The organism is Streptomyces liangshanensis (assembly GCF_011694815.1).
Lineage (GTDB): Bacteria > Actinomycetota > Actinomycetes > Streptomycetales > Streptomycetaceae > Streptomyces > Streptomyces liangshanensis.
In genome coordinates, this window is sequence record NZ_CP050177.1 from 7,415,226 (window position 1) to 7,472,896 (window position 57,671).

The window sequence follows — 57,671 nt, forward strand, 5'->3', positions numbered from 1 at the left end:
AGGCTTCTCCTGTCGGACACGGCTGCTTCGTGGGGTTCAACGACGCGGCCTCCCGTATCGAACTGGTGTCTTTCGGTCGGTTCGTGGTCCGGCGGGGAACGGGCCGCGGCCCGTGGGGGGTGCGCCGACCCGTACCCCGCAACGGCACTGTCGTGAAAGGGGGTTGGCCGAATCGCCGAGGATGCCGAGTGGGCCAGTCGTACGGGAACGGCGTCGGCGGGGCGCGGGCGCCGGAGGCCGGGGTGGTCGTGAACTCGTCGCGGGGCCGGGGCCGACGCGCCCTCATTGGGGTGTACGTCCCGGGGCGGGGTCCTCCGGCCGAGTAGACCTAGCTCCCGTGACTCAATTGGCCAATTGGTGCTTCAGGAATCGCCGCAAGGTGGTGGGGGCCTGGCTGCTGGCCCTGGTGGTCCTGCTCGGGATCAGCCAGTCGCTCGGCAGCCAGTACAACGAGAGCGTCAGCCTGCCGGGTACGGACTCGCAGGCAGCGGTGTCGCTCCTGAAGAAGAGCTTCCCGTCGGCGTCCGGCGAGAACGACCAGGTGGTCGTCGAGGCGCGCAACGGGACCACCGTGCGCTCCGCCTCGGTCAAGGACCCGGTCACCGCCGCGCTCGTCAAGGTGGCCGCCGTCCCCGGCGTGGAGTCGGTCATCAGCCCGTACGGCAAGGCCGGCGCGGGGCAGATCAGCCAGGACGGCACCGTGGCGTTCGCCCGGGTGACCTGGTCGAAGGTGGCCGCGGACGTCACCACGGACGACGCCAGGCACCTGATCGACGCGGCGAAGACCGCCGACGGCCCCGACGTCCGTATCTCGCTCGGCGGCCAGTCCATCTCCAAGGAGGAGGGGTCGGGTCCCGGCCTGTCCATCGTGGTGGGTGTGGTCGCCGCGCTGGTGATCCTGCTGATCGTCTTCGGCGGCGCGCTCTTCTCCTCGCTGATGCCGCTGATCACCGCGATCGTCGCGCTGTTCATCGGCCACGCGATCATCAGCCTGCTGTCCCACGCGCTGGACACCCCCAGCGTCTCCAGCGACCTCGCGATCCTCATCGGCCTCGGCGTGGGCATCGACTACGGCCTGTTCATCATCAGCAGGCACCGCAGCGCGGTGAAGTCCGGAGTCGGCTACCTGGAGGCGGCCGAGGAGGCCGTCAACACCTCCGGGCGTACGGTCCTCTTCGCGGGCATCACGGTGTGCATCGCGCTGCTCGGCCAGTTCGCGCTGGGGGTCGACTTCCTGTACGGGCTCTCCGCCGCCTCCGCGATCACGGTCGCCCTGACCATGGCGACGTCGCTCACGTTCCTGCCCGCCATGCTCGGGTTCCTCGGCGAGAAGGTCCTCTCCCGCCGGGAGCGGGCCGCTCTCGCGGAGCACGGTCCCCTCTCCACGGACGCCACCGGCTTCTGGCTGCGGTGGGCGAGGTTCATCGAGGTGCGCCGGTGGTTCGTGGCCGTGGTCTCCCTGGCCGTGGTGGTGGTGATCGCGCTGCCCCTGTTCAGCCTCCGCCTCGGCTCGTCCGGCGCCGCCGCCGATCCGACCTCGTCCACCACGCACCAGGCGTTCAACGCCCTCGCGCGGGGGTTCGGCCCCGGGTTCAACGGACCGTTCCAGCTCGTCAGCGCGGTGTCGTCGGCGGACGACAAGAAGGCGTTCGCCCGCTTCCTGGCCGACGCCGCCCACACCCCGGGAGTCGCCCGGGTGACGCCGCCGGTGACCTCCCCGAACGGCGAGGCCGTCCTCGCGATCCTCTACCCGACCACGGCACCGGGGGACAAGGCGACCGTCACGCTCGTCTCCACCGTCCGGCACCTGGGGCCGAAGGCGGAGGGCCCCGGCCACCCCGCCGTCCACGTCGGCGGCGCCACGCCCACCAACATCGACTTCTCGCACGTACTGAGCGACAAACTGCCCCTGTTCATCGCCGTGGTCGTCATCCTCGCGTTCCTCCTCCTGGTGGCGGTCTTCCGCAGCCTGCTGATCCCGTTCGTGGCCGCCGTCATGAACCTCCTCTCCGTCGGGGCCGCGCTCGGCGCCCTGACCGCGGTGTTCACCTGGGGCTGGGGCAGTTCGGCCCTCGGCCTGCCGACCACCGGACCCATCGACGCCTTCATCCCGGTCCTGCTGTTCTCGGTGCTGTTCGGGCTCTCGATGGACTACGAGGTCTATCTGGTGAGCCGGATGCAGGAGGAGTGGCACCATCAGCGCCGCACCGCGCGCGGCGACGCGGACGCGCTGAAGGCCGGCGCGGTGCGCCACAACCACGAGGCGGTGAGCCTCGGCCAGGCCAAGAGCGGACGGATCATCGCGGCGGCGGCCAGCATCATGATCCTGGTCTTCGGCTCCTTCCTCATCGGCGACAGCTTCGTCCTCAAGGAGTTCGGCTTCGGCCTCGGCTTCGCGGTCCTGGTGGACGCCCTGATCATCCGCGGCCTCCTGGTCCCCGCCCTCATGCACCTGTCCGGCCCCGTCACCTGGGCCCTCCCGGCCCGCCTCGGCCGCGTCATCCCCAACCTCTCCGTGGAGAGCAGGTCGGACAACGGCCGCCCGTGACCCCCGCGGGCGGCGGACGGGATCCGGCGGGGGTACGAGCGCGCCGCCGCCTCAACCCGCCTGCGGGGGGCGTGGGTTCGGAACCGCCGACGGCTTCGGGGGGCCCGGGGGAGTGCGGACCAGGAGGAACGCCGAGCGGCGGCGCAGGGTGAAGCCGATCGACTCGTACAGCCGGATCGCCCCGGTGTTGGCGGCCGCCGCGTGCATGAACGGGGTCTCGCCCCGCTCGCGGATGCCCGCCGCGACGGCCCGGACCAGCCGCGTGGCCAGGCCCTGGCCCCGGTACGCGGCGTCCGTGCAGACCGCGCTGATCTCCCGCCACCCCGGCGGGTGGAGCCGCTCGCCGGCCATCGCGACGAGCCGGCCCTCGCGCCGGATGCCGAGATAGGTGCCGAGTTCGATGGTGCGCGGCAGGAAGGGACCCGGTTCGGTACGGGCGATCAGGTCCAGGATCTCGGGTACGTCGGCCCGCGTCAGGCGGACCGCCTCGGCGTCGGGCTCGGCGCGCAGGGAGGTGTCGACCAACTGCACGCCCTGTCCGCGCCGTACGGCCTCCCACCCGTCGGGAAGGTGCGTCGCGCCGCTGACCGGGGCGAGGGCGTCCGGCCCGACCAGGGAGACGAGGTCGTCCCAGGCACGGGGGTCGGTCGAATCGGCGAGGGCGGTGAACGGGGAGACGTCGGTGGGGTAACGGGCGGCGCGGCCCACCCGCTCGGCGAAGCGGGCGTGCGGGCCGTCGAGCGACGCCCAGGCGGGGTTGTCGAGGATGTGCGGTGCCGGGACGCTCCCGCCGCCGGACTCCCGCCCGTCGCCGGGTTCGGGAAGCGGGTGGCTCGGGGAGGGGTGGACGCTGGTGGACATGAGGGCCGATCTCCTGGTGACGGTGCTCAGTTGCGGGTGCGGGGGTGCGGGGGTGCGGGGGTGCGGGGTACGGGGTACGGCCTCGCGGTCGGCGGTTCGGTGGGACGGCAGGTCGGCGGGACCGTTCAGGCGGCGCGTGGCGGGCCGAGCGCGAACGGGCCGCGGGCCGGGGCGCCGCCCACGAGGTCGGCCGCCAACTCCCCGATGACCGGGGCGAACTTGAAGCCGTGCCCGGAGAAGCCGGCCAGCACGGTCAGCGGTCCCGCCCGGTCCACGACGAAGTGGTGGTCCGGCGTCGTGGTGTACAGGCACGTGCTCGCCACCGGGGCCGTAGGGTCCACCCCCGGCAGCCACCGCTCGGCGTACCGCTGGACCTCGGCGAGGGCCCGGGGGGCGACGGTACGGTCCCGGTGGTCCGGGTCCACGACGGGCCCGACCCCGTGGAAGCCGACCTTGACCCCGTCGTCGCTGCCGAGTCCGTAGATCCCGCCCTCGTCCGCGAGCCCGGCGCCCGGGTGGTGGATGAAGCTCGGCCAGTCGAGCGCGTCGGCCGCCGGGAAGTGCGCGGGCTGCTCCTGGGTGACCCGCATCGCCGGCAGACCGGGCAGGAGCCCCGACAGCCGCCCCGGCGCCCACCCCCCGACCGCGACGACCACCGAGTCGGCGGTGAACGTCCGCTCGTCGGCGGTCACGATCTCGGCGCGCCCCCCGCGTACCGACAGCCGGGTCACCTTCACGCCGTGCCGGATGTGCGCGCCGTGCTGCCGGGCGGCCTGCTGGAACGCCGCGACCGCGCGGTCCGCGTGCACCCGGCCGGCCTCGGGATGGAACAGCGCGGTGGTGTCGGCGAGCAGCCCGGGCCACCGCTCGGCGGCCTGCGCCGGGGTGAGGAGCTCCGCCGGCCGGCCCGCCGCGCGCAGGACGTCGTGGAGCGCGGAGGTCGCGGCGGCGGGTCCGTGGTCGACCGCGCCGGTCAGCTCCAGCACCCGCCGCCCGGTCTCCGCTTCGAGGCGCCGCCACAGCGGCAGCGCCCGTACCGCGAGGGAGACGTAGAACGGGTCGGCGTAGGCCAGCCGGAAGATCCGCGAGCTGCCGTGCGAGCTGCCCCGGTCGTGGCCGGGCCCGAACTGCTCCAGGAGCGTGACCTGTTCGCCCCGTGCGGCCAGGTGCCAGGCGGCCGAGGAGCCCATGACCCCTCCTCCGACGACGATGTGATGGACCACGGGGGCAACATCCCTTCCGGTTGAACGGATATGACGGGTGATCAGAAGACGGTCGCGGGTTCGGCCGGTGCCGGCCGGCCCGCCGTGGTGAAGGCGGTCAGACCCGCGCCGGCGCGCTCTCACGCGCCGGGAGGTCGGGGAGTCCGAGGTTCTCCCGCAGCGTGGTGCCCGTGTAGTCGGGGGCGACGATCTTCCGCTTGCGCAGTTCGTGCAGCAGGCCGTTGACGACGAAGTCGTGCTCCCGCGGGTCCGCGAGGCCGCCCAGCGTGACCACGTCCAGCACCCCCGCCCGGAACCGCTCCTCGACGGCGTCGGCGAGCTGCTCGGGCGTACCGGCGACCGCCCAGTGCCCGGTGTCCTGGGCCGCGACGACCAGCTCCCGGAGGGTGTAGCCCTGGCGGGCGTACCCGGCGAAGATCTCGACCCGTCCGCGACGCCGGTTCACCGAGCCGAGGTCCGGCAACAGGCTCTCCGGCAGCTTCGCGTCGAGCGGGACCCCGGACAGGTCGATCCCGCCGCCGAGCATGTCGGCCACCTGGGCCCGGCCGCGGTCGAAGTCGATCGACTCCCGACGCTCCCGTACGAGCCGCCGCGCCTCCTCCTCGGTGGCGCCGTAGGTGGCGTGGAGCGAGCTGAAGATCAGCGGCAGCCCGTCGGGGCGCCCCCACCGCCGCGCCTGCTCGCGGATCCTCCGGGTGAAGTCCACCGCGACGTCCAGGGTGGGGAGGGAGGTGAAGACGATCTCGGCGTACCGGGCGCCCAGCGCCGTACCGGCGGCGGACTGCCCCGCCTGCATCTGGACCGGGCGGCGCTGCGGCAGCGGCGGGATGTTCAGCGGGCCGGCCACGGTGAAGAACCGGCCGGAGTGGCCGATCGGGCGCACCCGGTCGCGGTCCAGCACCGCCGTGCCGTCGGCCCCCGCGGTCAGCGCGCCGGTCTCCCAGCTGTCCCACAGCGCGTTGACCACCTCCAACGCCTCCTCGGCGCGGGCGTAGCGGTCCTCCGGGCCGGGCAGGCCGCCGGGCCCGAAGTTCTCCTCGCCGACGGAGGAGGTCACCAGGTTCCAGGCGGCCCGCCCGTTGCTGACGTGGTCGAGGGTTCCGAACAACCGGGCCAGGTTGTACGGGTGGTGGAACGTGGTCGAGACGGTGGCGATCAGGCCGATCCGCGAGGTCACCTGGCTCAGCGCCGAGACGAAGACCAGCGGCTCCTGGGAGCCGATCGCGCCCTGGGCGCCGAAGCTCAGCAGGTCGGCGGTGAACAGCGCGTCGATCCGGGCGGCCTCCGCGAGCTTCGCCACGCGCACGGCGGTGTCCAGGGTAGACCGGGTCGGGTCGAGCGCCAGGTCGTACGTCTCCGACGTACCACCGGCTCCGGTGACGGTTCTCAGCGTTCTGGGCCGCTTCGCGCTCACGACTGGTCCATTCTCACCGGTGACGGCGATATCGGGATGACGGCGGCAGGGCGGGGACCCGTCCGGGCAGAGGCCGGGACGGGACCGGAGCAGGGGATGCCGACGCGGGGCAGGGGAACAGGACGCCGCCGGGCCGTACGGCTCAGGAGGCCGGGAGCACGGCGCGGGGCGCGGAACCGAACGGGCGAAGGGTCAGCGACAGAGCGCGGTGTGGGTCCGGCACAGGTCGACGTGCCGGCGCCTGGTCCGCACCGGCGGCGCGATCGCGGCGCGGGCCGGCCCGGAAAGGGCGGACCTGACGTGCGATGCCTTCACGTGACTTCCCATCGGTCCTGGAGTGAGCAGGACGAACGTACGCGCCGGGAGGGCGGGCTTGTCAAGAGCGCGCGGAGCGGCCCTCGATTGACGCTCCATCGGTACGTCCGTATCGTATGGTCATGCCTCTTGCACACCGTACGCGCAGAGCCGGCGGGGCCAGGCGGATCGCGGTTCTGGGTTCGGTGATCGACGTCCTCGCGGAGCGGGGGTACGAGAACACGCGATTCGCGGATGTGTCGGCGGCGAGCGGTGTGGCGATCAGCACCCTCCAGAATTACTTCGGGTCCCGCGAGGACATGATGATCGAGGCGATGCGGCGCTACACCGACCAGGAAGTCCTGGCGCTCAACAGCGTGGTGGAAGCGGAACGGGATCCCTGGAATCTCCTCGTCGCGCTCGTCGACCGGAGCCTGGCCAACTCGGAAAGTACCCGCCGCGTGCTCGTCGAATTCTGGCGGGCGGCCATGCGCGACGAGGAATTGCGCGAATACAGCGTGGAACTCCAGACGCGTTACCGCGAGCCCTTTGTCGACGCGATGGTCGCGGGGCAGGAGCAGGGCATCTTCGAGCTCGCGCACAGTCCCGACGACGCCGTCGACTTCCTCCTCATGGCCGGCATCGGTTTCATGATTCCGCAGATCCTGCACCACCCCACCCCGTCCCCGGAGTCGTTCCGGCGCGTACTGCTGTCCCAGATCGCGGTGATGGTCGGCCGGAAGGCCTGACGCGGGCCTCGCGCCGGATGACGGCGCGTCATTCCTCCAGAGCCGCGAGTGCGTCGCGCAGCGCCGCCCGGGAGCCGATCCCGAGCTTCGGGAAGATCTGGTAGAGGTGCGCGCCGACGGTCCGGTGCGAGAGGTAGAGCCTTTCCGCGATCTGCTTGTTGCTCAGGCCGGACGCCGCCAGATGCGCTATCTCCCGCTCCTGCGGGGTGAGCGCCTTGCCGTCCACGGCCGTTCCCGGCGCGGCCCATCCGGTGGCGCGCAGTTCCTTCGACGCGCGCTCCGCCCACGGGCGGGCGCCGAGCAGGGTGAAGGTCTCGTACGCCTCGCTCAGCGGCCCCCTGGCCTCCGTGGTCGCGCGGGCCCGCCTGAGCCTCTCGCCGTAGGCCAGCCGCACCCGGGCCCGGTCGAACGGCAGGCGTTCGACGCCCGGCAGCGCCAGCGCCCGCTCGAAGAGCCGTGCCGCCTCCGCGTGGTCTGCGGCGCACAGCGCCTCCGCGCCGCCGGCCAGCAGCGCGAGCCGGGGGGAGAGGGCCGCGAGGTCCGCCTCCCGCATCGCGGCCACATGGGCGGCCGCCTCCGGGTGGCGGCCCGTGCGTACCGCGGCCTCGACCAGGTCCATCGCCACCCACAGGGCGTGCGGTACGTGCGAGGCGAAGGTCCCCGCCGGGCTGATGGCCGTGGCGTTGCGGTACGCGCTCTCGAAGTCGCCCCGTCCGAGATCGACCACGGTACGCACCTGCCGGGCGTAGTGCAGGGCGGCGCCGACGCCCCGGGGTGTCGCCCACCTGACGATGCGTTCGGTGAGCGGGTCCGCCGTGCCGCTGTCCCCGCGGGGTCCGGCGACGACCGCCCGGCAGTACCAGAAGTACCAGGTGAAGAACGCGTACCCGGAGTCCTCGCACAACTGGATCCCCTCCTCCGCCAGTTCCACGCACTCGTCCCACCTGCCGGTCAGGTAGTCGTCGAGGCAGAGGTGCATCAGGGCGCCGAGGTGCCTGCGGACCGGGCCGCCGTCCCGCCCCTGGAGGACCACCTTCCAGGAGGCCTCACGGACGTCCCCCAGCCGGTCGGCGTAGAGGGAGGCGGTCCCGAGCCGGACGATCCTGCCCGGGTCGGTCTCCTCGGGCAGTCCGCCGAGGAGCGATTCCAGCTCCGCCAGCGCCCCGATCCCCGAACGCGCCGGATCCGAGAAGGTCTTGGCGACCACGGACAACAGGGTGGGCGGTTCCGGCCGCAGGCGCGCCATCGCCGCGTAGAGCGGTTCCCACGGCTCGGCACGACCGCTGAAGAAGCACAGGAGCACCAGCAGGTGCACCGCGTCGACCAGGGCGTGGTCCGTGGCGTCGTACCCGTGCGCGCCGGACTCGACGGCGCCCACCAGCAGGCGGTGGGCCGTGTCGATGTCGCCGTCCCCGTTGATGACCAGGTAGACGGCGGCAGCGGCGGAGTGCAGCGAACCCACGTGGTCCGGGTCCGCCCGCCGCGCGTGGTCCAGCAGCTCCGACGCGCCCCGCAGTTCCCCCGTGGCGTCGGCGCCGATGTACGCCGCCTCCGCCAGCCGCCGGGCCCGGTCCGCGCCGAGGGGGCTCAGGTCCGCGGCCCGGATCAGCGCGGCCACCGCCCCCACCGCGTCCCCCCGCGCGGTGATGCGGTGGGCGGCCCGCTCCAGCAGCGCGGCCACCTCCTCGTCCGGCTCGACGGACGCCTCCCCGAGATGCCAGGCGCGGCGCTCGGGATGCCGCGCCACCCGGGCCAGGGCGCGATGGGCGGCGCGGCGCTCGGCGCTCGTGGAGGCGGCCACGACCGAGGACCGGATCAGGGGGTGCCGGAAGACGAGCCGCCGCGTGCCCTCGTCGACGTGCACCAGCCGGTCCCGCTCGGCGGGGGCGAGGTCGTCGAGGTCCGTGAGGTGCCCGGCCTCCCGGGCCGCCGCCCGGAGGACCCCGAGGTCCCCGGTCCCGTCCGTCGTGGCGAGGAGCAGCAGCCACCGGGCGGCGGGCGGCAGCCGGGACACCCGGGAGACGAACAGCGCCTGGAGCCGCCCGCCGAGCGGCAGGACAGCCGGAAGGTTCTCCAGCGCCGCGCGCTGCTGCCCGGTCAGCACCGCCGGCAGCTCCATGAGGGCCAGCGGGTTCCCCTCGGACTCCACCAGGAGGCGCTGCCGGACCCGCTCGGCGAGATGGGGGAAGCGTGCGTCGAGGAGGGCCCGCGACGAGGTGGCGTCCAGGGGCGGCACCTCGTACTCCGGTATCCCGCCGCCGTTGAAGAAGCTCTCGCTCCCCGAGCGCATCGCGCCGAGGAAGCCGACGGCACTGCCCGCGAGGCGGCGGGCCACAAAGCCCAGGACGGCGGCGCTGGCCCGGTCGATCCAGGGCAGGTCGTCCACGACGAGGAGATACGGCTCCGCCGCCGAGACCTGCCGCAGCAGCATCAACGTCGCGCTCGACACCACCAGCCGGTCCGGCGGCGGCCCGCCGCCGAAGCCCAGCGCCACGCGCAGGGCGTCCCGGTGCGTGTCCCGCAACTCGCCGAACGTGTCGGCGAGCGGGAAGAGCACCTGGTTCAGCCCCGAGTAGCTGACGTCCGCCTCGAACTCGACGCCAGCCGCGTGCAGGACCCGGGTGCCGCTCGCGGCCGCGGCCTTCGCCACCGCGCCGAGCAGGGCCGTCTTACCCACGCCCGCCTGCCCGGACAGCAGCAGCGCCCGGCCGCGGTCGGCGGAGGCGAGGAACGCGCGGATGCGGTCCAGTTCCCCGGCCCGCCCGACCAGGGCGTCGTCGGAGCCGTCCTCGAAGAGGTCGCCGTACCCCACCTCGTCACGCTCCCGTCCGCCGTCCCCCGGGCCGGGCATCGTCAGGCACGGCGCGCGGCATGCGGTTATTGTACGGTCGTGGCGCACCAAGAACCGGTACGGCCGTACCGGCTTGTGTGATTCAGGACACGGGTCACCGATCACCCGCCCCGGATTCGTCCAGCAGCCCGAGCCCGCGGAGCCAGGTGTCGTCGAAGACCTTGGACAGATAGTTGCGGCCGGAGTCCGGCAGCAGCGCGACCACCAGGTCGTCCGGCGTCAGTTCCGCCGCCACCCGCAGCGCCGCCGCCACCGCGGTGCCCGCGGAGCCGCCGACCAGCAGGCCTTCCTCGCGGGCCAGGCGCCGGGCCGTCCGCAGGGAGTCCCGGTCCCCGATCCGCTCGAACCGGTCCACGACCTCGGGGTGGTAGGACTGCGGCCAGGTATCGTCCACCGTCTCCGGGTGGCGGAAGTGACCGATGCTCTCCACGTAGTACGGGCTCCCGTCCCCGCCCGAGTACACCGAGGACTCCGGGTCGGCGCCGACCACCGTGACCCGGCCGCCACTGACCTCCTTGAGGTACTCGCCGGTCCCGGTGATCGTCCCGCCGGTGCCGATGCCCGACACCAGGTGCGTGATCCGGCCGTCGGTCTGCCGCCAGATCTCCGGACCCGTGGTGCGGTAGTGCGCCAGCGGATTGGCCGGGTTGTCGTACTGGTTCGCCAGCCACCCCCCGGCCGTCTCGGCGGCGACCCGGGTGGCCACGGAGTGCACGTGGTCGGGATGCTCACGCGGTACGTCGCTGGGGCAGACGATCACCTCGGCGCCGTACGCGCGCAGGACGGCGACCTTCTCCGCGCTGCTCTTCTCGGGGATCGCGAAGACGCACCGGTAGCCGCGCTGCGCGGCGACCATCGCCAGCCCGACGCCCGTGTTGCCCGAGGTCCCCTCGACGATGGTGCCGCCGGGCGCCAGCTCCCCGGACTCCTCGGCCGCCTCGACCATCGCCAGCGCGATCCGGTCCTTCACACTGCCGCCCGGATTGACGTACTCCAGTTTCACGTAGACCGGTGCGAGGGCCCCGTCGGTGACGCGGTTGAGGCGGACCAACGGGGTGTTGCCGACCGCGTCGGTGAGGGAAGCGTGGACGTCCAATGCGGTGCTCCTTGCGTACGGCGCTGTGGCCGGCGGGACGGGTCGGATCCCATCGTTTCACTCGTGTGAAACGTGGACCGCCGCCCGGGACTCCGGCACGTGTGGCGGGCCCGCCGGGAGGGCCGCCGGCGCGGTTCCGGCGGTCCGGGGCGGCATTGTCCGACGCGGGACGAGCGGTTACGGTGAAGGCCGATCACCCCCTCCGGCACCGCGCCCCGGCGCCCGGCCGGCCCGGCGATCGACCCGACGACCGCGGGCGAGACGAGACGGGACGAGGTGAACGGTATGGGCGCGCGACACCCCGGTGGACGCGACCGCCGCATGCCGCACCACGGCGGTTCCTTCGAACTCGGCGTCGCCCGGCGCCACGTCGACCTGCTGCGCGTGAGCAGCGCGCTGTGTACGGGGACGTCCCCGGCCCGCTGAGCGTGCCCCCGCCGCTCACGCCGCCCGACACCGCGACCTGACCCACCCCCACCGGCCCGCCCCGGCGCACCGACACGTCCCCGTGCCTCCCCTTCCCGCGTGTGCCGTCCGGCGCGTCCTTCCCCGGCGCCCCGCCGCCTCCGCGCCCCCCGGCGCCTCCGCGCCGCCCGCCGAGCCCCACCCGCCCCCACCGCGCCACGCCCCACCACGCCCTCCCGTCCCCACGACCCCGGCCAACCGCCCCTCTGCCAGGACCACTTCACCCGGAGGCATCCCCCATGACCGACCACGACGAAGGTCTTCCCCACCTGCACCTGGCACTGGAGGCCGACGGCGACGGCGCCCACCCCGCCGCCTGGCGCCACTCGGGGCGCCCGCCGGGCGCCGTCCTGACCGCCCGCGCGCTACGGGACGTGGTGGCCGCGGCCGAGGACGCGGGCTTCGGCCTCGTCACCTTCGCCGACTCCCCGCTGCCGCCGGCCGCGACGCCCGGCGCGGGTCCGGCCGGACGCGTCGAGGCCGGAACCAGGGCCGCCCACGTCTCCGTCCTCACCGACCGGATCGGCCTCGCGCCCGTCCTGCACGTCGCCACCACCGAACCGTTCCACCTCGCCACCCAGTTGGCGAGCCTGGACCACGCCTCGCGCGGACGGGCCGGCTGGGTCGTCGGCGCGGCGGCCGGCGAGGCCGACCTCGCCACCGTCGGAGGAACGGCGCTCCCGGCCGGCGGCCTGCTCCGGGAGACCGCCGACGTCATCGACACCGCCCGCGCCCTGTGGGACTCGTGGGAGGACGACGCGGTCGTCAAGGACGCCGCGACCGGCCGCTTCCTGGACTCGGACAAGGTCCACCCCATCGACTTCGAGGGCGCGTCCTTCACCGTCAAGGGCCCCCTGATCACCCCGCGCCCGCCCCAGGGCCAGGTCGTCGTCCTGGTGCCCGACGCGCTGGAGGCCGACTCCCGCGCCGACGTGGTCCTCGTGTCCCGCCCCGACCCCGCCGCCGTCACGGCCCGTGCCGCCACGGCCAGGGAGTCCGGCGCCCCGCTGGTGTTCGCCGAGGTGGAGGTGGTCCTCGACGCGGGCACCCCGGCCGCCGAGCGGCTCGCCGCGCTGGACGCCTCCGCTCCCTGGCCGGAGTCCGGGCGGCTGCGCCACGTCGGCTCCCCGGAGGCCCTCGCCGCCCTGCTGCGCGAACTCGCCGGGTCGGTCGACGGGGTCCGGCTGCACCCCGCCGTCCTCGCCGTCGACCTGCCGGTCCTGACCGGGCACGTCCTGCCGGAACTGGCCGCCGCGGGGCTGTGGCGGGCGCCCCGGCCCGGCGCCACCCTGCGCGACACGCTCGGCCTGCCCCGTCCCGCCAACCGGTTCGCCGCCCCGGCGACCGCACACGCCTGAGGTGAGTGCCATGACAGAGACCCCGCCCCAGCTCCACCTCGGCGTCTTCTTCACCGGCGTCGGACCGCAGCTGATCTGGACCGACCCCGGCGCGCCCTCCCACACCGCGATCGACACGTTCGTCGACATCGCGCGGACCCTCGAACGCGGCCTGTTCGACGCGTTCTTCCTCGGCGAGGGACTGCGGGTACGGGAGAACCGGGGCCGGGTCTTCGACCTCGACGTCGCCGGGCGCCCCGACGCCATCACCCAGCTCTCCGCGCTCGCCGCCGTCACCGAGCGGATCGGCCTGGTGGCCACCCAGAACACCACGTACAACTACCCGGCCGACCTCGCCCGGCGGCTGGCGAGCCTCGACCTGCTGTCCGACGGCCGGGCCGGCTGGAACATCGTCACCACCGACAACGCCTGGACGGGCGCCAACTTCCGGCACGGCGGCTGGCTGGAGCACGAACGCCGTTACGACCGGGCCGGGCAGTTCGTCGACGCCGCCAAGGCCCTGTGGGCGTCCTGGGCCCCCGACGCCGTCGCGCCCGACGGGCAGGCCGCGAGCTGGGCCCGGCCCGGGTCCGTCACCCCGGTCGAGCGGGACACCGACCTCGTACGGCTGCGCGCCACGGCCACCGTCCCCGGCAGCCGGCAGGGCCGCCCGGTGCTGTTCCAGGCGGGGGACTCGGACGGCGGACGCGAACTCGCCGCCCGCCACGCCGACGTGGTCTTCTCCGCCAACACCGAGTACGGCAAGGCCGTCGCCTACGCCGCCGACCTGCGCGAACGGCTCGCCCGCCACGGCCGCACGCCCGACTCGCTGCGGATCCTGCCCGGCGCGAGCCTCGTCCTCGGCGACACACCCGCCGACGCGGAGGAGAAGGCCCGGTGGGTACGGCGCGAACAGGTCAACGGACCCCGCGCCCTCGCCTTCCTGGAGCAGTACTGGGGCACCGACCTGTCCGGCTACGACCCCGACGGGCCGCTGCCCGGCATCGAGCCCAGCGAGGACGAGCTCGACCCGTCCCGGGGCACGATCGCGATCGCGCACCGCAGCGGCAAACTGGCGCTGATCCAGAAGTGGCGTGACCTCGCGGCCGAACGCGACCTGTCGATACGCGAGTTGGTGCTGGAGGTCTCCCCGGGCCACCCGACCTTCGTCGGCACCCCGGCGTCCGTCGCCGACGAGTGGACCCACTACGTCCGCACCCGCGCCGTCGACGGCTTCAACCTCGTACCGCACCTGCTCCCCGCCTCGATCACCGACGTCGTCGACAAGCTCGTCCCCGAACTCCAGGAGAGGGGCGTCTACCGCACCGCGTACCGGGGCACGACCCTGCGCGAACACCTCGACCTGCCGCCGCTCCCCGCCGCCGGCGCCTGATCCGCGGGACGGACCGCGGCCACCTGCCCACGGCAGGGCCTGCTCCCGTACGCGGATCAGGCCCTGCCGTGCGCCTGTTGCGACTGCCGCGACAGCGAGTCGATGACCACCGCGGCCAGCAGCACACCCCCGGTGATCATCAGCTGTACGGCCGACTGGATGCCCAGCAGCGCCATGCCCGAGGCGATCGACTGGATGACCAGGATCCCGAGCAGCGCCGACCAGGTCGTCCCGCGTCCGCCGTACAGGCTGGCGCCCCCGACGACCGCCGCCGCGATCGCGTTCATCAGCAGCATCACGGAACCCGACGTCTGGTTCGCGGCGGTGATCCGGGAGGCCAGGAACAGGCCGCCGACCGCCGCCAGCGTCCCGGACACCATGAACACCGACACGCGCACCCACACCACCCGCACCCCGGTGCGCCGGGTGGCCTCGATGCCCCCGCCGATCGCGTACACCTTCCGTCCGTACGGCGTCCTGCGCAGGAGGATGTCCAGCGCCGCGATCACCACCAGGAAGACGAGCAGCGCGAGCGGCATGCCCTGGAACCGGTTGAGGATGTGCGCCGCGCAGAACGAGATGACCGCCACCACCGCCGTGCGCACCCCGGTCTCCCCGAGCGGCTTGTAGGGCATCCCGGCGTCCTTCCGGCGCCGCCTGTCCCGCCAGGACACCAGGAAGAACGCGGCGGTACCGAACGCCGCCAGCCCGTACGCCACGCCGTCGTCGTGGAAGTAGTAGCCGGTCAGCTGGGCGACGAAGCTCTGGTCGTCGAGGTTGATCGTGGCGCTCGTGCCCAGGATGTAGAGCATGAGGCCGCTCCAGCCCAGCAGCCCGGCGAGCGTGACGACGAACGCGGGCACGCCCAGCCGCGCCACGATGTACCCCTGGAACGCGCCCACGGCCGTCCCGGCGAGCACGGCGACGATGATCGCCGGCGCCTCGGGCACGCCGTGGAGCACGTTCTGCACCGCGAACACGGCCGCCGCGAGCCCGCTGACCGACGCGGCCGACAGGTCGATGTCCCCGATCAGCAGGACGAACACGAGGCCGACCGCGATCAGTCCGGTGCCGACGACGTCCACGCTCAGGTTGGACAGGTTGCGGGGGGACAGGAAGCGGGAGTTGAGGCTCTGGAACACGATCCAGATCACGACGAGCCCGGCCACCGCCGGGACCGAGCCCAGCTCCCCGCTGCCGAGCCGGCGGCCGAACGCCTTCGCGACGCGGGTGAGGGTCGAGACCAACGTACTCAGGACTCGTCCCTCCCCACGCCCGGCGGGCGATGTGTCACGGAGCTGCTCGTCGCCCCGGTCATCGACGCGAGGATCTGCTCCTGGGAGGTGGTGCCCACGTCGAAGTACCCGTTGTTGCGGCCGAGGTGCAGGACCGCCACCCGGTCGGCCACGGCCTTGATGTCGCCCATGTTGTGACTGATGATCAGCACCCCGAGGCCCTGGTCCCGCAGCCGCTCGACCAGGTCGAGGACCCGCACGGTCTGCTGGATGCCGAGCGCGGCGGTCGGCTCGTCCAGCAGGAGCATCCGCGGCGAGCCCAGCAGCGAGCGGGTGAGGGCCACGGTCCGCCGCTCGCCCCCGGACAGCGAGGCCACCCGCTGCCGCACGTGGGGGACGTTCAGGGGCAGCGTCGTGTCCAGCAGTTCGCGGGTACGGCGTTCCATCTCGACCTCGTCGAGGATGCCCCACCTGCTGATCTCCCGGCCGAGGAACAGGTTCCCGACGATGTCGAGGTTGTCGCAGAGCGCGAGGTCCTGGTAGACGGCCGCGATGCCCAGGTCCTTGGCGTCGTGGGGGCGCCTGATCCGTACCGGCCGCCCCTCCCACTCGATGACCCCGGTGTCCGCGGGGTCGATCCCCGCGATCACCTTCACGAGCGTGGACTTGCCGGCGCCGTTGTCGCCCATCAGCGCGACGACCTCACCGGCCCGGACCTCCAGCTCGACGTCCGTGAGTGCCTGGACGGCGCCGTAGCGCTTGGAGACGCCTCGCACGGCCAGCAGGGGCGCGGGGGTCACGGTCACCACCTCCCTCCTCGGCCCGTCACGTGGTGAGTCCGGCCCTTCCGCACGCCGACGCGAACCTCGGGGAGCAGATCTGGCCAATCGTGTACATGCCGTCCTTGACGACGGTGCTCCTGATGTTGCCGACGGTCACCGTGATCCCGTCCAGCAGGACGGCCGGGACGTTCCTGGTCGTGGGGCTGTCGACCCGGTCGGGGGCCTGCTTGCCGAGCTTCTCGCCCCGGCCCAGGGTGAGGGCCATCTCGGCGGCGGCCGACGCCTCGGGCGCGAAGGGCTTGTAGACCGTCATGTACTGGTCGCCCACGACGATGCGCTGCACGGCGGACAGTTCGGCGTCCTGCCCGGTGACGGGCGGCAGCGGCCGGACCACGTTCGCCCTGAGGGACGCGATGACCCCGGCGGCCAGTCCGTCGTTGGCGGCGTACACGCCGTTGATGTGATCGGCGCCGAGGGACGCGATGGCACCCGACATGTTGCTGTTGGCGATCTCCGGCTTCCAGCCCTCGGTGTCGTACGACTTGCCGATCCGCACCTTGCCGCGCAGGACGGACAGGGCGCCGCGCTTGAACAGGTTGGCGTTGGGGTCCGCGGACGGGTCGCCGTTCATCATCACGATCTGCCGGCGGGCCGCGTCCGGGCCGAGGGCCTTGAGCAGGGCGGTGCCCTGGAGCCTGCCGACCTGCTCGCCGTCGAAGGACACGAACCCGGAGATCGGGCCGTTGGTGAGCCGGTCGTACGAGACGACCGGGATGTCCGCCGCCCGCACCTCCTCGACCGAGGAGGTCAGCGCCTTGGCGTCGACGGGCCCGAGGATCAGCGCGTCGACCCCCTGGGTGATCATCGAGTCCACCTGCTGCTGCTGGGCAGCCACGTCCCCCCGGGCGTTGCCGTACCGCACCCGGCAGTCGTCGCACAGTTCCCTGACCCGGCGCTCGATCAGCGGCCGGTCGAATTTCTCCCAGCGCGCGGCGCGACTGTCCGGGAGCAGCAGCCCGATCGTCAGACCGCCGCCGCCCGAACCGCTCCCGCCGCCGTCGCCGCACGCGTTCAGGGCGAGGCCGGCGGCCACCACGGAGACGGCGAGGGTGACGGTGCCGCGACGGAGCCCGGTACGTGCTGCGGTCCGGAACACTCGGAGTTCCTCCTCGCCCGTTCGACGGCGCCCCCTGACCCGGGACCGGAGGCGGTACGGGCAGGTCGGACGCGGCCTACCCTGCCACGGGCCCCGCGTCCGGACCGGACGCCTCGCGTGGCGGCACCGGGATTTCACTCCACACCTGCTTGCCGCCGCTCACCGGCACCGAGCCCCAGGCCGCCGACATCGCCTCGACCAGCAGGATGCCGCGCCCGCCGGTGGACTCCCAGTCCACGATCACCGGTTTCGCGGGCGCCCGAGGGGAGCCGTCGGTCACGGCGACCCGCAGCCGGTCCGCGGCCAGCGCGAGGTCGAGACGCACCGAACCCTGGGTGTGCACGAGGGCGTTGGTGACCATCTCCGAGACGATGAGGAGTACGACGTCGGCCTCCTCCGCCAGGCCCCAGGCGCGCAGGGTCCGCGCGGTGAAACGCCGCGCGTGCATCACCGCGTCCGGCAGGCGCCACACCGTCCAGCTCGCCCGGACGGGCCGTACCTTCATCCCGTCGTAGCGCATCAGGAGCAGCGCCACGTCGTCGTCCCGCCGCCCCCCGCCCCCGAGCATCGTGTCGGCCATCCGGCCGGGGTCGGACGTGTCGGTGGAGCGCAGCACCTCGCACATCCGCCGCATGCCGTCCTCCAGGTGGAGGATCTGGGACTCGACCAGGCCGTCGGTCAGCAGGGCGAGGACCGTGCCGGGGGCCAGCCCCAGCGTGGTCATGGGGAACTCCGCGTCCGCGAGGACCCCCAGCGGGGGCCCGCCCTCGGTCGTCAGTTCCTCGGTGGAGCCGTCCGGGTGACGCAGCAGCGGCGGAAGGTGCCCCGCCCGGACGAACCAGGCGTCGCCCTCCTCCATGTCCAGCTCGACGTAGCAGCAGGTGGCGAAGAGGTCGGTCTCCATGCCGACGAGCAGCCGGTTGGCGTGCGAGACGACCACGTCCGGGGGGTGGCCCTCGACCGCGTACGCCCTGATCGCCGTACGCATCTGGCCCATGATCGTCGCGGCGGCGGCGCTGTGTCCCTGCACGTCCCCGATGACCAGGGCGACCCGTCCCTCGGAGAGCGGGATGACGTCGTACCAGTCGCCGCCCACCGCGAGTCCCGCCATCGCGGGGAGGTAGCGGGCGACGGCCACCCCGCCGGCCAGCGCCGGGAGCCTGCGGGGCAGCAGGCTGCGCTGGAGCGTGGTGGCGAGTTCGTGCTCGGCGTCGAAGGCACGGGCCCGCTTGAGGGCCTGTCCCACCAGGCCGGCCGTCGCGGTGAGCAGGGAGCGCTCCTCGGGGCGGAACTCGTGCGGTGCGTCCCAGCCCACCAGGCAGGCGCCGACCACCCGCCCCTCGGCGGGCAGCGGCAGGACGGCCAGCCCGCCGGGACCGACGTCCGCGAGCCCGTCCCCGCTCGCGGGCCCTTCCGGCCACAGGCTGACCCGGCCCTCGCGCAGGGTGCCGGCCAGGGTGGGCAGGGCCCGGATCGGCAGGTCGGGCCATTCGGAGCGCCACTCCGACTGCCAGGCGTCCGGCCACGCGGAGGGTTCCGGCGGATCGAGCGCGAGGACGACCAGCCGGTCGGACTCGATCTCGGCGAACGCCACCCGGTCGGCGCCCAGCGGACCGCGCAGCGCGGAGACCATCACCCGTCCCACGTCCCGCACGCTCATCGCGTCGGCCAGCGCCGCGGCGAGCCGCTGCACCCGGGAGACCTCGTCGGCGCCGCGCCGCAGCGCGTGGGCGTCGGCGACCACGCCCACCACCCGGTCGGGTCGGCCCGTGTGGTCGGCCAGCACCCGGCAGCGCATCTGGAGCCAGCGCAGTTCGCCGTTCGTCCGGCGGACGCGGAACTCCAGCTCCCGGCTGCCGGAGGTGACCTTGCCCGGTTCCACCAGGGACATGAGCGCGGGCAGGTCGTCGGGGACGCAGTGGGCGAGGAAGGTCTCCACCCGGCCGTCGAAGCGGTCCGGCGCCATGTCGACCAGTTCGAGGACCCGCGCGTCCGCGTCGATCCGCCCGGTGCTCAGGACCAGGCTGAACTTCCCGACGCGCAGCGGGTCGGACGCGGTGGCGGGCAGGACGGGCGGCGGGCGGCCGACGGTCAGGACACTGCCCGGCTCCCCGTGGGCCTCCAGGCGGGCGGCCACCTGGTCCGCGTACACCTCCAGGAAATCGCGCCGCTCGGCGTCGAAGCCGGCCTCGGCGTCGTCGACCACGAGCAGGCAGCCCAGCCGCCAGGGCAGCGCGCCGAGCGAGATGTCGACCGGGAGGGGCCGCTGTCCCGTCTCGCCGTAGGAGCCCAGTTCGGCGGGGCCGAGCCACAGGGGGTGGCCGGTGCAGTACGCGTCGGTGACCGGTGACCTGCTCGACAGGGCGTACACGTCGGGGAGCGGGATCCGCTCGCGCAGCCGCCCGGAGGCCTGGGCCAGCCGGAGGGAGCGGCCTCCTTCGTCGAGCACGTAGACGGCGACCAGGGCCGCCCCGGCGAACGCGAGCACCTGCCCGGCGACGGCCTCCTCGCCCCCGCCCGGCGGCAGACCGCCGTCAGCCCCGCCTGCCGGGTCCGCCCACAGCCTCGGGACTTCGACCTCGGTGCCACCATCACCGGACATTCCGCTGTATCACCTACGTCCCATCATCCACTCACGGCAAACGGGGAGCCAGCCCGGCGGCGCCGCCGGTACGGGAACGTCCTCCTCGTCCGTACGGCCCGGGCACCGGCGTGCCGGGTACCACCCAGTTTTGCCGCTGTCCCGCGTGAGCGCCATCACCACGACACGACGGGGTGTCCGTACGGGCGCCCGGGACGTGCCGTTCCGGGGCGGGGATCAGCCCGTTTCCGCGCTCTCCGGGGCGCCGGCGGCCTTGCCCGTACGGCTCAGCAGCGCCGCGAGGTCGTGCACCTCGGCCTCCGCGCGCCGGGCGGGCACGCCCGCCGCGATCAGCGTGGCCGTCGCCGTCGCCGTCCCGTCGTCGTGCCAGGCCTCCGCCCCGACGCTCTCGATCAGCGAGAGGGCCATGGCCTCCAGGGCCGCGCTGAGGACACGCGGCGGTACGTGCGCGGGGATCGCGCCGAGGGCCTGGCCGCGCTCCAGGATGCTCGTGACCTTCTCGCGGGCGGGGGCGAGCAGTTCGGAGACCCGCTCGTGGCCCAGGTCGCGGCGGGCCAGCCCGATCAGCATCCGGTAGCGGTCGCCCACGGGCCAGATGCCCAGGACGAAGCGGGCGAGCGCCCGCTCCGGCGGGTCGTCCGGCGACACGGAGGTCCGCACCGCCTCGCCCAGCACCTGCGACACCTCCTGCGCCACCGCCTCCAGGAGCGCGGGGCGCCCGGGGAAGTGCCCGAAGACGGTCCGGCGGACGACGCCGGTCGCCCGGGCCACGTCCTCCAGGGTCGCGTCGGGATTGCGGCTCAGCTCGACCTGGGCGACGGCCAGGATGCGGGCCCGGTTCGCACGGGCGTTGCTGCGTCGGGGCTCGGGCGCGGTGGGTGGCGTCATGGGAGATCCATTCTGCACATCGGTGGGCAGGGGTGGCAATCGTCCGCGGCGGGCGGGGCGGTGAGGAGGGCGGGACGCCACTTATTTGCACGCCGGTGAGCAAAAAGCTAACGTGCACATCGTTGAGCAAATAAGAGTCGTCGGTCCACGAAGGAAGCCGCCATGCCCCTCCTCGCCTCGACCCCGGTCGACCGGATGCACACCCCCTACGCCAAGCGGTGGTGGGCGCTCCTGGTGCTGTGCCTGAGTCTGCTGATCATCGTGATGGCCAACACCGCGCTCATCGTGGCCGCGCCCGACATGACCCGGGACCTCGGCCTGGACAGCAGCGGGCTCCAGTGGGTCATCGACGCGTACACCGTCCCCTACGCGGCGCTGATGCTGCTCCTGGGCGCGATAGGCGACAAGTACAGCCGCCGCGGCGCGCTCGTGGCGGGCCTGGCGCTCTTCGCGGCCGGCGCCGTGGCGGGCAGTCTGGCCCACTCCGCGGGGGCCGTCGTCGCGGCCCGGGCCGTCATGGGGGTCGGAGCCGCGGTGATCATGCCGGCGACCCTGTCCCTCCTCGTGGCGACCTTCCCGCGCGAGGAACGGGCCCGGGCGATCACCGCCTGGACGGCCACCTCCGGTCTCGGCGTCGCCTTCGGGCCGCTCATCGCGGGATGGCTGCTGGAGCACCACGCCTGGGGCTCGACCTTCCTCATCAACGTGCCGATCGCCCTGGCCGCGATCGTCGGCGCCTTCGTGCTGGTCCCCCCGTCCCGCGCCCGCGACCTGGGCCGGATCGACGTCGTCGGCGGCCTGCTGTCCATCGTCGCCATCGGGTCCCTGGTGTACGCCATCATCGAGGGGCCGCACTTCGGGTGGGGCGCCGGCCCGGTCGCCGCGGCCGTCGTCGCCGGACTGGGCATCGCCGGCTTCGTGGTGTGGGAACTGCGCCATCCGCACCCGGTGCTCGACGTCCGCAAGTTCCGGGACCGCGCGTTCAGCGGCTCCACGATCGCGGTCCTGATGTTCTTCCTCGGCACCTTCGGCGCCATCTACTACATCACCCAGCACCTCCAGTTCGTCCTGGGCTACAGCCCCCTCGAAACCGGGGTCAGGATGCTCCCGCTCGCCGCGGGCGTGTGCGTCGCCGCCGCCGTGACGGGGCGTCTGACGCCCGTGCTCGGCATGCGGACGATGGTGGTCACCGGGATGGCCGTCGGCACGGTCGCCGTCCTGCTCCTGACCCGTATCGACGCGGGCTCGACGTACGGCGACTTCCTCGCGCCGTTCATCCTGCTGGGCTTCGCCGTCGGGCTGAGCGTCGCGCCCTGCACCGACACCATCATGGGGTCCTTCCCGGAGAACGAACTGGGCGTCGGCGGAGGCGTCAACGACACCGCCCTCGAACTCGGCGGCTCGCTGGGCATCGCCATCCTCGGCTCCCTGCTGGCGACTTCGTACCGTGACAACCTGACGGACGCCGTGGGCACGGCACTTCCCCAGGCCCCCCTCGACGCCGCGCGCGACTCCATCGGCGGAGCCCTCGCGGTCGCCGAGCGGCTCGCCCACGACCCGCAGGCCACCCCGGCGCAGGCGCAGGCCCTCGTCTCGGCGGCGCACTCCGCGTTCTCCGACGCCGTCGCGGCCACGAGCCTCGTAGGCGGCATCATCATGGCCGCCGGGACGATGATCGTGCTGGCCCTCCTGCCGGGCCGCTCCCACCCGGCACGGCGTGACGCGGCGGTCCCGGCCGATCCCGCCAAGACGCCGGTCGCCTGAGGGGTCCGCCCGGCGGACCGGGCGGACCTCGGAACCCGCCCCGCGCGCCGCGCCGGTACTGTGCCCGGCAGACGATCGACGCGGGGGGCGGGCATGGGCGCGGTGAGGGCGCGGTGGATGGTGTCCCGGGTGGCGGGGGTCCTGCTGCTCGTGCTCGCCGCCGGGTGCGGCGGGGCGTCGGCGAAGGCCGGGCCCGGCGCTCCCGCCGGATGGCGGACCTGGGCGGTCCGGGCCACCGGTCCCGAACCGGCGGGCCGCTGCCTGCCCACCGAGCGGCTGTTGGTCTGTCCGGCGGCCCCGGCCGGCGTCGTCGCCCGGTCCGCCTCGACCGGCGAGGTCGTGTGGAGCGTGGGGGCCGGCAAGGGCAGGGGCAGGAACACCGGGGCCGCCGTCGACGGGGACCGCGCCGTCTCCGCCGGCGGGCGCACCCTCCGCGCCGCCGACCTGGCCGACGGCCGGGCCGCGTGGACGAGGACGCTCCCCGCGGGACGCGCGTTCGGCCCGCCCGCCGTGTCGGACGGCAGGGTCTACGCGGTCGCGCACGGCCCGGCCTACACCGATCCGCAGACGCTGCTCGCCTACCGCGCCTCCGACGGAAAGCTCCTCTGGCAGCGGGACACCACCACGATCACGCCGTTCGCGCGGGGCGGCCGGGTGATCACCTTCGAGGTCGGCGGCCGCGCCGTCGCCCGGGACGGACGGACCGGCGAGGTGGTCGCCGCGTCCGACCCCGCCCACCCCTGTCCGTCCCTGATCAGCGCCCCGGGCCGACTGGTCTGTACGGAGGAGCGCACCGCGGCCGGGGACACCTTCCCGCCCCTCGTACGGGTCGACCCCGCCACACTTCGGTTCACCAGGACGCTGTGGCGGCCGGACGACAAACCGTCCGGCGGCGTGATCTCCCCCGACGGTGTCCTGGTCCTGCGCACGGTCAACGCCGAGGACCCCTCCACCGGCCGCTGGATCGCCCTGGACCTCACGACCGGGAAGACCCTCTGGCGGACCGAGGGACCCGAGGACGGCGACGGGAACGACACCGTCGTCCTCGCCGGAACCCGGGCGGTCTGGATCGCCGGGGGACGGCTGGTCTCCGTCGACCCCCGCAAGGGCCCGTACGCCACGGGCGCCGACGCGCCCCGCCGCTCCCCGGCGTACCCCGAGGCAGCCGGCCGCAGATCCCCGCTGCTGGTGGCGTACGGCACCCACCTCGTCGTCCAGGCGCGGACGGGCCCCGGACTCCGCTCGGTCACCGCTCCTTAGTGGGCAGTCCAGGCAGCTCAGGCAGCGCGGGCAGTTCGAGCTCCAGGAGCGGGGCGTACTGCTGGCCCCCGTAGTGGTCGCTGTCCCGCAGGTCGCCCTGGACCACCGGCCGGGGGAGGGACACCTTGACGGCCAGCGCCGACGGGTGGTTCACGACCATGACGTCGTCCTCGTCGGTCCCGAACAGGGCCGAGAACAGGGCGGCGTCGAGCACCCCCGTACCGACCAGGGCGTCGTACGTCCGCCGGTCGTGGCACATGAAGTCGAACGTGAGGGTGAACGGGCCCGCGTTCTTCGAGCGGACCAGGGAGCAGTAGTCGAGCAGGGTGGCCATCGGTGTCACAGCTCCTCGGTGACGGTGCGGAAGAGTTCCGTGGGGGTCACGCCCGTCGCGACGTGGTTGAGGGTGAAGCGGTACAGCGCGCCCCGGTCGGTCTCCGGCGGCGAGTACGGGTAGGCGAGCGTGCTGACCAGCCCGTCGTACTCGGGGATGGGCAGATGGCTGCTGGCGTGCGCCACGAAGGTCGCGACGGCGTGCGCGGTCGACTGCTCCGGGGCGGTGACCGTGATGAGGACGCCCAGCTCCCGGGGGAGCGGGGCGGCGGGCTCCGCGCCGGCGAGCACGGCTCCCGCGCCGTAGAGGCGGTAGTCGATGTCGACGGTCCCCGGGTCGATCTCCCCGCCGAACACGTCGAGGATCTTCGCCTCGAAGTACTTCTTCGCGAACGGCAGCAGGCCGGGGAGGCGTTCGATGACCACCCGGTCACGGACCCCGCCGACGATGACGGTCTGGTACCCGACGAGTTCGGCGCCTTCGAGCTTGTTGGTGTAGCCGTCGGCCTCCACGTAGCGGGCACCACGCACCCGTACGGTCCGCTCGTCCACCGCCTCGTAGGTGGCGTCCGTCGTGTCGAGCGTGCCGGACGGCTCCACGACATGGAACGGGTCCGCGTTCTCGTACAGCGTGTGCGCGGCCACCGAGCGCGGGGTGAGCCGGGAGCCCTCGGCGAGGGTCGTCACGTCGAAGTGGTCGTCGCGCAGGTGGACCAGGAGCCCGTTGGCCGAGGGTGGGACGGCGCAGGCGGCGCCGCACTCGACGGTCTTGGCCATGTGCCAGGTCAGCCCCGGGTCGGCGCCGTACAGATGCGGTACGGCGGCGAAGAGCGCGGTGTCGCTCGCGCGCCCGGCCAGGATGACGTCGCAGCCGTCGCGCAGGGCCGCCTGGATGGGTTCCACGCCCATCATCGCGACGGTGTGCCCCCGGGCGAACAGGTCGCGGTCGATGGCCGGCGCGTTCGCGAGGGGGCGGATGCGGCCCGCGTCGTGAAGCGCTCGGAGCCGGGCGGGGTCCTGGTCGGCGTAGATCAGGCCCAGCTTGAGGTGGAGCCCCTCGGCCGCCGCGATCGTCCGTACGAGAGCGGCCACCCCGTCGACGCCGACGTCACGGCCGCTGGTGCCGCAGGAGCCGATGACGAGCGGCACGCCGAGTTCGTCCCGGGCCGTGAGCAGGAGCCGCAGGTCGCGCGAGACGGCCTGGGAGGAGAGCTTCGGGACGCCGGAACCGAGCGCCGAGGGGCCGCTGTCGGTCGACCCGGCGTCGCACGCGATCACGTGCGGCCCGGCGTCGACGCCCCGCCGGAACGCGTCGGCGTCGAACCCGGCGCCGAGGGCGCCGGTGGGGGCGAGGATGCGGAATTCCATGGAGGTGTGAGTCCTTCTGTGCGTGATCGGGTGAGCAGTGACCCGTGAACCGCGTGTGGCGCGGCGGGCGTGAGGTGCGGCGGATGTGAGGTGCGGCTGGGGTGAGGCCGGCGCCGGGACGGTGCCCGGCCGGGCTCATCCGGGGGAGCCGGCCGGCACGTCTCCGCCGGCCGCAACCCCGCCCGCGTTCCGCCGCGCCAGGAGGGTGAAGACCGCGAAGGTGACGGCGCCGAGGACCGCCGCGTTCAGGAGCATGTAGCGCCAGTCCGTCAGGTCGACGGTGACCCCGAGCAGCGCGGGGCCGAACGCCATGCCGGAGGCGGAGGCGACGGTGTACATGCCCGTGTAGGTCCCCAGGACCCGGCTGTCGGGCGCCAGGCTCCACAGGGCGACCAGCGCGTTGACCGCGAAGACGGCGTACCCGATCGAGGCCACCGCCATGGAGACCACCGTGGCGGCGGGCGTGGGCGCGGGGAACCCGATCAGCAGGCCGACGACGAACAGCCCGACGCCGTACCGGATCGCCCGGATCTGGCCCAGCCGGCCGGAGACGTACGCGAGCGGGACGACGGCGCAGAGGAAGGCGATCGCGCCGGGCAGCGCCAGCCCCCCGGCCTCACCGCGGGACAGCCCCAGGACCTCGGTGCCGTACGGGGTCAGCAGGGAGCGCAGGGCCGACCACATCCCGGCGAAGCAGAAGATGCCGAGCATCAGGAGGGCCCTGGCGCCGGTGGGGGCGCGGACCAGGTCCTTGACGACCGCCCACGGGGAGGGGATCTCCGCCGCCGCGACGTCCGGCCCGGCGCCCGGCGCGCCTCCCGCCCCGCCGGGCAGGACGGTCTTCGTGTGGTGGCGGCCGAGGAACGTCCAGGACAGGCCCAGCATGACCAGCATCAGGAACGGCGGGATCGCGAAGGCCAGGGTCGTGCTCCGGTCGATGACCAGCAGGCTGATCAGGGACGAGACGACGATGGTCAGGCTGACCCCGGCCTTGACGTACCCCTGCGCCTTGCTGCGGTCGCCGGGCGCCACGTAGTCGGAGACCAGGGTCTCGGTGACCCCCTTGAACGCGTTGGCGATCGCGGCGAAGCCGACCACGCACGCGAGGAGCGCGGGCAGGCTGCCCGCCCGGGGGATGAGCGCGAACGGTACGGCGGCCAGCGACGCGCCGGCCAGGATGATCGGCCACCGGCCGCGCCGCCCGCGCGCGTGCCGGTCGGAGAGGTAGCCCATCCAGGGCTGGATGAAGACGCCCAGGACGTTGTCCAGGCCCATGAACAGGCCCACCAGGCCGGCGGAGGTCACGAAGTGGCGCAGTTGGGCGGGAACCTGGGCGTCGTAGAAGTTCCACACCGACTCCTGGGCGAACACCGCGAGGGTGACCCAGAGGACCGTCCCGCCGTGCATCCGGCCGGGCGCCGTGGGTGGCCCGTCGGCCGGGGGCGGCTCGACGGCGGACGGTGGCTTCGCGGTCGGGGGAGCGACCACGCCGGGGGAGGGCGGCGGCGCGTCGTGGGGCATCATGGCGGCTCCTTGCCATATGCTATAGCAAAAGTGAGGTCCGTCGGGCGTCACGTCCCGAGCGGCGGCGAGAGAGGCGGGGATCAGCCGCCGGACAGCTGGAGCAGCGCTTCCCCGTGGTGGTGCGAGGCGAGCAGCTCGGCGCGCTCCTCGTCCCGGTCCAGGAGCGCGTCGAGCAGCGCCCGGTGCTCGCGGTACCTGCGGCGGAACGCCTCGGCGCGGTCGGGGGCGAGCCGGACGGTGAGGTCGAGCCGCTCGTCGTCGCTGAAGGCGCGCGCCTGCGCCAGCAGGCCTTCCAGTACGGAGTTCCCGGCGGCGGCCTCGACCTGGTGGTGGAACTGCCGCAGCCGGCGGAAGACGGTGACGAGCAGTTCGGCCGCCACCGCGTCGGGCCCCCGCTCGGCGAGGGTCCGCTCGATGTCGTCGACCAGCGCGTCGGTCCCGTCCAGCAGCCCGGTCAGTCCGGCGAGCTGCGACTCGGTGGCGTTGCGGGCGGCCAGGCGGGCCATGAGGGCGGACAGCCTGACCTCCGCCTCCACGATCTCGGCGCGCGCGGCGGCGGAGTGCTCGGCGACCCGCAGCGCCCGGGGGCCGACCCGTTCGACGACCCGTTCGTGGACGAGCTGGCGCAGGGCCTCGCGGACGGGGGTGGGGCTCACCCCCAGGCGGGCGGCGAGATCGCGTTCGGTGATCTTCTCGCCGGGCCGCAGCGCGCCCTCCCGGATGCCGTCACGCAGACGCCGGTAGGCCTGGTCGGCCAGGGACGTCGTCTCCACGGTTCCGAGGGTGTCCTTGCTCATGAAGGCAAGAGTGGGGGCGCTATAGCAAACAGTCAATAGGCTCGTTGCGAGTTGTTTTCCGGGACGTTGCGCCGGTGGCGGGCCGCGACGCGGCCGGTCCCGGCTTGCGGTGGCATCGCCGTGTTTGTCCGCACGCGTTACCGTTGATCAAGGGCATGACGGCACCACGTGTCCCGCCCGGGAGGTGGGTCTGGGTGTCCTCTGTTCGCCGCGGCAAGATGGGCGTGTTCGTCGTCCTGCTCGTGTTCGTCGCGCTGCTGTCCTTCGCCCAGGTCCCGACCTCGCACGACGGTGTGATCCGGCTGGGCGGGTTCTCCGTGCTCGCCCCGCTCGTGGCGAGCGCGCTGCTGTCGTTCCGGCAGACCCTCGTCATCTGCGGCGCGACCATGGTCGGCATCCTCGTCGTGTACGGGGGCGTCTCCGCGCACCTGCCGGCCGTGCAGCGGATCGTGACCATCACCCTGGTGACCGCGGCGACCGCGATCAGCGTGGTGGTGTGCCGGATCCGGCTGGAGCGGGAGGAGCGGATCACCCGGCTCATGTTCGCCCGGGACCGGCTGACGCTGCTCACCGACGCGGGCGTACGGGTCGGCTCGACGCTCGACACCGCCCGTACCGCGCAGGAACTGGCCGACGTGGCCGTCCCCCGCTTCGCCGACCTCGCCGTCGTGGACCTCTTCGACACCGTCCTGCACGGCGACGAACCCCCTCCCTTGCCCGCGTCCGGTCCGATCACCCTGCGGAGAGTGGCCCGCGGCGCGGCGGGGGGCCGGGGGCCGGAAACGGCGGGGGAGCCCGGCGGGCTGCACGCGTACCCGCCCGACTCGGTGCCCGGGCGCTCCCTCGCGCTCGGCCGGGCGACCCGGGCCCGCATCGACGGCGGGAGCGGGGCGGCCGGCTGGCCGGGCCCGGCGACCGGTCCCGCGGCGCGGGCCCACCGGCACCACGCCGCCTCGGGCATCGCCGTACCGCTGCGGGCGCGGGGGGTCACCCTGGGCCTGGCCGTGTTCGTACGGGACGCGCGGGCGGAGCCGTTCGACGACGACGACCTGCTGCTGGCCGAGGAGATCGGGGCGAGGGCGGCGGTCTGTGTCGACAACGCCCGCCGCTACAGCCGCGAGCACCGGACCTCGCTCAAGCTCCAGCAGAGCCTGCTCCCGAAACGGCTGCCCGAGCTGGCCGCCGTCGAGACCGCGAGCCGCTACCTGCCCGCCGGCTCCGTGTCGGAGATGGGCGGCGACTGGTTCGACGTCATCCGGCTCTCCGGCTCGCGGGTCGGGCTGGTCGTGGGGGACGTCCTCGGGCACGGCCTCCAGGCCTCGGCCACCATGGGCCGCCTGCGGTCCGCGGTACGGACCCTCGCCGACATGGACCTGTCTCCCGACGAACTCCTCACCCATCTGGACGACGTCCTCGGCCCCCTGCGCGCCGAGTCCGACGAGGGCGACGAGGGCGACACGGCCGGGGCGACGGGCGCCACGTGCCTGTACGCGGTCTACGACCCCGTCGCCCTCACCTGCACCCTCGCCCGCGCCGGACACCCGGCGCCGGTGCTGGTGCTCCCCGACGGCGGCGCCGCGTTCGTCGACGTCCCCGAGGGGCCGCCGCTGGGCGTGGGGGGACTGCCGTTCGAGGCCACCGAGGTACGGATCCCGGAGGGCAGCCTGCTCGCCCTCTTCACGAACGGCCTCCTGTCGGCGCCCCGGCGCGACGACGGCCGCGACCCCCGCGACGCCCTCAGGTCCGCCCTGGCGGCCCCGCGCGCCTCGCTCGACGCCACCTGCGAGGCCGTGCTCGCGGCGATGCTGGACGGCGGCCCGGCGGACGACATCGCGCTCCTCCTCGCCCGTACCCACGCCCTGGGCGCCGGCCAGGTCGCCACCTGGGACGTGCCGGCCGATCCCCGCGCCGTGGGCGGCGCCCGGGAGTTCGCCACGGGCCAGCTGGAGACCTGGGGGCTGGCCGACGCCGCCTTCACGATCGAGCTGGTCGTCAGCGAACTGGTCACCAACGCCATCCGGTACGGGAGCGGCCCGATCCAGCTGCGCCTGATCCGGGAGGACGGGGTGATCTGCGAGGTGTCCGACCGCAGCAGCGTCTCCCCGCACCTGCGCCGGGCCCGCAGCGACGAGGAGAACGGCCGGGGGCTCTTCATCATTGCCCAGCTGACTGAGCGCTGGGGGACGCGCTACACGCGGGCGGGCAAGACGATCTGGGCCGAGATCCCGCTCTGAGACGGCCGGCGCCTGGACATTTTGTCCGACCTGGAATTACAGTCCGGCCCATGGATGTGACGGCGGACGAGACCGACCCCCGGGTACGCATGTGGTCACCCGTGTGCCACGCGGTGGCCCTGCTGCTCGGACCCTACGCCGAGGTCGTGCTGCACGACGTCCCGGAGGACGTGGTGCTGGGCGTCTGGAACCCGATGACGGACCGGGGACCGGGCAGCCCCTCGCTCCTGGGGGAGCTGGAGCGGCTCGACCCCGCCGCCCGCGATGTCTTCGGACCGTACGGGAAACTGCTGGCCGACGGCCGCCGCCTGTCCTCCGTCAGCGCCGTCCTGCGGGACCCGGAGGGCGAGCCGTCCGCCGTGCTCTGCGTCAACCTCGACCGGACACCGCTGGAGGGCGCCGCCGCCCTCCTCGCCGGGTTCGGCGCCGCCGTGACGCCGCGCCCCGAGCCGCTGTTCGAGCAGGACTGGACCGAGCGCCTGCGGCACACCGTCGGTACGTTCGTCCGCGCCCGGGGCCGCCCCGTCGAGCGGCTCGCCCGCGAGGACCGCCTCGCGCTGGTCGGCGAGCTCGACGCGGACGGCATCTTCGCGGTGCGCCGCGCCGTCCCCGTGGTCGCCGACACCCTCAGGACATCCCGTTCGACCGTCTACTCCCTGCTCGCCGAGCACCGAGCGCAGAGGACCACCCGCCCATGACCCGCCCGCCCGCCGTCCTGCCCCACTTCCTGCCCGACTTCCGGCTCGAAACGTACTTCTCCCGCTGGGAGTTCACCGCCCGCCACCACCTGACCGCCTCCGACGCGCAGACGATGCGGATGGCCGACCTGCTGGAGCTGGCGGACGACGAGGACCGGCACGCCTGGGAGACGCTGTCCCTCGGCTACACCGAGACGTTCGGCGATCCCGGCCTGCGCCGGGCGATCGCGGACACCTACACGCAGGCCGGCCCCGACGACGTGATCTGTTTCGCCGGCGCGGAGGAAGGCCTCTACCTGGCCATGCACGCGCTGCTCGGGCCGGGCGACCACGCCGTGGTCGTCACCCCGAACTACCAGGCCGCCGAGACCGTACCCCTGTCGCTGTGCGAGGTCACCGGGGTGGCCCTGGACCCGGAGCGGGACTGGGCCCTGGACCTCGACCGGGTGGTGGCCGCGATCCGCCCCCGGACCAAGGTGGTCTCCGTCAACTTCCCCAACAACCCCACGGGGAAGGTCGTCGACGCCGCCGACTTCGCCCGGCTCGCGGAACTGTGCGACGAACGGGGCATCCACCTGTTCAGCGACGAGGTCTACCGGGGCCTGGAACGTGACGGGACCCGCAGGCTGCCGCAGGCGGCGGACCTCTCGGAACGCGCCCTGTCCCTCAACGTCACCTCGAAGTCCCTCGGCCTGCCCGGCCTGCGGATCGGCTGGATCGCCTGCCGCGACCGGGAGGTGCGCTCCCGCCTGGAGCGGGCCAAGCACTACACCACCATCTGCAACTCCGCCCCCGCCGAGATCCTCGCCCGGATCGCGATCAAGGCGAGCACGCCCATCCTGGCGCGCAACCGCGCGGTCATCGACGCCAACCTGCCGTTGTTCGACGCGTTCTTCGCCGAGTTCCCCGACCTCTTCGAGTGGCGGGCCCCCGACGGCGGTTGCGTGGCGTACCCCCGCTACCGGGGAGCGGACGGCGTCGAGGAGTTCTGCGCCCGCCTCGTCGAGGAGGCCGGAGTCCTGCTGCTGCCCGCGAGCATCTACCGCTCCGCGCTCACGCCCACGCCGACGGACCGCTTCCGGGTCGGCGTCGGCCGCGCCGACCCGGAACCGGCGCTCGCCGCCTTCTCGGCGTGGCTGCGCGAGCGCCGCTGAGCCTTCCGTCGTGGTCACGGCATTCCCTGTGATCGGGTGCGCCGGTACGTTGGGCGTCCGCACGCCCCACCGCCGCACACCACCAGGGGAGTCGCCCGTGTTCCGCATCAACCGGCCACGTACCGGGAGCCGTTCGTACGCGGCGGCCGTGGTCGCCGCCGTCACGCTCGCGGTGTCGATCGCCTTCGCGGCCCCCGCGTCGGCGCACGTGGAGGTCGAGGCGGCGGGCGCCCGGGCCCTCGACCGGAACGTCACCCTGCGGTTCACGGCCGCGACCGAGTCCGACACGGCGGGCATCACCGCGCTGGAGGTGATCCTGCCCGACGGGATCGTCCCGGCCGACGTCACCTACGCCGGGGGCCCGCAGGGCTGGAAGCTCACGCCCACCGCCGAGGGCTACACCGTCTCGGGACCCGCGATGGCGCTCGGCCAGCCCGCCGCCTACGCGGTGACCGTACGGCAGCTCCCGTACCTCAAGTCCCTGTCCTTCAAGACGCTCCAGACGTACGCCGACGGCCGCGTCGACCGCTGGGTCGAGCCGGCCGCGCCCGCGGGGGAGCACGACGCCGCGCACGGCAAACCCGCGCCGGTCCTGGTGCTGGAGCCCGCCACCCCCGGCGCGAAGCCGGCCGCGACCGCCCCGGACGCCGGGGCCGCCACGTCGGCCCCCGCCGCCGCACCCGCGCCGGCCGCTCCCGGTGAGATCCCCGGAGCGTCGTCGCGGACCGGAGCGGCCGGGGAGAGCGCCGGCGGCGCGAACCCCGCCCTGATCATCGGCTTCGTGGTGGTCGTGGTGGCGCTGGTCGGCGGCATGTGGTGGTTCAGGCGCCGCGGGGGAGCGAGCCGGGCCTGAACCGGACGGCGCCTGGCGGACGGCGCCTGTCGGTCCGTCAGGCCGACCGTTCGGGGCGCCGCACGTGATTCGTTTCACAGAGTCGGTCGCCCCCGGGCAGGCATGGCACGGCGTGCCCCGGGCAGGCGCCTCACAGCCCACAGGTGGACCCCTACTGCCGCCGAGGCCCGACGAAGTGGAGAGTTACCGTGCTGATGGCTCACCCCGCGATACTCCGGAACCTGGTGGAGCGGTACGAGGAACTCCAGGTCGCCAGGACAGGGCAGGACACCCTGGAGACCCGGCGGCGGCTCGAGGACGTCACCTACACCCTGTGCGTGTCCACCGGCACCCGGACGATCGAGGACGCGCTCAGAGTCGCGGAGGAGCAGTTGGCCGAGGCACTCGACCCGGCCGAGGCGGACGTACGGCTCACGGCCTGAGCCGGACCACGACCCGGAGCGCGGCCGGGGCGCCGTGACCCGACCGGTCAGGCGGACCTCTCGTGGTGCCCGCGGTCGCCGTCCGGGCGCTCGCGCGGCACCAGCGTCGGATTCACGTTGCCGAGGACGGTCTCGCGGCTGACGACCACCCGGGCCACGTCGTCCCGGCTGGGCACCTCGTACATCACGTTGAGCAGGACCTCTTCGAGGATCGCGCGGGCGGCCCTGGCGCCCGTACGGCGCAGGAGCGCCTGCTCCGCGATCGCGGCGACGGCCCCCTCCGTGAACTCCAACTCCACCCCGTCCAGGGCGAAGAGCTTCTGGTACTGCCGGACGAGCGCGTTGCGCGGCTCGGTCAGGATCCGCGTCAGAGCGGCCTCGTCCAGCGGCTGCACCGTCGTCACCACCGGCAACCGCCCGACGAACTCCGGGATGAGCCCGAACTTCAGCAGGTCCTCGGGCATGACGTCCGCGAAGGCGTCCGCCCCCTCACGCTCCTCCCGGGTGCGGACCGAGCCGCCGAACCCGATGCCCCGGTGCGCGGCCCGCTGCTCGATGATCCGCTCCAGGCCGGCGAAGGCGCCGCCCACGATGAACAGCACGCTGCCCGTGTCGATCTGGATGAACTCCTGGCCCGGTTGCTTGCGCCCGCCCTGCGGCGGCACGCTGGCCGTAGTCCCCTCCAGGATCTTCAACAGGGCCTGCTGGACGCCCTCTCCCGACACGTCACGGGTGATCGACGGGTTCTCGCTCTTACGGGTGATCTTGTCGATCTCGTCGATGTAGACGATGCCCGTCTGGGCCTTCTCCACGTCGAAGTCGGCGGCCTGGAGCAGCTTGAGGAGGATCGTCTCGACGTCCTCCCCGACATAGCCGGCCTCCGTGAGGGCCGTCGCGTCGGCGATCACGAACGGGACGTCCAGCATGCGCGCGAGGGTCTGGACGAGATACGTCTTGCCGCAGCCGGTCGGGCCGATCAGCAGGATGTTCGACTTGCCCAGCTCGACCGGCTCGTCCCCGGCGGACTCCCGGGCCTCCCCGCCGGCTCTCGGGCGGATGCGCTTGTAGTGGTTGTAGACCGCGACGGCGAGCGCCTTCTTGGCGCCCTCCTGCCCGATGACGTACTCCTCCAGGAAGGCGTGGATCTCGCGCGGCTTGGGCGACTCCCAGGGGCCGGCCGCGGCGACCTGGTCGCGCTCCTCCTCGATGAGCTCGTTGCAGAGCCCCACGCACTCGTCGCAGATGCACAGCGGGCTCGGCCCCGCGATCAGCTTCCTGACCTGCTTCTGGTTCTTCCCGCAGAACGTGCATTTCAGCAGGTCGCCGCTGTCCCCGATGGGTGCCACCGCTCAATGTCTCCTCACCGGACCTACGGAACCGGACGCGCGTAACCGGACATTCACATGGTGAGATCACATGACGTCACCATCTGAATGGCCACGGTATCTTGATGCCGAACGGACGGCAACGCCGTGCCGATCGCACCGGTTCGGCCGGGACGGGCCGCGCCGCCACGGCCGGAATGAGAGAGAGCGATGAGTCGGCTCAGCAGGGTGGAACTGCGGGAGCGCAATCGCGCCAGAGTACTCGCCGCCGCCGGGGACGAATTCGCCGAACGCGGCTTCCGGGACGCCAAGGTGGACGGGATCGCCGAGCGCGCCGGCCTGACCCGCGGCGCCGTCTACTCCAACTTCCCCGGCAAACGGGCCCTCTACTTCGAGGTGTTGGCCGACCTCGCCGAGCACGCCCCCGAACCACCCGCCCCGGACGGGGGAGCCGGGGCGGTCCAGGGTACGGGACCGTCGCCGACCGCCCGTGAGGCGCTGGGCGCCTTCGCCCGCGCCTGGCTCACCCGGCTGCCGCTCGCCGACACGGACGAGGAGCACGGCCCGGCCCGGCTCGGCATGGACGTCCTGCCCGAGGTGCTCGCCGAGGAGTGGATCCGGCGGCCCTTCGCGCAGCTCATGAAGCTGGACGCGATCCTGCTCGGCCTCGCCCTGGAGCGGCTCGGCCCGCCCGGCGCGCCGCCCGGCAGCCGGGTGCGGGTCGCCGAGGCGGTCCTCACCGCCCTGCACGGCGCGAGCCAACTGGCGGCCGCTGCGCCGGGGTTCATCGAACCGTTCAACGTCGTCAGCGCCTGCGAGCAGCTCGCCGGGCTCGAACTCGGCGGCTGGTGGCCGCCCTCGCACGTCCTCACCCCGGCGCTGCCGGCCGACCGGCCGTGGGCCCCGCCGGGCGGCCTCGACGCCGTGCGGCGCGCCCCCGCCCGGCTGGCGGGCGACGGGGTGCTGGCCATCCTCGGCCTGCACCGGCTCGAAGCCGTCGAGGAGGCGGTTCGGGCCGCGCCCGCCGGGGCCGAGGTCACCGCCGTCCTGGTCACCGGCGACCCCGACGAACTGGCCCCCCTGGCCCGGCTCGCCGTGGCCGACCTCTGCGGGCCGCTGCGCCACGCCTTCCCGCCCTCCGCCTGGCCCCGGCTCCAGGTGGTGGTCGACACGTCGGGCGCGGTCGCCGCGGCGGCGGGCATCTCGGTGGTGAGCGACGGGACGGAGGCCGCCGTCCGCGTCGAGTCGAGCCGGATCGTCGCCCGGGCGGAGGGCCGCGGCGCCTGCCACGCGATCGCGTCGGCGGGCGTGGCGCCGATCCCGTAACGGACCGGCGCGCGTCCCTAGAAGGTGTCGGCCGACAGCCCCAAGTGCTCGCGCAGCGTGGTGCCTTCGTACTCCGTGCGGTGGACGCCCCACTCCTGGAGCAGCGGTACGACCTGGTCCGCGAAGACGTCGAGCCCGCCCGGCGTCAGGTGCGGTACGAGGATGAACCCGTCGCTCCCGTCGGACTGCACGAAGTGGTTGATCTCGGTGGCCACGGACTCCGGGGTGCCGATGAAGGACTGCCGGCTGGACACCTCGATGATCAGGTCGCGGATCGACAGCTTCTTCGCCTCGGCGATCTCACGGTACCGGCGCGCCACCGCCAGCGGGTCGCCGTGCTGCCGAACGCTCGCCCGCCCCTTCGCGACCGTGTGCTCGCCCGGGTCCGGGTCGACGTCGGGCAGCGGCCCGTCGGGGTCGTACGCGCTCAGGTCCCTGTTCCACACCTGCTCCAGCAGCTTGATCGCGGTCTGTCCGCTGACCTGCTGCCGGCGAATCAGCGCGGCCTTCTCCTCGGCCTCCTCCGGGGTGTCCCCGAGCACGAACGTGACGCCCGGCAGGATCTTCAGCTCGTCGTGGGTCCGGCCGTGGCGCGCCAGTCTGCCCTTGACGTCCGCGTAGAACTCCTTGCCCGCCTCCAGCGTGCCGTGCCGGGTGAAGATCGCGTCGGCGCCGGCCGCCGCGAACTCGCGCCCCGCCTCGGAGTCCCCGGCCTGGAAGATCACCGGGCGGCCCTGCGGACTGCGCGGCACGTTGAACCGGCCGGTGATGTCGAACTGCTCGCTGTGGTGGTCGAACCGCCCGGCCTCCGGGTCGCCGAGGTAGACGCCCGACTCCTTGTCGGCCACGATCTCGTCGCCGCGCCAGGAACCGAACAGGACCTTCGCCGCCGCCAGGAACTCCTGGGCGCGCGCGTACCGGGCGTCCTGCGGCAGGAAGCCCCCGCGGCGGAAGTTCTCGCCGGTGAACGCGTCCCACGAGGTGACGACGTTCCAGGCGGCGCGCCCGCCGGAGAGGTGGTCGAGGCTGGCGAACTGCCGGGCCACCTCGTAGGGCTCGTTGAACGTCGAGTTGATCGTGCCGGCCAGTCCGAGCCGCTCGGTCACGGCGGCCAGCGCGCTCAGCACGGTGAAGGTGTCCGGGCGGCCGACGACGTCCAAGTCGTAGATGAGGCCGTTCTGTTCCCGCAGCCGGAGCCCCTCCGCGAGGAAGAGGAAGTCGAACTTGGCGCGCTCCGCGGTCCGCGCCAGGTGCACGAAGGAGCTGAAGTCGATCTGGCTGCCCGCCTCGGGGTCGGCCCAGACCGTGGTGTTGTTGACGCCGGGGAAGTGCGCGGCGAGGTGGATCTGCTTGAGGGGCTTGTCGGGCTTGCTCATCTCACGTCCTCGTTGCTCGGGGGTCGGCGCCGGGTCAGGCGGTGGCGGGGGCGGTCGCGGTCGCGGGGGAATCGGCGGGGGAGCCGGAGGCGGTGGCGTAGCGGCTGGCGGGCCTGCCGAGCCCGAGCAGACCGCGCAGGGTGCCCGCCTCGTACTCCCGGCGGAACGCCCCGCGCGCCTGCAACTCGGGAACGAGTCCGCGGGTGAGCGCCAGCAGGTCGTGCGGTACGGCGGCCGGCCGCAGCCGGAAGCCGGAGAGCCCGGCGGCCCGCCACTCCAGGAGCCGGTCGGCGAGCCCGGCCGGGGTCCCGGTGAAGACCGGGGCGTCTGACACGAAGGCCTCACCGGCCAGTTCGTCCAGCCGTTCCTTGCGGGCGACGGCCTCGGCCTCCGTCGCGTCCAGGAACACCACCAGGTCCCCGAAGACGTGCAGCGGCTCCCGGTCCCGCCCGGCGGCGGCCTGTTCGGCGCGGACCTCGCGCTCGACGGCCCGCGCCTGCGCGGCGTCGGACGGCGTCACGTACACGACGTCGGCGGAGCGCGCGGCGAAGCGGTACGGCACGGTGGCGTGCGCGAGCGCGGTGACGAGCGGCTGGCCCTGCGGCGGGCGCGGGGTGATGGAGGGCCCCTTGACGCTGAACCACTTGCCGGAGAAGTCGATGTAGTGCAGCCGGTCGCGGTCCACGAACCGGCCGGTCGCCGCGTCCCGGATCACCGCGTCGTCCTCCCAGCTGTCCCAGAGCCGGCGCACCACCTCCACGTAGTCGGCCGCCTCGTCGAACAGGTCCGTGACCAGCGTGGCCACCGCCGGGTCGTCGCGGTCCTCAATGCGGTGGGTGAACGTACGGCGCCCGAAGAGCGCGGCCTCGTAGGGCCGGGCGGAGAGCTGGACCCGCAGGCCCGCGCGGCCCGAGCTGACGTAGTCGAGGGTGGCGATGGCCTTCGACGCGTGGAAGGGCTCGCTGTGCGTGACCGTGACCGTGGGCACCAACCCGATGTGGCGGGTCAGGGGCGCGACCCGGGCCGCCGTGAGCACCGCGTCGAGGCGGCCCTGCACCCGGCCGGGCGACTCCTCCGGGTCGGACGCGTCGTACCGCGCGGGCCGGACCCCGACGGAGTCCTCGATGGTCACGAAGTCCACCAGGCCGCGCTCGGCCTCCTGGACCAGGTCCAACCAGTAGGCCGGGGTGAAGAGTTCACCGGCGCGGGCGTCCGGCGCGCGCCAGGCGGCCGGGTGCCAGCCGGCTCCTTCGAGGGCTATCGCGAGATGAAGGGGGGCGGACTCGGGCATGGAGGTACACCGCTTCCAGGAGACATGTGCGGGGGCGGGGCGGGGAGACAGTCGCGTTAGGCGACCGGGCGGCGGCGACACATCGCGCCGGCGACACGCTGGAGGTCGATGTGCAGGCGCAGGAAGGCGGTGTGCGAGGTGGGTGCGTGCACCCAGTGCCATCGCCGCGTCGCCCTTTCTGTTCCGAGGGGGGCCGGTAGGACAGCCCCACTGGGGGGAACCGGAGGCGGACTCCCACTGTTCCCGTGGGGTGTTGCGGGAGTGTGTACAGCGTGTGGCACGCCACCCGACCCACCTGCGCCGGGGTTCGGCCCGCCGTCCGGGCGGAAATCCGGGCGCCTTTCGCCCGCTGCACCGGGCAGGATGCCCTCCGTGAACCACCTTCTGTGCGGGCTCGCCGCCAACGAGGCCCTGCCGCCCGACCTGGTGGACCGGCTGATCGCCGTCGCGGACGCCGATGTGGCCCACGTGCTCGCCGGCCGCCCGGATCTCCGTCACGAGCAGGCGGTCGCGCTGGTCGCCCGGGACGGGGAGAGCGCTCAACGACTCGCCTACGAGGGCAGGTTGACCGCCACCGACGTCGATCCCGTAACGCACCCGGACGCGGCTCTCGCCCTGCTCGACCGGCGGGAGGGCAGACCGGAGTGGGCGCGCCTCCTCGCCACCCATCCCCGCGTCGCCTACCGGGAGAGCCTGGCCGCCTGCGCCGGCCTCCCCTCCGACGTGGTGGAGACACTCGCCGCGGACCCGGACGTACGGGTCGTCGCGGAACTGGCCCTGTGGACGACGGCGGACGCGGCGGCGGCCCTCGCCCGGCACCCCCACGCCGAGGTCCGCCGGGCGGTGGCGGCCAACGAGGCCACGCCGCCCGCCGTGTTGGCGGCGCTGATCACCGGCGAGGGGCTGCCGCCGGCCCGGTGGTGCCTGGTCTGCGACCGCGAACGGACCCCGTTCGTCCACCCCACGCGCTGCCCGCGCCGCGACTGCGACCTGCGGCCGGGCGACTCCTGCGACGGGTCCCACGACTCCACCGCGCACCTCATGCGTCAGATGGCGTTGCGGAACCCGGCCACGCCCACTCAGGCCGTCGTCGGTTTCGCCGCCCACCCGTCGATACAGCTCCGGTGGGACCTCGCTGCCCGCCCGGACCTCCCCCCGGAGGTGTCGGAGCGGCTCGCGGCGGATCCCGCTCGCGTCGTCCGGGCCGCCTTAGCGGAGAATCCCGCGATCGGCGGCCCACTGATCCGGGCCATGGCGGACGACCCCGACCAGGACGTACGCCGCGCCCTGGCCCGCCACCCGGACGTGCCGCTCGACGTACTCCGCCGCCTAGCTGCCACGACGAGGCTCGGCGCGACCCTCCTGCCGCAGATCTCCGCCGCTTCCCCGCAGGAGGTCGAGGAGTTGGCGGCGTCGCCGGACCCGGAGGTACGGATGCTCCTGGCGCGCCGCCGCGACCTGCCCGCCGGGATACGCGACACGCTGGCCGCCGACCCCGACGCGAAGGTGGCCAAGTCCGTCGCCCCGCACCCCGGGCTCTCCGAGGCGGCGTTGCGCGCGACGGTCGGCCGGCACGGGGCCCAGGTGGTCGCCGCGGTGGCGACCAACCCGGACGCGACCCCCGCGCTGCTGGAGGAACTGACCGGCCACCGGCCGCCCGTACAGAAGGCGTTCCGCGCGGTGGCACGGCACGCTCGTGCGACGGCCCCGGCCCTGCTCGCCTGCCTGGCAGACCGGCAGGCGAGGCCCCTGGCGGCCGGCCGGCCCGCGCTTGCGCCCCCGGTTGTCGTGGAACTGCTGACGGACGACGATCCGCGGACGGTGGAGGCGGCGGCGGCCAACCCGTCCCTGCCGCTCGCCGTGATGGCGGAGCTGCTGGACCGGGCGTGACCACGCGGCGGGCGGTGGCAGCACGGCTGCCGCGGGCCGCGCGGACCACCGCCCCTGGTCCGACTACGGCTTGGGCAGGGCGCAGCCCGCGAGGCTCAGGTCGATCTTGGTGCCCGTGCCGACGCACGGCACGATCTGGTAGGTCTCCTGGGCGTAGTTGATGCCCTGGCGCACGGTGACGTTGCCGCTCTGGTCCACCTCGCACGGGTTGTTGTCCGTGCAGCGCCCCCCGCTCTCGTTACCGGTGTTGTTGACGGCCACCACCTTGCCGGTGGCGGTGTCGATGACGGGCGAGCCCGACGTACCACCGATCGTGTTGCAGGCGGAGGTGTAGCGGACCGAGTCCTTCCAGGTCCACTGCCCCTCCTTGAGCTGATAGGCGAACCCGTCCACGTTGCAGGTGTAGATGCGCTTCCAGTAGCCCGAGACGACCTTGATGGCGGTGCCCTGCACCGGGCGCGTGGTGTTCAGGTCCAGCGCGGTGATCGCGTACCGGCTCTGTATCTGCGCGTAGGTGCTGGTGAGTTGGTACAGCGACACGTCGGTGTCGGTCATCGTCGCGTACGCGATCCGGCTGGCCCGCAGGGTCGCCACGCCGGTGCCGGCGGCGTTCAGGAGGGTGAAGGTGCGGCTCGACGGCTGGTTGACGATGACCTGGCCGGCGGCCGGGAAGCCGCTCTCCAGGCAGTGGCCGTTCGACAGGACCAGCGCGAAGTCGTTGGGCTGCGATCCGGGCGTACGGACCACGGATCCCGAGCAGTTGCTGAGCGCGACGGTCCCGGCGTAGCTCACGGCCTTGACGGCCGCGGCCGTCCCGCCAACGGCGGTGGTGCCCGCCGGGGCGGTGGAGGCGGTCTTCGCCGGCGCGGCCGCGTCCAGGCCGGTGGCCGTCGCGGGCGCCGCTCCCGCTCCGAGGAGCAGGACGGCGAGAAGCGCGCCGAGGAGAGGCTTTCTCATGGTGGGGGGTCCCCTCTGTGACCGAGGTATGCGATTGTCATGAGCATTGTTGACGCAGGAGCCCCACCGGGCAACCACGCCTCATGGCCCGCACGGCGCGGGTAGGCTCCCGCGCATGGTTCTGGAATGGGAACAGCTCGTGGTGGACGCGGCGGACCCGGTCACCCTCGGCCACTGGTGGGCCGAGGCGCTCGGCTGGGTCGTGGTGGCGGACGCGCCCGAGGAGTACGAGATCCGCGCCGCTCCCGACCGGCTGCCCGGCCTGCTGTTCACCCCGGTCACGGAGGCGAAGACCGCCAAGAACCGGCTGCACCTCGACTTCCGCCCGGTCGACCGGGACGCCGAGGTCGCCCGCCTGCTGGCCCTCGGGGCGACCCGCGCGGACGTGGGCCAGACGGGGGAGGAGCCCTGGGTCGTACTGGCGGACCCGGAGGGCAACGAGTTCTGCGTCCTCGGGCCGCGCCGCGCCTGACACGCGGGAGGGGCCGGGTAGTTGATCCCCGGCCCCTCCCGCGATCGGCGTGATCCGCGAACGGGCGTCAGCCCACGAAGATCTCGATCACCGACCAGAGCGCCAGCCCCAGCATGCACAGCCCGCCGATCCGCTGCACCGTCCTGAGCGGCACCCGCTTCGCGATGAACCGGCCCGCGAGCAGGGCGAGGGCGGAGACGGACATCAGCGCGACGGCGGCGCCGATGGCGGTGGACCAGGTGCCGTTGGTGGCGGCGAGGTTGGCGGTGGTGATCTGGGTGAGGTCGCCGAACTCGCTGATGAACACGGCCATGAACGCGGTGGTGTAGACGGGCCAGAAGCCGGTGACGGTCTTCGTGTCCGCGTCGTCCTCGTCGTCGCCGCCCCCGCTCCGCAGCAACACGAACGCGCCGAACGCGAAGAGCACCGCGGACACCAGCTTGACGATCCAGTCGGGCAGCATCCCGATGAGGCTTCCGGCCCCGACGGCGATGGCGACATGCACGACGAAGGCGCTCGACGTGCCGAACCAGACGTAGAGCGGACGCATGCGCGTGCCCATGGCCAGGGACGCGAACATGGTCTTGTCGGGGAGCTCCGCGAGGAAGATCAGCCCGAAGGCGGTGAGGATCGCCAGGGGGTCGAGATGCATGCCGGGTGGCTTTCTCTGGGGGCCGGACCCGGATCTTCGCGACCTGCCCGAGGCAACCGGAGGACCACTCGGCCCGGCACGACGGTGCACCCACGAGGTCCGTGGATACGTCTGTGCCTGACCGAAGGTCTCGCCCGCCCGCGTGATCCGCGGGCCCTGCCACCGGGAACCCGGAGGTTCCAGTGTGTCGACGACAGGTTCTCGGGGCTACTCCCCTTCGCAGTCGTCCACGATACCCCACCCCCTCGCGGCCCCCCGCGCCGGCCGCTCGCCCTCCCGCCCTCACCCTCCGCCAATCCCTGGGCGTGGGTTCCGGCCGGGACACCGCGGCGGGCATCATCGGCGGCTACGGTCCGTCGTCGATCCGGGGTGTGCGTGTGATACGGAGATTCCTCAGCAGGTCGGTGCCGCCGAAGCAGCCCCCGAGCCGGCCCCCGAAGCAGCCCGAGCGGCCATCCGCGAACCAGCCTGTGAACCCGCCCGGGAAGCGCCCCGCGCCCGAGTCCGTACGTGAAGGCGTCTCCCGCGCCTCGGCCAGGGAAGCGGCGCTCTGGCGGGAGGCCGACGCCTTCATCCGGCAGCACCACGACGAGGAACCGGCCCTGGGCGGCCTCGGCGACCGGCTGGCCGCCGTCCGGCAGGAGATCCACCGCACCGGGACGTACCGCCACACCCCCGCCGAACTGACCTTCGGCGCCCGCGTGGCCTGGCGCAACAGCAACCGCTGCATCGGCCGCCTCTACTGGCGCTCCCTGCGCGTCCGCGACCTGCGCCACCTCACCGACGCCGAGCCGATCGCCGACGCCTGCGCCGACCACCTGCGGATCGCCACCAACGGCGGCCACATCCGGCCCCTGATCTCGGTGTTCGCCCCGGACGCCCCGGGCCGGCCGGGACCGCGCATCTGGAACGAGCAGCTCGTCCGGTACGCCGGCCACCGCGCCGACGACGGGCGTGTGCTCGGCGACCCCCGTAACACCGGCATCACCCGGCTCGCCCGGCGGCTCGGCGCGCCCGGCGGCGCCCGGAGCGCGTTCGACGTACTGCCGCTGATCGTGGAGGGCGTGGACGACAAGCCGCGGGCCTTCGAGCTGCCCCGCGACGCCGTCCTCGAAGTGCCCCTCACGCACCCCGGCGGCCTCTGGGGCGAGGAATGGGGGCTGCGCTGGCACGCGGTGCCCGCGATCTCCTCGATGTGCCTGGAGATCGGCGGCATCTGCTACCCGGCCGCCCCGTTCAACGGCTGGTACATGGGCACCGAGATCGGCGCCCGCAACCTCGCCGACACCGACCGCTACGACCTGCTGCCCAGGATCGCGGAACGGCTGGGCCTCGACACGACTTCCGACCGCTCGCTCTGGAAGGACCGCGCCCTGGTGGAACTGAACCTCGCCGTCCTGCACTCCTTCGACCGGGCCGGCGTCACCATGGCCGACCACCACACCGAGTCCGCCCGCTTCCTGCGGCACATGGAGAACGAGGCCCGCAAGGGCCGTGAGGTGCACGCCGACTGGGCCTGGATCGTGCCGCCGATGTCCGGCGCGACCACGCCGGTCTTCCACCGCACGTACGACGCGACGGAGCGGCGCCCCGGTTTCGTACAGCACCCGGAGGCGGCCGCCAGGGCCCGCGGCGAATCGATTCCGCGCCACCGGCCCGGCACACCGTCCGGCCGGACGACCCAGGGGTACGGGACAGCCGGTCCACGCTGGGCCACCGGCCCGCGATCACGCCCCTAGCCGGCGTCGACGCGGAGGGCGGTGCGCCTCCAGGGGGTCACTCCCGGTCGATGCCCGTGATGAAGGGCTGGCCCAGCGGCGCGCTCGCCAGGGTGAAACCCGCCTTCTCCAGCGCGCCGGTCGCGATGCGCCGGGCTTCCTCCTCCGCGCCGTTCGAGTCGTCGGCCGTGACCTCCAGGCGGAGGGTGAAACGCGACTCCTCGGTGTCGACCGAGAGCAGGTCGAGATCCTCGGCCGCGCCGAAGTCCGTTCCCTGCGGATCCGCCGGCCGCAGGGCCCGGAGGAGGACGGCCTTGGCGTCGTCGGTCAGCTCCTCGTGGAGCGTCCCCGGGATCGTCACTACGTAAGTGGTCATACTCGTTATCTATCCCGCCTCGGGCCGCCCACTCCCGATGACTTTCCCCCGCCTCCCGGCACGGTCCGATACGGACGCCGCGCCGCCTCCCTCCGCCGGTCACGGAGCCGCGGCCGGCGGAGGGAGGCGGGAGGGGCGGGAGAGCTGTCTGTCCCGGCCGGGTCAGCGCATCGGGTCGTCGCCCATGCCCTTGCGGTCCCGCCGGCCGTCCATCCCCTTGTCGTCCCGGCCGGAGTCGTACTCGATCTGCTCCTTGCGGACGTCGGAGGACACCTCGCGCTCCTCCGTGACCTTCTCGGTCTCCAGGCGCACCCGCTCGACCGCGACGGTCTCCTTCCGTATGACCGGCTGCTCGGCGTGCAGCGTCACCCGCGTCTCCGCCTCACCGATGTTGGGGCGGGCGGCGCCCTCCGAGGTGGGGTCGATGGGCTCGTGGATGACCCGCACCTCCTCGTGGCTGATCGGTACGGAGGTGGTGACGTTCTCGGTCACCACGACCTTGCGCAGGCGCGCCGTGCCCACCTCGCGCTCCACGGTGCCGACGTGCAGCTCCTCCTCCGAGCGGATGAGCTCCGGGTTGTGGAGATCGGCGGAGGTGGCGGAGGCGGCGGGCGCCTTGTCCTTGTCGAACGACTGGTGGCTCCCGCCGGCGTCGGCCGCCGCCGCCCCGGCGAGCGTCCCCGTGCCGGCCGCCGTGCCGGTCGTGGCGGTCATGTCGGTGTCGGCGTCGGTGTTGGTTTCCCCCGTGCCCGTGCCGGTCCGGGCGCCCGTGTCCGCCGCGTCCCCCGTGCCCATTCCGGCGCCGGACAGCCCGTAGTGCTCGTAGAGCGCCCGTTCCTGCCCGGGATCCAGATGCTCGTCCGCGTCGAGGCGCGGGGCGTCCTTGACCGTTTCCTTGGTGTGCGGGACATGAAGGTCCTCGCCCATCCGGCGGGCACCGGACAGCGGGATCAGGCTCTCCTTCATCCCGAACATGCCGGTCTTCACCGTCACCCACTCGGGCCGGCCCGTGACGTCGTCGACATAGACCTGGCCCACATTGCCGATCTTGTCGCCCTCGTTGCCGTACACGGTCAGGCCGCTCAGCTCACTGGGGCTGTTGAACACGCCGTCGGCTGACATCAGCGATCACTCCTCGCTCGGGGAAATGCGCGTCCGTGGGGCCGGGCCCCTCCGGGGCAGTCGCGCGTACCTCTCCATCGCGCCCCCGTCCGCCATCCGGGGCAACCGGGGGCGGACGGCGCAACGGCCCGGGGCGGCCCCCGGGGGCCGCTCGCCCGCTGTTCCCCGCGTAAGGCGCATGTGAAGGCCGTATCCGCCATTCGGGTGAATGGGTGGTCCGGCGCGCCGGATCCGCGCAATTCGGAGATCCTGGACTGCTGAGCGATCCGCTGAGCAGTCCGGAACCGGGAACCGAACGTACGGAGAGCGCGAGCATGTCTGTGAATCGTGTCGGTCTCGTCGTCCACCAGGGCCGGGAGACGGCCGTCGAGGCGGCGGACACCGTGCACGCCTGGTGCGACGCCCACGGCATCCCCTGCAAGGAGATCGACGTCTGGAAGTCGGACGAACCCCGCCACGGCGTGCTGGAGGAGGCCTCCGCCGCCGGTCACCCCGACCTGGTGGTCACGCTCGGCGGCGACGGTACGTTCCTGCGCGGCGCCCGCATCGCGGCCAAGAGCGACGCGGCCGTCCTCGGGGTCGACCTGGGGCGCGTCGGCTTCCTCACCGAGGTCCCGGCCGACGAGGTCAGGCAGGCCCTCGACGCGGTGCACGACGGGCGCGCCACCTACGAGGAGCGGATGACGCTCACCATGCGCGCCTCGCGCGCCCTGGAGATCCCCTCCGCCATGGAGGCGCTGCTGCGGTACGGGCGCCGCCCCACGCTGCCGCCGCCGGACGTCCGCGTCGACACCACCGAGGACGAAGGCTGGGGCATGGCGCTGGACGTCGTGGCGATCAACGACGTCGTGCTGGAGAAGCTCGCCAGGGACCGCCAGGTCAGCCTGGGTGTCTACATCGCGGGCCGGCTCCTCGCGTCGTACTCGGCGGACGCCGTCATCGTGGCCACGCCCACCGGCTCGACCGCGTACAGCTTCGCGGCGGGCGGCCCGGTCCTGTCCCCGCACATGGACGCCGTCGTCTTCACCCCGGTGGCCCCGCACATGACCTTCGGCCGCACGGTGGTGGCCGCGCCGGACGAGCCGGTCGCCCTGCGCGTCCTGCCGCACTCCGGGGAGGCGGCGCTCAGCATCGACGGCCAGCTGCGGGGTGTGCTGGAGCCGGGGGACTGGGTGGGGGTGTACGGCGCCGAGTACCGCCTGCGTCTGGTCCGGCTCGGCCCCACCGACTTCTACGGGCGCCTGCGCGACCGCTTCCGGCTCACCGACGCGCCCGCCGCCGCGGTGGACGGCCAGGCCCCGCCGCTGTTCCGCCCCGACAGTCCCGTACCCGACGACCTGGCACACCTGCGGCTGCCGCCGGCGCCGGGAAAGAGCTGACGCCCGCCCTTCTCCGGGCGGAAGGAGCCGGGCTGCCCGCCGACCGGGCCGCGTTCGTCGAGGGGCTGACGCGGGGTGTCAGCGCCCTGATCGCCACGTATCACGACGAAGATGGCGAGGGCGGCCCCGACCACCGGATCGTGGTCGCGCTCCACCCCGCCCTCTAGGCCGTGCCCCCGGCGGCGGTTCCCCCTCCCCATCGAGGAGTTGTCATGAGAAAGCTGATCGTCTCCGAGTTCCTGACCGCGGACGGCGTCATGGAGTCGCCCCACGAGTGGCACGGCCCGTACTTCGACGACGACATGGCCGCCGCGGTCGACGCGCGGATGGCGTCGTCGGACGCGCTGCTCCTCGGCCGTACGACCTACGAGGGCTTCGCCGAGGCGTGGCCCGCCATGCCGGACGAGCCGGGCGCCGCCCACATGAACGGCGTCGCGAAGTACGTCGTCTCGACCACGCTGGAGAAGGCCGCGTGGAACAACTCCACGATCATCGCCGGGAACGTGGCCAAGGAGATCGCCGCGCTCAAGGAGCAGGACGGCGGTGACATCACGGTCATGGGCAGCGCCACGCTCGTCCGATGGCTCCTCGGCGAGGGCCTGGTGGACGAGATCGAGCTGCTGGTCGACCCGCTGATCGTCGGTCACGGCAAGCGGCTCTTCGAGCCCGGTACCGGACCGCTCCCGCTCCGGCTCGTCTCGTCCCGTACGTTCGCCACGGGTGTCCTGCACCTCGTGTACGCACCCGCCTGAGGAGCGGCCCGCCTCCCCGATGTTCCGCGGTATCGGAGGCATGATCGGGACATGGCTCGAAACCGCGGGGCCGAACTGGACGGGAGCGGGACACCTATGGCGACGCGTGCGGCACTGTTCGATGTCGACGGGACCCTCGTCGACACCAATTACCTCCATGTGACCGCCTGGTGGGAGGCGTTCCGCCAGGCCGGGCAGACGGTGCGGATGGCCGCGATCCACCGCGCGATCGGCCTCGGTTCCGGTGATCTGGTCGCGCACCTGCTCGGTGACGAGCGGGACGTGGACCAGGACGCGGGGATCAAGGCGGCGCACGCGGCGCTGTACGCCACGTTCCACGACCGGCTCCCCGTGTTCGACGGGGCGCGGGATCTGCTCAGGTCACTGGCCGACCGGGGGTGGACCCTCGTGCTCGCCACCTCCGCGGGCGGCTCGGAGCTGGCCGCCCTGCGGCGCGCGATCGGCGCCGACGACGTCATCGCGGGGGTGGCGGGCGCGGACGACGTGGCCGTCGGCAAACCCGGTCCCGACCCGGTGCGCAGGGCGCTGGACCTGGCCGGGGTGCCGGCGGACCGCGCGGTGTTCCTGGGGGACACCGTGTGGGACATGGAGGCGGCGTCCAAGGCGGGCGTGCGACCGCTCGCCGTACTGACGGGCGGGGTGCCCCGCGCCGCGCTCCAGGCGGGCGGGGCGGAGGCGGTCTTCGTCAACCCGCTGGACGTACTGGCCAACCTCGACACGGGTGTCTTCGCGGACCTGGAGAAGAACTGACGGTCCGTCAGCGAGACGCCACCCCTTGACGGGTGATGTCGCACGGCCCGGCTCAGCCGCCCTGCGGGGGCGCCTCGCGGGTGCGGGTCCACTCCAGCAACTCCTCGGCCGTCCAGGTGTTGACGACCCGGCCGGCCGGCACACCGCACTCCTCCGCCCGCGCACAGCCCAGGAGTTGCCAGTCGAGCTGCCCCGGCGCGTGGGCGTCCGTGTCGACGGCGAAGAAGACCCCGGCCGCGACCGCCTCGCGCAGCAGCCGCCGGGGCGGATCGAGCCGCTCCGGCCTGCTGTTGATCTCCACCGCCGTGCCCGACTCGGCGCACGCGGCGAACACGGCCGCCGCGTCGAACGCCGACTCCGGCCGGCTCCCGCCCGTACCGCCGTCCCCGCCCCCACGGCCCCCGCGCCGCTCGCGGCCCGTCAACAGCCGCCCGGTGCAGTGCCCGAGGACGTCCGTCAGCGGGTTGCGGACCGCCGCGACCATGCGCCGGGTCATCGGCGCCGACTCCATCCGCAGCTTCGAGTGGACGGACGCCACCACCAGATCCAGCCGTTCGAGCAGTTCCGGCTCCTGGTCCAGCGAGCCGTCGGGCAGGATGTCGCACTCGATGCCGGTGAGCAGCCGGAACGGCGCCCATCCCGCATTGAGTTCGGCGATCACGTCGAGCTGCTCCCGCAGCCGTTCCGGTGACAGCCCCCGCGCGACGGTCAGCCGGGGCGAGTGGTCCGTGAGGACGGGCCCACTCGTGCCCGAGCGCCGCCGCCGTCCGCCCCATCAGCTCGATCGGGCTGCCGCCGTCCGACCAGTCGGAGTGCAGGTGGCAGTCGCCGCGCAGCGCGGCCCGCAACTCGTGGCCGTGCTCCGTCAGCGGCCCCGCCGCCCGCTCCTCCAGATCGCGCAGGTAGTCCGGTACGGCCCCGTCCACCGCCGCCCCGACGACCTGGGCTGTCTTCGGCCCGATGCCCGGCACCCGGGTCAGCGTGCCGGCCCCGGCCCGCCGGGCGATCTCTTCGGGTGCCATGGCCGCCACGGCGGCGGACGCCGTACGGAACGCCTTGACGCGGTACGTCTCCGCCCGCGACCGCTCCAGCAGGAAGGCGATCCTGTCGAGAGCCTCCACCGGATCCATGCGCGCCCCCACTGGGTCGGTCCGCCTGCCGCCCATTCTCCGCGCCGGCCCCACGACGTGCATCTCGCACGGGTCTGCCCGCGCGGGCAGGGGGTAGCCGAACACGCACCACAGGACGTACGGGACAGGGGAGGGCGGCATGACTTCGACAGCGGAAGAGAAGGCGGCGACGGAGGCCGACGTGGACGTGTACGAGGACGGGCGCGAGGAGTCGGCGAACGAGCGGGCGGACCGTCAGTGGTCCGAACTGATCCAGGAGGTGCGCGTCGCGCAGACCGGTGTGCAGATCATGTTCGGCTTCCTGCTGACCGTGGTCTTCACCCCGCGCTTCGGCACGCTCTCCGGAGCGGACAAGAACATCTACCTGATCACCGTCGTGCTGGGCGCGGCGGCCACCGGCGCGCTGATAGGACCGGTCGCCTTCCACCGGGTCGTCTCCGGCCGCCGCATGAAGCCCCGCGCGGTGACATGGGCGTCCAGACTGACCGTCACCGGGCTGTGCCTGCTGCTCGCCACGCTGGTGTCGGCGCTGCTGCTGATCCTGCGGGTCGCGACGCACAACCACGTCGTCCCGTGGATCGTCGCGGGTATCGTCGCCTGGTACCTGCTGTGCTGGTTCGTGCTGCCGTTCTGGGCGAGCCACCGGCACGGGTCCGAGCGGGAGGCCTGACGCCACGTCCCGGACGCGCCCCGGGGCGCGTCCGGGTCCGGACACGATGAGACCCCGCGAGCGGAGGACGCTGCGGGGTCTCACGTTGCGGCCCTGACCGGACCCTGCCGTCACCGCCGGTCGGCGGGACGACACGCGCGGCCTCTGCCGTACGGGGCCCGGACGACACGCCCGAAGAGGGCGCTTTCGTGGGCTCCATGCCTCATGGCCGGGATGGTCACCGTCCAGGCCGCCAGATGGTGGCGGTGGAAGTTCTGGACCGTGTCCGGCACGGCGACAGGGGCGGAGCGGGCCGGGTCATGGCTGATCCGGGGATGGCCGCATGGTGGTGCGGTGGAGCGATGGATCAGCCCTGAGCGGTACGACGCTTGCGCGCGGCCCACATGATGCCGGCACCGGCGACCAGGACAACAGCGGCCGCGCCCGCGATGATGGGCGTGGAGCTGGAGGAACCGGTCTCGGCGAGGTTGTCACCGGCCGGGCTCGGCTGCGACGAGGGAACCGTCGCCGGCGAAGAGCTGGTGGGCTCCTCGGTCGGGGTCGGGGTCGACGTGCCGGGCGCCGTGGTGCTCGGAGTCGCCGAGGGCGTCTCCGTCGCCGGCGGCGTGCTCGGGGCCGAAGTCGACGGCGAGGGGGTGGGCTCCTCGTCGCCGGGGCAGACCTCGGAGGTCTTCTTCTGGTCGACGTTGTACTGACCACCGTCGGCGGCGGTCACCACGAGGTGCAGCTCAACAGGCTTGGAGTGCTTGGCGATCTCCAGGGTCTTGTTGAACTTGTCGCCGAACTTCTCGTTGATGAGCGACGCGCCGTCCGCGGTGAGGGACACCGAGTTGACGGGGTTGTCGCCGTGGCCGTAGGCCTTCAGGTCCACGGTGACCGACGAGCAGCTGACGGTCCAGTTCGGCGTGTGCGCGGACGCCGTGCCGGCCGAGAGACCGACTCCCAGCACACCCGCTGCCGCGACCGCTATGAGTGCGCCGGGGCGCCTCAACGATCTGTTGAATACAGTCACAGAATCCTCCGCGATAACCGCGCCGTCCATATTGACGGCGCGCGCGCACAGTACCGCCATCAACCCGGAGGTTCTCAACCGCCCCACCCAACTCTCCGCCTCCGCGCGCCTCGTGCGGGAGGTAGAACGGTGTAGGGGCCCCATAAAGACGCCGGACCCGACCGCGGCCCGGACAGGCGGACAAACCGGCGTCCCGGCGCGCGCGGCTGGCATATTCGCGCCGTTACCCCTGATGGAGCCCATGAGCACCGGGATCCACGGGTCGGGCGGACCGCTTTCCTTCCCTCAAATAACGCTGATCCTTGGGAGTTTAAGTAAAGATTTCGTCAACAAAGGTGCGCCGGTTTCGCGTTGGCGTGATTAGGGACGATTTGTGCGCCGCCGTCGCGGCGTGTTGTCCCTGACCCACTGGCGGGCCGCGGCGAGTCGCGGATGGCGCTCCCGCTGCTCCCGCGAGGCCCGGTCCAGCTCCTCCATCAGCCGCTGCGACCGGTTCTGTATGTCCAGTTCGTCCAGGATGCGATCAATCTCGGTCAGGAGGGCACCGTGGAGCTGCCATTGCCGCGGATGCCGCTGAACGCCCGTCAGCAGGAGCTGCGCCACCTGCTCCCGGCTCAGGGCCGCCGCCGCGAGATCCTCCGCCAGCCGGTTCTCCGCCATCTCGGCGCTCCTGCTCACCTGCGTGGTGACCAGCACGGCGAAACTGACCACGGCGTCCGCGACATGGCCGAGCAGTTCCTGGAGCTCCGACCCCACGTCGGGAGCGAACAGGGGCTCCTCCGTACGGTTCTTGGCCAGATCGGTCATCGTCCTGGCCAGCACCCGCAGGACCACCGTGCAGATCTCCAGCGTGTCGAGCCCCGTACGGAGCACGACCCGGTTGAGCAGCCCCTCCTTGACCCGCGGGTTGAGCCGCAAACTGTCCTCCGCCTGGCGCAGCGCCGCGTCCACCTCGCTGATGTCGTGGTCGAGGCGCCGCGCCTCGTGCAGCCGCGCCGCGGCCCGCGCCACCGGGGTCGGCGCCGTCAGGCCCTCCCCGACGGCCAGCATCAGCTGGCGCAGCCTGCGGGCCAGGCCCTCGATGGACTCGCCCGCGTTGGCGACCCACACCGGCGGGACGAACAGCACGTTGAACAGCAGCCCCACCACGGCGCCGATCAGCGTCTCCAGCACCCGGTCCCAGGCGGTGGACGCCACCTGGGTCACCCCGAGGACCAGCATCGCGCTGATCGCGACCTCCGGCACGAACTCGCCCGCCCTGACGACCCGGCCGACCCCCAGCGAGGCCAGGATGATCAGGCCGAGACTCCACCACGTCAGCCCGACCAGGGCGCTGAACCCGATGGCGACCAGCACCCCGGCCACCACGGCGTTCACTCTGCGGACACCGGTCGTGAGGGTGGAGAACAAGGTGACCTGCACGACGAGCAGGGCGGTCAGCGGCGCGGTCAGCGGCGCCGCCTCGCTGCTCAGGCGCAGGGCGACGACGTAGGAGATCGTGGCGGCGACGGTCGAGCGCAGGGTCTGGACCACGGCCGGCTCGCGCCGCCGCTTCACCAGTTCGGCGACCGGCGCCCTCACGGTGTTTCGGACATCAGGCACGCACAGTCCCTTCCCTCCCAGGAGCGCCCCAGACCGAAACTGTGCCCCGATGGTCCTACGAGTCCCGCCGCTCCCGGGTCGCAGGGCGGGACGCGCCGGGTGACGCTGGGACAGGTCCTCTCCCGGAGCCAGGGACCGCACACGCGCTGGAGGAAGCGATGGGTTTCCGCAGATTGATCCGTGACTGGCCGGCCTACCGCCAGCTCACCGGATCGGACCCCCTGGGGCGGGGCCGCGCCGCGATGTCGTCCCGTACCGGAGAGCTGACACCCCGCACGGCCTCCGCCGACCGTGTCGTGCAGTCCGTCTGCCCCTACTGCGCCGTCGGCTGCGGCCAGCAGGTGTACGTCAAGGACGAGCGGGTCGTCCAGATCGAGGGGGACCCCGATTCCCCCGTCAGCCGGGGACGGCTCTGCCCCAAGGGCTCGGCGACCCTCCAGCTCACCACCGGGTCCGCCCGCCGGCACCAGGTGCTGTACCGGCCGCCGCACGGCAGGGACTGGCAGCCGCTCGACCTGGAGACGGCCATGGACATGGTCGCCGACCGCGTCGTCGAGACCCGGCGCCGCACCTGGGAGTGGGAGCACGAGGGCCTGCGCACCGCCCGCACGATGGGCATCGCCAGCCTGGGCGGGGCCACCCTCGACAACGAGGAGAACTACCTCATCAAGAAGCTGCTGACCGGACTCGGGGTGGTCCAGGTCGAGAACCAGGCCCGCGTCTGCCACAGCTCCACCGTGGCCGGGCTCGGTACCTCGTTCGGACGCGGCGGCGCCACCACTTTCATGCAGGACCTCCAGCACGCGGACTGCATCGTCATCCAGGGCTCCAACTACGCCGAGGCGCACCCGGTCGGGTTCCAGTGGGTGATGGAGGCGAAGGCGCGCGGCGCCCGGATCATCCATGTGGACCCCCGCTTCACCCGTACGAGTGCCCTGGCCGATCTGCACGTACCGATCCGCGCGGGCAGTGACATCGCCTTCCTCGGCGCGATCATCAACCACGTGCTCACCGAGGAGAAGGACTTCAGGGAGTACGTCCTCGCCTACACCAACGCGGCCACCGTCGTCGGCGAGGACTTCCGGGACACCGAGGACCTCGACGGCGTCTTCTCCGGGCTGGACGAGGAGCGCCACCACTACGACCCGGCGAGCTGGCAGTACGAGGGCGCACCCGACCGGGGGGACGCGGGCCACGGGGACGCCCGGCACGAGGACCCCGACGTGCGGGCCCGCCTCGCGGCGGCCGGCCGCTCCGAGAGCCACGGCTCCGGCGGCGCGACCACGGCCGCCTGGCCCCCGCGCGACGAGACCCTCCAGCACCCGCGCTGCGTCTACCAGATCCTCCGACGGCACTACGCCCGCTACACCCCCGAGATGGTCGAGGAGGTCTGCGGCATCCCAAGGGAGACCTTCCGCCAGGTGTGCGACGCCCTGACCGCCAACTCGGGCCGGGAGCGCACCAGTGCCTTCTGTTACGCGGTCGGCTGGACCCAGCACACCGTCGGCTCCCAGTACATCCGCGCCGCGAGCGTCCTCCAACTGCTCCTCGGCAACATCGGGCGCCCCGGCGGCGGCATCCAGGCCCTGCGCGGACACGCCTCCATCCAGGGCTCCAGCGACATCCCCACCCTCTTCAACCTGCTCCCCGGCTACCTCCCGATGCCCCACGCGCACGCCCACGACAACCTCGACGCCTTCGTCGCGGCGGGCCGCACGGACAAGGGCTTCTGGGGCAACATGCGGGCCTACGCCGTCAGCCTCCTCAAGGCCTACTACGGCGACGCCGCCACCGCCGAGAACGACTTCTGCTTCGACCACCTGCCACGCCTGACCGGCAACCACTCGACGTACGAGACCGTCGTCGCCCAGCTCGAAGGCGTCTGCAAGGGCTACTTCCTGATGGGCGAGAACCCCGCCGTCGGCTCCGCCAACACCCGCCTCCAGCGGCTCGGCATGGCCAACCTGGAGTGGCTCGTCGTCCGCGACTTCTCCCTCATCGAGTCCGCGACCTGGTGGCAGGACGGCCCGGAGATCGAGACCGGCGAACTGCGCACCGAGGACATCGGCACGGAGGTCTTCTTCTTCCCGGCCGCCGCCCACACCGAGAAGTCCGGGTCCTTCACCAACACCAACCGCTGGCTCCAGTGGCACCACGCGGCCGTCGAACCCGAGGGCGACGCCCGCAGCGACCTGTGGTTCATGTACCACCTCGGCCGCCGGATCAAGGAGCGGCTGGCCGCCTCGACCGACCCCATGGACCGGCCCGTACAGGACCTCACCTGGGACTACCCGGTGGAGGGCCCCACGGACGAGCCGTCCGCCGAGGCCGTGCTCGCCGAGATCAACGGACACGCCGCCGACGGCTCCCCGCTCGGCGCCTCCACCGAACTCAAGGACGACGGGTCCACCCGCTGCGGCTGCTGGATCTACTGCGGGGTCTACGCGGGCGGCGTCAACCACGCCGCGAGCCGCAAGCCCGGCCGGGAACAGGACTGGGTGGCCGCCGAATGGGCCTGGGCGTGGCCCGCCAACCGCCGCATCCTCTACAACCGCGCCTCCGCCGCGCCCGACGGCACCCCGTGGAGCGCGCGCAAGGCGTACGTGTGGTGGGACGAGGACAGCCGCAGGTGGACCGGCCGCGACGTCCCCGACTTCATCCCGGACCGGGCGCCCGACCACGTACCGCAGGACGGCGCGACGGGGCCCGACGCGCTGCGCGGCGACGACCCGTTCATCATGCAGCCGGACGGCAAGGGGTGGCTCTTCGCCCCCGCCGGGCTGGAGGACGGCCCGCTGCCCACCCACTACGAACCGCAGGACTCGCCCTTCACCAGCGCCCTGTACCCGCACCGGTCCCGCTCGCCCGTACGGGAGTTGGTCGAGCGCGAGGGCAACCGCTTCCACCCCAGCGGGGACGAACCGGGCGCGGGCGTCTACCCGTACGTCGTCACCACCCACCGGCTCACCGAGCACTTCACCGCCGGCGGGATGAGCCGCTGGTCGCCGTACCTCTCCGAGCTGCAACCGGAGTTCTTCTGCGAGCTCTCCCCGCAGCTCGCCGCCGAACGCGGCCTGGAGCACGGCGGATGGGCGACGATCGTGACCGCCCGGGGCGCCGTCGAGGCACGGGTGATGGTGACGTCACGGCTCGTCCCGCTGACGGTGCACGGCCGTACGGTCCACCAGATCGGCCTGCCCTTCCACTGGGGCCCCAACGGGCTGTCCACCGGCGACGCGGCCAACGAGCTGGTCGCCATGGCGCTCGACCCCAACGCCCACATCCAGGAGGACAAGGCGCTGACGGCGGACATCGTCGCGGGCCGCCGCCCGCGCGGTCCCGCCCTGCCCGCCCTGGTCGCGGAGTACCGCCGGCGCGCCGGCATCACCGGAGAGACCGGCACGGAGGTCGGCACGTGATCGAGGACCTGTTCGGCAAGAACCTGCTCGGCGGCCCGGAACCGGACCCCGCGCGCGACGCGGGCCACGACGACGCGCCGCCGCGCGTCGGCTTCTTCACCGACACCTCCGTCTGCATCGGCTGCAAGGCCTGCGAGGTGGCGTGCAAGGAGTGGAACGCCATCCCCGAGGACGGCCTGTCCCTGTCCGGCATGTCGTACGACAACACCCGGAGCCTCGGCGCCTCCAGCTGGCGGCACGTGGCGTTCGTCGAACAGCCCGCGTCCGACCGGCGGGCCGTACCGGAGCCCGAGGGGAGGACCGAACTCCCCCTGGCGGGCACCGCGCCCGCCTCCGCCACCCCTGCCTCACCCGTCGCCGACCCCGGCAGCGGCGACATGCGCTGGCTCATGTCGTCCGACGTCTGCAAGCACTGCACCCACGCCGCGTGCCTGGACGTGTGCCCCACCGGCGCCCTCTTCCGCACCGAGTTCGGCACCGTGGTCGTCCAGGAGGACATCTGCAACGGCTGCGGCTACTGCGTGCCCGCCTGCCCGTACGGCGTGATCGAGCAACGGCCGTCCGACGGCCGGGTCTTCAAGTGCACCCTGTGCTACGACCGCCTCGGCGCCGGACAGGAACCCGCCTGCGCCAAGGCGTGCCCAACGGAGTCCATCCAGTTCGGCCCGCTGGACGAACTGCGCGAACGCGCCGCCCTGCGCGTCGGCCAACTCCACGAGGCCGGCGTCACCGAGGCGCGGCTGTACGGGCACGAGCCGGACGACGGCGTCGGCGGCGACGGCGCGTTCTTCCTCCTCCTCGACGAACCGGAGGTGTACGGCCTGCCGCCGCACCCGGTCGTCACCACCCGGGACCTGCCCCGGATGTGGGGACACGCGGCCACCGCCGCGCTCGCCCTGGCGGGCGGCCTCGCGCTCTCGTACGCGGTCCCCGCCCTCGGCCCCCTCACCGCGACGCTCACCGGAAGGAAGGGACGGCGATGACCGGCTCCCACGACACGCGCGCCACCGGCCGCGGACGGCGGCGCAAGCGGCGCGGCGAGGAACTCATGGTGCCGCGCGCCGAGTTCGACTCGTACTACGGCCGGCCCATCATCAAGCCGCCGTCCTGGTCGGCCCGCGACATCGCCG

The 57,671-nt window shown here is 73.3% G+C and carries 47 protein-coding genes and 2 pseudogenes (2 of these 49 cut by a window edge); 23 read left to right on the forward strand and 26 right to left on the reverse strand.

Translation table 11 applies throughout. The features are described from left to right. Positions 1–20, reverse strand: partial view of a GNAT family N-acetyltransferase gene (locus tag HA039_RS32245; protein WP_341830047.1) — the start only. 1,060 nt of this gene lie to the left of the window's left edge; 20 of the gene's 1,080 nt are visible here — the first part of the coding sequence; the start codon lies at positions 18–20; its stop codon lies beyond the left edge, outside the window. A gap of 359 nt (positions 21–379) precedes the next feature. Here HA039_RS32245 and HA039_RS32250 point away from each other — a divergent pair, with 359 nt between their 5' ends. Beyond that, positions 380–2,548 (forward strand): MMPL family transporter, encoded by a 2,169-nt coding sequence (locus tag HA039_RS32250; RefSeq protein WP_167035386.1) that lies wholly within the window; start codon positions 380–382, stop codon positions 2,546–2,548. Positions 2,549–2,599: 51 nt separating this feature from the next. Here the strand turns inward: HA039_RS32250 and HA039_RS32255 are convergent, their stop codons facing one another. From HA039_RS32255 to HA039_RS32265, 3 genes are all read right to left on the reverse strand, one after another. After that, entirely contained in the window at positions 2,600–3,409 is an 810-nt protein-coding gene (locus HA039_RS32255) for a GNAT family N-acetyltransferase (protein ID WP_167035388.1), read from the reverse strand. A 125-nt stretch (positions 3,410–3,534) separates the two neighbouring features. Further along, positions 3,535–4,632, reverse strand: a complete 1,098-nt coding sequence (locus HA039_RS32260) for an FAD-dependent oxidoreductase (RefSeq protein ID WP_279592875.1) — start codon at positions 4,630–4,632, stop codon at positions 3,535–3,537. Positions 4,633–4,729: 97 nt separating this feature from the next. Continuing rightward, positions 4,730–6,046, reverse strand: a complete 1,317-nt coding sequence (locus HA039_RS32265; protein WP_167035392.1) for an NtaA/DmoA family FMN-dependent monooxygenase — start codon at positions 6,044–6,046, stop codon at positions 4,730–4,732. A 437-nt stretch (positions 6,047–6,483) separates the two neighbouring features. Here HA039_RS32265 and HA039_RS32270 point away from each other — a divergent pair, with 437 nt between their 5' ends. Further along, the gene (locus HA039_RS32270) at positions 6,484–7,089 is read left to right on the forward strand and encodes a TetR/AcrR family transcriptional regulator (RefSeq protein ID WP_167035394.1); all 606 of its coding nucleotides are present in this window, start codon (positions 6,484–6,486) and stop codon (positions 7,087–7,089) included. A 28-nt stretch (positions 7,090–7,117) separates the two neighbouring features. On the opposite strand, the gene HA039_RS32275 is transcribed toward HA039_RS32270, so the two are convergent. Both HA039_RS32275 and HA039_RS32280 read right to left on the reverse strand, forming a co-directional pair. Then, positions 7,118–9,940 (reverse strand): AAA family ATPase, encoded by a 2,823-nt coding sequence (locus tag HA039_RS32275; RefSeq protein ID WP_167035396.1) that lies wholly within the window; start codon positions 9,938–9,940, stop codon positions 7,118–7,120. 97 nt (positions 9,941–10,037) lie between these two features. Beyond that, positions 10,038–11,036 (reverse strand): annotated as a pseudogene (locus HA039_RS32280) (PLP-dependent cysteine synthase family protein); the annotation flags it as partial. Between the two features lie 285 nt (positions 11,037–11,321). On the opposite strand from HA039_RS32280, the gene HA039_RS32285 reads away from it, so the two are divergent. The 3 genes from HA039_RS32285 to HA039_RS32295 all read left to right on the forward strand — a co-directional run bounded on the left by HA039_RS32285 (position 11,322) and on the right by HA039_RS32295 (position 14,231). Further along, positions 11,322–11,462 carry a putative leader peptide gene (locus HA039_RS32285; protein WP_167035401.1) on the forward strand — a complete coding sequence of 47 codons (141 nt, stop codon included), beginning with the start codon at positions 11,322–11,324 and terminating at the stop codon, positions 11,460–11,462. 278 nt (positions 11,463–11,740) lie between these two features. After that, positions 11,741–12,859, forward strand: a complete 1,119-nt coding sequence (locus tag HA039_RS32290; RefSeq protein WP_167035403.1) for an LLM class flavin-dependent oxidoreductase — start codon at positions 11,741–11,743, stop codon at positions 12,857–12,859. Positions 12,860–12,869: 10 nt separating this feature from the next. Next, positions 12,870–14,231, forward strand: coding sequence for an NtaA/DmoA family FMN-dependent monooxygenase (locus HA039_RS32295; protein ID WP_167035406.1), 1,362 nt, complete (start codon positions 12,870–12,872; stop codon positions 14,229–14,231). 56 nt (positions 14,232–14,287) lie between these two features. Here the strand turns inward: HA039_RS32295 and HA039_RS32300 are convergent, their stop codons facing one another. From HA039_RS32300 to HA039_RS32320, 5 genes are all read right to left on the reverse strand, one after another. Continuing rightward, positions 14,288–15,487, reverse strand: coding sequence for a sugar ABC transporter permease (locus tag HA039_RS32300; RefSeq protein ID WP_167037959.1), 1,200 nt, complete (start codon positions 15,485–15,487; stop codon positions 14,288–14,290). After that, entirely contained in the window at positions 15,484–16,275 is a 792-nt protein-coding gene (locus HA039_RS32305) for an ATP-binding cassette domain-containing protein (protein WP_243869898.1), read from the reverse strand. The genes HA039_RS32300 and HA039_RS32305 overlap by 4 nt, the downstream gene beginning before the upstream one ends. Before the next feature lie 16 nt (positions 16,276–16,291). Beyond that, positions 16,292–17,404, reverse strand: a complete 1,113-nt coding sequence (locus tag HA039_RS32310; RefSeq protein ID WP_167035408.1) for a sugar ABC transporter substrate-binding protein — start codon at positions 17,402–17,404, stop codon at positions 16,292–16,294. A gap of 76 nt (positions 17,405–17,480) precedes the next feature. After that, on the reverse strand, positions 17,481–20,006 hold the full coding sequence (locus HA039_RS32315; protein WP_167035409.1) for a SpoIIE family protein phosphatase: 2,526 nt from the start codon (positions 20,004–20,006) through the stop codon (positions 17,481–17,483). Positions 20,007–20,222: 216 nt separating this feature from the next. Continuing rightward, positions 20,223–20,894 carry a TetR/AcrR family transcriptional regulator gene (locus HA039_RS32320; protein ID WP_167035411.1) on the reverse strand — a complete coding sequence of 224 codons (672 nt, stop codon included), beginning with the start codon at positions 20,892–20,894 and terminating at the stop codon, positions 20,223–20,225. 162 nt (positions 20,895–21,056) lie between these two features. Between HA039_RS32320 and HA039_RS32325 the strand changes: the two genes are divergently transcribed. Together HA039_RS32325 and HA039_RS32330 are read left to right on the forward strand one after the other, a co-directional pair. Continuing rightward, on the forward strand, positions 21,057–22,658 hold the full coding sequence (locus HA039_RS32325) for an MFS transporter (protein WP_167035413.1): 1,602 nt from the start codon (positions 21,057–21,059) through the stop codon (positions 22,656–22,658). A 93-nt stretch (positions 22,659–22,751) separates the two neighbouring features. Then, the gene (locus HA039_RS32330) at positions 22,752–23,918 is read left to right on the forward strand and encodes a PQQ-binding-like beta-propeller repeat protein (protein ID WP_167035415.1); all 1,167 of its coding nucleotides are present in this window, start codon (positions 22,752–22,754) and stop codon (positions 23,916–23,918) included. Here HA039_RS32330 and HA039_RS32335 read toward each other — a convergent pair. The 4 genes from HA039_RS32335 to HA039_RS32350 form a co-directional block, all read right to left on the reverse strand. Beyond that, on the reverse strand, positions 23,905–24,252 hold the full coding sequence (locus tag HA039_RS32335; RefSeq protein WP_167035417.1) for a DUF4387 domain-containing protein: 348 nt from the start codon (positions 24,250–24,252) through the stop codon (positions 23,905–23,907). The two genes, HA039_RS32330 and HA039_RS32335, sit on opposite strands and share 14 nt — an antisense overlap. A gap of 5 nt (positions 24,253–24,257) precedes the next feature. Further along, positions 24,258–25,619, reverse strand: coding sequence for an acyclic terpene utilization AtuA family protein (locus tag HA039_RS32340; RefSeq protein ID WP_167035419.1), 1,362 nt, complete (start codon positions 25,617–25,619; stop codon positions 24,258–24,260). A 135-nt stretch (positions 25,620–25,754) separates the two neighbouring features. Further along, complete coding sequence (locus HA039_RS32345; RefSeq protein ID WP_243869901.1) at positions 25,755–27,143, reverse strand: MFS transporter; 1,389 nt, start codon at positions 27,141–27,143, stop codon at positions 25,755–25,757. 80 nt (positions 27,144–27,223) lie between these two features. Further along, a complete protein-coding gene (locus HA039_RS32350; RefSeq protein WP_167035421.1) occupies positions 27,224–27,940 on the reverse strand; it encodes a GntR family transcriptional regulator in 717 nt (238 codons plus the stop codon). A 194-nt stretch (positions 27,941–28,134) separates the two neighbouring features. On the opposite strand from HA039_RS32350, the gene HA039_RS32355 reads away from it, so the two are divergent. The 5 genes from HA039_RS32355 (at position 28,135) to HA039_RS32375 (ending at position 33,301) form a co-directional block, all read left to right on the forward strand. Next, the gene (locus HA039_RS32355) at positions 28,135–30,174 is read left to right on the forward strand and encodes an ATP-binding SpoIIE family protein phosphatase (RefSeq protein WP_243869904.1); all 2,040 of its coding nucleotides are present in this window, start codon (positions 28,135–28,137) and stop codon (positions 30,172–30,174) included. A 50-nt stretch (positions 30,175–30,224) separates the two neighbouring features. Beyond that, the gene (locus HA039_RS32360) at positions 30,225–30,872 is read left to right on the forward strand and encodes a helix-turn-helix transcriptional regulator (RefSeq protein WP_167035425.1); all 648 of its coding nucleotides are present in this window, start codon (positions 30,225–30,227) and stop codon (positions 30,870–30,872) included. Then, positions 30,869–32,026 carry an aminotransferase class I/II-fold pyridoxal phosphate-dependent enzyme gene (locus HA039_RS32365; protein WP_167035427.1) on the forward strand — a complete coding sequence of 386 codons (1,158 nt, stop codon included), beginning with the start codon at positions 30,869–30,871 and terminating at the stop codon, positions 32,024–32,026. The genes HA039_RS32360 and HA039_RS32365 overlap by 4 nt, the downstream gene beginning before the upstream one ends. A gap of 97 nt (positions 32,027–32,123) precedes the next feature. Then, positions 32,124–32,879, forward strand: coding sequence for a DUF1775 domain-containing protein (locus HA039_RS32370; protein WP_243869906.1), 756 nt, complete (start codon positions 32,124–32,126; stop codon positions 32,877–32,879). A 194-nt stretch (positions 32,880–33,073) separates the two neighbouring features. Further along, a complete protein-coding gene (locus tag HA039_RS32375) occupies positions 33,074–33,301 on the forward strand; it encodes a DUF5133 domain-containing protein (protein ID WP_341830067.1) in 228 nt (75 codons plus the stop codon). A gap of 47 nt (positions 33,302–33,348) precedes the next feature. On the opposite strand, the gene clpX is transcribed toward HA039_RS32375, so the two are convergent. Beyond that, a complete protein-coding gene (gene clpX, locus HA039_RS32380) occupies positions 33,349–34,647 on the reverse strand; it encodes an ATP-dependent Clp protease ATP-binding subunit ClpX (RefSeq protein ID WP_167035431.1) in 1,299 nt (432 codons plus the stop codon). A gap of 189 nt (positions 34,648–34,836) precedes the next feature. Here clpX and HA039_RS32385 point away from each other — a divergent pair, with 189 nt between their 5' ends. Next, positions 34,837–35,952, forward strand: a complete 1,116-nt coding sequence (locus HA039_RS32385; protein WP_167035433.1) for a TetR/AcrR family transcriptional regulator — start codon at positions 34,837–34,839, stop codon at positions 35,950–35,952. Between the two features lie 17 nt (positions 35,953–35,969). Here the strand turns inward: HA039_RS32385 and HA039_RS32390 are convergent, their stop codons facing one another. The 3 genes from HA039_RS32390 to HA039_RS34670 are packed head-to-tail and all read right to left on the reverse strand — an operon-like array spanning position 35,970 to position 38,900. Further along, the gene (locus HA039_RS32390) at positions 35,970–37,328 is read right to left on the reverse strand and encodes an NtaA/DmoA family FMN-dependent monooxygenase (protein WP_167035435.1); all 1,359 of its coding nucleotides are present in this window, start codon (positions 37,326–37,328) and stop codon (positions 35,970–35,972) included. Positions 37,329–37,362: 34 nt separating this feature from the next. Beyond that, a complete protein-coding gene (locus HA039_RS32395; RefSeq protein WP_167035437.1) occupies positions 37,363–38,619 on the reverse strand; it encodes an LLM class flavin-dependent oxidoreductase in 1,257 nt (418 codons plus the stop codon). Positions 38,620–38,675: 56 nt separating this feature from the next. Then, positions 38,676–38,900 (reverse strand): putative leader peptide, encoded by a 225-nt coding sequence (locus tag HA039_RS34670; protein WP_425086395.1) that lies wholly within the window; start codon positions 38,898–38,900, stop codon positions 38,676–38,678. 91 nt (positions 38,901–38,991) lie between these two features. On the opposite strand from HA039_RS34670, the gene HA039_RS32400 reads away from it, so the two are divergent. Continuing rightward, positions 38,992–40,509, forward strand: coding sequence for a hypothetical protein (locus HA039_RS32400; protein ID WP_167035439.1), 1,518 nt, complete (start codon positions 38,992–38,994; stop codon positions 40,507–40,509). A 63-nt stretch (positions 40,510–40,572) separates the two neighbouring features. On the opposite strand, the gene HA039_RS32405 is transcribed toward HA039_RS32400, so the two are convergent. Beyond that, the gene (locus HA039_RS32405) at positions 40,573–41,466 is read right to left on the reverse strand and encodes a S1 family peptidase (protein ID WP_167035441.1); all 894 of its coding nucleotides are present in this window, start codon (positions 41,464–41,466) and stop codon (positions 40,573–40,575) included. A gap of 115 nt (positions 41,467–41,581) precedes the next feature. Here HA039_RS32405 and HA039_RS32410 point away from each other — a divergent pair, with 115 nt between their 5' ends. Then, positions 41,582–41,938 carry a VOC family protein gene (locus HA039_RS32410; protein ID WP_167035443.1) on the forward strand — a complete coding sequence of 119 codons (357 nt, stop codon included), beginning with the start codon at positions 41,582–41,584 and terminating at the stop codon, positions 41,936–41,938. Positions 41,939–42,005: 67 nt separating this feature from the next. Here HA039_RS32410 and HA039_RS32415 read toward each other — a convergent pair whose 3' ends face one another. Beyond that, on the reverse strand, positions 42,006–42,590 hold the full coding sequence (locus HA039_RS32415) for a TMEM165/GDT1 family protein (RefSeq protein WP_167035445.1): 585 nt from the start codon (positions 42,588–42,590) through the stop codon (positions 42,006–42,008). A gap of 470 nt (positions 42,591–43,060) precedes the next feature. Between HA039_RS32415 and HA039_RS32420 the strand changes: the two genes are divergently transcribed. Then, on the forward strand, positions 43,061–44,329 hold the full coding sequence (locus HA039_RS32420) for a nitric oxide synthase oxygenase (protein ID WP_167035447.1): 1,269 nt from the start codon (positions 43,061–43,063) through the stop codon (positions 44,327–44,329). A gap of 37 nt (positions 44,330–44,366) precedes the next feature. Here the strand turns inward: HA039_RS32420 and HA039_RS32425 are convergent, their stop codons facing one another. Both HA039_RS32425 and HA039_RS32430 read right to left on the reverse strand, forming a co-directional pair. After that, positions 44,367–44,684, reverse strand: a complete 318-nt coding sequence (locus HA039_RS32425) for a hypothetical protein (RefSeq protein WP_167035450.1) — start codon at positions 44,682–44,684, stop codon at positions 44,367–44,369. Positions 44,685–44,846: 162 nt separating this feature from the next. After that, positions 44,847–45,806, reverse strand: coding sequence for a DUF2382 domain-containing protein (locus tag HA039_RS32430; protein ID WP_243869908.1), 960 nt, complete (start codon positions 45,804–45,806; stop codon positions 44,847–44,849). 314 nt (positions 45,807–46,120) lie between these two features. On the opposite strand from HA039_RS32430, the gene HA039_RS32435 reads away from it, so the two are divergent. The 3 genes from HA039_RS32435 to HA039_RS32445 all read left to right on the forward strand — a co-directional run bounded on the left by HA039_RS32435 (position 46,121) and on the right by HA039_RS32445 (position 48,708). After that, positions 46,121–47,185, forward strand: coding sequence for an NAD(+)/NADH kinase (locus tag HA039_RS32435; protein ID WP_167035452.1), 1,065 nt, complete (start codon positions 46,121–46,123; stop codon positions 47,183–47,185). 212 nt (positions 47,186–47,397) lie between these two features. Next, positions 47,398–47,937, forward strand: coding sequence for a dihydrofolate reductase family protein (locus HA039_RS32440; protein WP_167035454.1), 540 nt, complete (start codon positions 47,398–47,400; stop codon positions 47,935–47,937). A gap of 51 nt (positions 47,938–47,988) precedes the next feature. Beyond that, entirely contained in the window at positions 47,989–48,708 is a 720-nt protein-coding gene (locus tag HA039_RS32445; RefSeq protein ID WP_167035456.1) for an HAD family hydrolase, read from the forward strand. 52 nt (positions 48,709–48,760) lie between these two features. Here the strand turns inward: HA039_RS32445 and HA039_RS32450 are convergent. Further along, positions 48,761–49,838, reverse strand: a pseudogene (locus HA039_RS32450) (PHP domain-containing protein). A 139-nt stretch (positions 49,839–49,977) separates the two neighbouring features. On the opposite strand from HA039_RS32450, the gene HA039_RS32455 reads away from it, so the two are divergent. Beyond that, complete coding sequence (locus HA039_RS32455) at positions 49,978–50,508, forward strand: DUF6328 family protein (protein ID WP_167035458.1); 531 nt, start codon at positions 49,978–49,980, stop codon at positions 50,506–50,508. 346 nt (positions 50,509–50,854) lie between these two features. On the opposite strand, the gene HA039_RS32460 is transcribed toward HA039_RS32455, so the two are convergent. Both HA039_RS32460 and HA039_RS32465 read right to left on the reverse strand, forming a co-directional pair. Further along, positions 50,855–51,520: an LAETG motif-containing sortase-dependent surface protein gene (locus tag HA039_RS32460; protein WP_167035460.1), complete on the reverse strand. Its 666-nt coding sequence runs from the start codon at positions 51,518–51,520 to the stop codon at positions 50,855–50,857. 360 nt (positions 51,521–51,880) lie between these two features. Beyond that, entirely contained in the window at positions 51,881–53,122 is a 1,242-nt protein-coding gene (locus HA039_RS32465; protein ID WP_243869910.1) for an FUSC family protein, read from the reverse strand. 158 nt (positions 53,123–53,280) lie between these two features. Here HA039_RS32465 and fdh point away from each other — a divergent pair, with 158 nt between their 5' ends. The 3 genes in view from fdh to nrfD are tightly spaced (each overlapping or abutting the next) and all read left to right on the forward strand, a layout consistent with a single transcriptional unit that may run on beyond the window. Next, positions 53,281–56,541 (forward strand): formate dehydrogenase, encoded by a 3,261-nt coding sequence (fdh, locus tag HA039_RS32470; protein WP_167035462.1) that lies wholly within the window; start codon positions 53,281–53,283, stop codon positions 56,539–56,541. Beyond that, complete coding sequence (locus HA039_RS32475) at positions 56,538–57,524, forward strand: 4Fe-4S dicluster domain-containing protein (RefSeq protein ID WP_243869912.1); 987 nt, start codon at positions 56,538–56,540, stop codon at positions 57,522–57,524. The genes fdh and HA039_RS32475 overlap by 4 nt, the downstream gene beginning before the upstream one ends. Further along, on the forward strand, positions 57,521–57,671 hold the start of the coding sequence (nrfD, locus tag HA039_RS32480) for an NrfD/PsrC family molybdoenzyme membrane anchor subunit (protein WP_243869914.1). The gene runs 845 nt beyond the window's last position; only the first 151 of its 996 coding nucleotides appear in the window; its start codon is at positions 57,521–57,523; the stop codon falls past the right edge of the window. The genes HA039_RS32475 and nrfD overlap by 4 nt, the downstream gene beginning before the upstream one ends.

Coding starts and splice junctions, on each gene's coding strand:
- HA039_RS32255 (WP_167035388.1), bottom strand. CDS start 3,409: ATGTCCACCAGCGTCCACCCCTCCCCGAGCCACCCGCTTCCCGAACCC.
- HA039_RS32270 (WP_167035394.1), top strand. CDS start 6,484: ATGCCTCTTGCACACCGTACGCGCAGAGCCGGCGGGGCCAGGCGGATC.
- HA039_RS32275 (WP_167035396.1), bottom strand. CDS start 9,940: ATGCCCGGCCCGGGGGACGGCGGACGGGAGCGTGACGAGGTGGGGTAC.
- HA039_RS32285 (WP_167035401.1), top strand. CDS start 11,322: ATGGGCGCGCGACACCCCGGTGGACGCGACCGCCGCATGCCGCACCAC.
- HA039_RS32290 (WP_167035403.1), top strand. CDS start 11,741: ATGACCGACCACGACGAAGGTCTTCCCCACCTGCACCTGGCACTGGAG.
- HA039_RS32295 (WP_167035406.1), top strand. CDS start 12,870: ATGACAGAGACCCCGCCCCAGCTCCACCTCGGCGTCTTCTTCACCGGC.
- HA039_RS32315 (WP_167035409.1), bottom strand. CDS start 20,006: ATGTCCGGTGATGGTGGCACCGAGGTCGAAGTCCCGAGGCTGTGGGCG.
- HA039_RS32320 (WP_167035411.1), bottom strand. CDS start 20,894: ATGACGCCACCCACCGCGCCCGAGCCCCGACGCAGCAACGCCCGTGCG.
- HA039_RS32325 (WP_167035413.1), top strand. CDS start 21,057: ATGCCCCTCCTCGCCTCGACCCCGGTCGACCGGATGCACACCCCCTAC.
- HA039_RS32330 (WP_167035415.1), top strand. CDS start 22,752: ATGGGCGCGGTGAGGGCGCGGTGGATGGTGTCCCGGGTGGCGGGGGTC.
- HA039_RS32335 (WP_167035417.1), bottom strand. CDS start 24,252: ATGGCCACCCTGCTCGACTACTGCTCCCTGGTCCGCTCGAAGAACGCG.
- HA039_RS32340 (WP_167035419.1), bottom strand. CDS start 25,619: ATGGAATTCCGCATCCTCGCCCCCACCGGCGCCCTCGGCGCCGGGTTC.
- HA039_RS32345 (WP_243869901.1), bottom strand. CDS start 27,143: ATGATGCCCCACGACGCGCCGCCGCCCTCCCCCGGCGTGGTCGCTCCC.
- HA039_RS32350 (WP_167035421.1), bottom strand. CDS start 27,940: ATGAGCAAGGACACCCTCGGAACCGTGGAGACGACGTCCCTGGCCGAC.
- HA039_RS32360 (WP_167035425.1), top strand. CDS start 30,225: ATGGATGTGACGGCGGACGAGACCGACCCCCGGGTACGCATGTGGTCA.
- HA039_RS32365 (WP_167035427.1), top strand. CDS start 30,869: ATGACCCGCCCGCCCGCCGTCCTGCCCCACTTCCTGCCCGACTTCCGG.
- HA039_RS32375 (WP_341830067.1), top strand. CDS start 33,074: ATGGCTCACCCCGCGATACTCCGGAACCTGGTGGAGCGGTACGAGGAA.
- HA039_RS32385 (WP_167035433.1), top strand. CDS start 34,837: ATGAGTCGGCTCAGCAGGGTGGAACTGCGGGAGCGCAATCGCGCCAGA.
- HA039_RS32390 (WP_167035435.1), bottom strand. CDS start 37,328: ATGAGCAAGCCCGACAAGCCCCTCAAGCAGATCCACCTCGCCGCGCAC.
- HA039_RS32395 (WP_167035437.1), bottom strand. CDS start 38,619: ATGCCCGAGTCCGCCCCCCTTCATCTCGCGATAGCCCTCGAAGGAGCC.
- HA039_RS32405 (WP_167035441.1), bottom strand. CDS start 41,466: ATGAGAAAGCCTCTCCTCGGCGCGCTTCTCGCCGTCCTGCTCCTCGGA.
- HA039_RS32410 (WP_167035443.1), top strand. CDS start 41,582: ATGGTTCTGGAATGGGAACAGCTCGTGGTGGACGCGGCGGACCCGGTC.
- HA039_RS32415 (WP_167035445.1), bottom strand. CDS start 42,590: ATGCATCTCGACCCCCTGGCGATCCTCACCGCCTTCGGGCTGATCTTC.
- HA039_RS32425 (WP_167035450.1), bottom strand. CDS start 44,684: ATGACCACTTACGTAGTGACGATCCCGGGGACGCTCCACGAGGAGCTG.
- HA039_RS32430 (WP_243869908.1), bottom strand. CDS start 45,806: ATGTCAGCCGACGGCGTGTTCAACAGCCCCAGTGAGCTGAGCGGCCTG.
- HA039_RS32435 (WP_167035452.1), top strand. CDS start 46,121: ATGTCTGTGAATCGTGTCGGTCTCGTCGTCCACCAGGGCCGGGAGACG.
- HA039_RS32440 (WP_167035454.1), top strand. CDS start 47,398: ATGAGAAAGCTGATCGTCTCCGAGTTCCTGACCGCGGACGGCGTCATG.
- HA039_RS32445 (WP_167035456.1), top strand. CDS start 47,989: ATGGCTCGAAACCGCGGGGCCGAACTGGACGGGAGCGGGACACCTATG.
- HA039_RS32455 (WP_167035458.1), top strand. CDS start 49,978: ATGACTTCGACAGCGGAAGAGAAGGCGGCGACGGAGGCCGACGTGGAC.
- fdh (WP_167035462.1), top strand. CDS start 53,281: ATGGGTTTCCGCAGATTGATCCGTGACTGGCCGGCCTACCGCCAGCTC.